At 72.1% G+C, this 56,382-nt stretch carries 52 protein-coding genes; 25 read left to right on the top strand and 27 right to left on the bottom strand.

Annotated features, from left to right (window positions below; genetic code table 11):
• Positions 1-22: 22 nt before the first annotated feature.
• The 3 genes from ACFZBU_RS26145 (at position 23) to ACFZBU_RS26135 (ending at position 3,273) form a co-directional block, all read left to right on the top strand.
• Positions 23-637: a DJ-1/PfpI family protein gene (locus tag ACFZBU_RS26145; RefSeq protein WP_391586085.1), complete on the top strand. Its 615-nt coding sequence runs from the start codon at positions 23-25 to the stop codon at positions 635-637.
• A 210-nt stretch (positions 638-847) separates the two neighbouring features.
• Positions 848-1,909, top strand: coding sequence for a biotin synthase BioB (bioB, locus tag ACFZBU_RS26140; RefSeq protein WP_391586084.1), 1,062 nt, complete (start codon positions 848-850; stop codon positions 1,907-1,909).
• A gap of 143 nt (positions 1,910-2,052) precedes the next feature.
• The gene (locus tag ACFZBU_RS26135; protein ID WP_391586244.1) at positions 2,053-3,273 is read left to right on the top strand and encodes an adenosylmethionine--8-amino-7-oxononanoate transaminase; all 1,221 of its coding nucleotides are present in this window, start codon (positions 2,053-2,055) and stop codon (positions 3,271-3,273) included.
• 243 nt (positions 3,274-3,516) lie between these two features.
• Here the strand turns inward: ACFZBU_RS26135 and ACFZBU_RS26130 are convergent, their stop codons facing one another.
• On the bottom strand, positions 3,517-4,752 hold the full coding sequence (locus ACFZBU_RS26130) for a pyridoxal-phosphate dependent enzyme (RefSeq protein WP_391586083.1): 1,236 nt from the start codon (positions 4,750-4,752) through the stop codon (positions 3,517-3,519).
• Between the two features lie 62 nt (positions 4,753-4,814).
• Complete coding sequence (locus ACFZBU_RS26125) at positions 4,815-5,510, bottom strand: FadR/GntR family transcriptional regulator (RefSeq protein ID WP_391586082.1); 696 nt, start codon at positions 5,508-5,510, stop codon at positions 4,815-4,817.
• A gap of 140 nt (positions 5,511-5,650) precedes the next feature.
• On the opposite strand from ACFZBU_RS26125, the gene ACFZBU_RS26120 reads away from it, so the two are divergent.
• The gene (locus ACFZBU_RS26120; RefSeq protein WP_391586081.1) at positions 5,651-6,913 is read left to right on the top strand and encodes an MFS transporter; all 1,263 of its coding nucleotides are present in this window, start codon (positions 5,651-5,653) and stop codon (positions 6,911-6,913) included.
• Between the two features lie 106 nt (positions 6,914-7,019).
• Here ACFZBU_RS26120 and ACFZBU_RS26115 read toward each other — a convergent pair whose 3' ends face one another.
• The 7 genes from ACFZBU_RS26115 to ACFZBU_RS26085 all read right to left on the bottom strand — a co-directional run bounded on the left by ACFZBU_RS26115 (position 7,020) and on the right by ACFZBU_RS26085 (position 15,970).
• Complete coding sequence (locus ACFZBU_RS26115; protein ID WP_391586080.1) at positions 7,020-8,918, bottom strand: ABC transporter ATP-binding protein; 1,899 nt, start codon at positions 8,916-8,918, stop codon at positions 7,020-7,022.
• Positions 8,915-10,648, bottom strand: a complete 1,734-nt coding sequence (locus ACFZBU_RS26110; RefSeq protein ID WP_391586079.1) for an ABC transporter ATP-binding protein — start codon at positions 10,646-10,648, stop codon at positions 8,915-8,917. Before ACFZBU_RS26110 ends, ACFZBU_RS26115 begins: the two co-directional genes overlap by 4 nt.
• Before the next feature lie 452 nt (positions 10,649-11,100).
• Positions 11,101-11,388, bottom strand: a complete 288-nt coding sequence (locus tag ACFZBU_RS26105) for a hypothetical protein (protein WP_391586078.1) — start codon at positions 11,386-11,388, stop codon at positions 11,101-11,103.
• 126 nt (positions 11,389-11,514) lie between these two features.
• Positions 11,515-12,435 carry a branched-chain amino acid transaminase gene (locus ACFZBU_RS26100; RefSeq protein WP_391586077.1) on the bottom strand — a complete coding sequence of 307 codons (921 nt, stop codon included), beginning with the start codon at positions 12,433-12,435 and terminating at the stop codon, positions 11,515-11,517.
• A gap of 289 nt (positions 12,436-12,724) precedes the next feature.
• Positions 12,725-14,098, bottom strand: coding sequence for a PLP-dependent aminotransferase family protein (locus tag ACFZBU_RS26095; protein WP_391586076.1), 1,374 nt, complete (start codon positions 14,096-14,098; stop codon positions 12,725-12,727).
• Positions 14,099-14,196: 98 nt separating this feature from the next.
• The gene (locus ACFZBU_RS26090; RefSeq protein ID WP_391586075.1) at positions 14,197-14,934 is read right to left on the bottom strand and encodes an SDR family NAD(P)-dependent oxidoreductase; all 738 of its coding nucleotides are present in this window, start codon (positions 14,932-14,934) and stop codon (positions 14,197-14,199) included.
• Between the two features lie 4 nt (positions 14,935-14,938).
• Entirely contained in the window at positions 14,939-15,970 is a 1,032-nt protein-coding gene (locus ACFZBU_RS26085) for an aldo/keto reductase (protein WP_391586074.1), read from the bottom strand.
• A gap of 91 nt (positions 15,971-16,061) precedes the next feature.
• Here ACFZBU_RS26085 and ACFZBU_RS26080 point away from each other — a divergent pair, with 91 nt between their 5' ends.
• The 3 genes from ACFZBU_RS26080 (at position 16,062) to ACFZBU_RS26070 (ending at position 18,566) form a co-directional block, all read left to right on the top strand.
• Positions 16,062-16,961 (top strand): LysR family transcriptional regulator, encoded by a 900-nt coding sequence (locus ACFZBU_RS26080; RefSeq protein WP_391586073.1) that lies wholly within the window; start codon positions 16,062-16,064, stop codon positions 16,959-16,961.
• Positions 16,962-17,550: 589 nt separating this feature from the next.
• The gene (locus ACFZBU_RS26075) at positions 17,551-18,372 is read left to right on the top strand and encodes a helix-turn-helix domain-containing protein (protein WP_391586072.1); all 822 of its coding nucleotides are present in this window, start codon (positions 17,551-17,553) and stop codon (positions 18,370-18,372) included.
• Positions 18,369-18,566 (top strand): DUF397 domain-containing protein, encoded by a 198-nt coding sequence (locus ACFZBU_RS26070; protein WP_391586071.1) that lies wholly within the window; start codon positions 18,369-18,371, stop codon positions 18,564-18,566. The genes ACFZBU_RS26075 and ACFZBU_RS26070 overlap by 4 nt, the downstream gene beginning before the upstream one ends.
• Positions 18,567-18,745: 179 nt before the next feature.
• On the opposite strand, the gene ACFZBU_RS26065 is transcribed toward ACFZBU_RS26070, so the two are convergent.
• A complete protein-coding gene (locus tag ACFZBU_RS26065) occupies positions 18,746-19,615 on the bottom strand; it encodes a PaaX family transcriptional regulator C-terminal domain-containing protein (protein ID WP_391586070.1) in 870 nt (289 codons plus the stop codon).
• Positions 19,616-19,653: 38 nt separating this feature from the next.
• Complete coding sequence (locus tag ACFZBU_RS26060) at positions 19,654-20,316, bottom strand: GNAT family N-acetyltransferase (protein WP_391586069.1); 663 nt, start codon at positions 20,314-20,316, stop codon at positions 19,654-19,656.
• 222 nt (positions 20,317-20,538) lie between these two features.
• Between ACFZBU_RS26060 and ACFZBU_RS26055 the strand changes: the two genes are divergently transcribed.
• Positions 20,539-21,579 (top strand): alpha/beta hydrolase family protein, encoded by a 1,041-nt coding sequence (locus ACFZBU_RS26055; protein ID WP_391586068.1) that lies wholly within the window; start codon positions 20,539-20,541, stop codon positions 21,577-21,579.
• A gap of 49 nt (positions 21,580-21,628) precedes the next feature.
• On the opposite strand, the gene ACFZBU_RS26050 is transcribed toward ACFZBU_RS26055, so the two are convergent.
• Positions 21,629-22,051 (bottom strand): MarR family winged helix-turn-helix transcriptional regulator, encoded by a 423-nt coding sequence (locus ACFZBU_RS26050; protein WP_391586067.1) that lies wholly within the window; start codon positions 22,049-22,051, stop codon positions 21,629-21,631.
• A 192-nt stretch (positions 22,052-22,243) separates the two neighbouring features.
• On the opposite strand from ACFZBU_RS26050, the gene ACFZBU_RS26045 reads away from it, so the two are divergent.
• Both ACFZBU_RS26045 and ACFZBU_RS26040 read left to right on the top strand, forming a co-directional pair.
• Entirely contained in the window at positions 22,244-22,705 is a 462-nt protein-coding gene (locus ACFZBU_RS26045; protein WP_391586066.1) for a RidA family protein, read from the top strand.
• A 61-nt stretch (positions 22,706-22,766) separates the two neighbouring features.
• Positions 22,767-23,858 (top strand): alkene reductase, encoded by a 1,092-nt coding sequence (locus ACFZBU_RS26040; RefSeq protein ID WP_391586065.1) that lies wholly within the window; start codon positions 22,767-22,769, stop codon positions 23,856-23,858.
• A gap of 34 nt (positions 23,859-23,892) precedes the next feature.
• On the opposite strand, the gene ACFZBU_RS26035 is transcribed toward ACFZBU_RS26040, so the two are convergent.
• The 5 genes from ACFZBU_RS26035 to ACFZBU_RS26015 form a co-directional block, all read right to left on the bottom strand.
• A complete protein-coding gene (locus ACFZBU_RS26035; protein WP_391586064.1) occupies positions 23,893-24,348 on the bottom strand; it encodes a CBS domain-containing protein in 456 nt (151 codons plus the stop codon).
• Between the two features lie 691 nt (positions 24,349-25,039).
• Positions 25,040-26,818, bottom strand: coding sequence for an LCP family protein (locus tag ACFZBU_RS26030; protein WP_391586063.1), 1,779 nt, complete (start codon positions 26,816-26,818; stop codon positions 25,040-25,042).
• A 620-nt stretch (positions 26,819-27,438) separates the two neighbouring features.
• The gene (locus ACFZBU_RS26025) at positions 27,439-28,416 is read right to left on the bottom strand and encodes a hypothetical protein (protein WP_391586062.1); all 978 of its coding nucleotides are present in this window, start codon (positions 28,414-28,416) and stop codon (positions 27,439-27,441) included.
• Positions 28,416-29,018 (bottom strand): RNA polymerase sigma factor, encoded by a 603-nt coding sequence (locus tag ACFZBU_RS26020; protein WP_391586061.1) that lies wholly within the window; start codon positions 29,016-29,018, stop codon positions 28,416-28,418. Before ACFZBU_RS26020 ends, ACFZBU_RS26025 begins: the two co-directional genes overlap by 1 nt.
• The gene (locus tag ACFZBU_RS26015; protein WP_391586060.1) at positions 29,015-29,704 is read right to left on the bottom strand and encodes a TetR/AcrR family transcriptional regulator; all 690 of its coding nucleotides are present in this window, start codon (positions 29,702-29,704) and stop codon (positions 29,015-29,017) included. The genes ACFZBU_RS26020 and ACFZBU_RS26015 overlap by 4 nt, the downstream gene beginning before the upstream one ends.
• Positions 29,705-29,850: 146 nt before the next feature.
• On the opposite strand from ACFZBU_RS26015, the gene ACFZBU_RS26010 reads away from it, so the two are divergent.
• The 5 genes from ACFZBU_RS26010 (at position 29,851) to ACFZBU_RS25990 (ending at position 34,208) form a co-directional block, all read left to right on the top strand.
• Entirely contained in the window at positions 29,851-30,249 is a 399-nt protein-coding gene (locus ACFZBU_RS26010; RefSeq protein ID WP_391586059.1) for a cupin, read from the top strand.
• Positions 30,246-31,718, top strand: coding sequence for an MFS transporter (locus ACFZBU_RS26005; protein WP_391586058.1), 1,473 nt, complete (start codon positions 30,246-30,248; stop codon positions 31,716-31,718). Before ACFZBU_RS26010 ends, ACFZBU_RS26005 begins: the two co-directional genes overlap by 4 nt.
• Before the next feature lie 55 nt (positions 31,719-31,773).
• Positions 31,774-32,061 (top strand): hypothetical protein, encoded by a 288-nt coding sequence (locus ACFZBU_RS26000; RefSeq protein ID WP_391586057.1) that lies wholly within the window; start codon positions 31,774-31,776, stop codon positions 32,059-32,061.
• A complete protein-coding gene (locus tag ACFZBU_RS25995) occupies positions 32,045-33,052 on the top strand; it encodes a RimK family alpha-L-glutamate ligase (RefSeq protein ID WP_391586056.1) in 1,008 nt (335 codons plus the stop codon). The genes ACFZBU_RS26000 and ACFZBU_RS25995 overlap by 17 nt, the downstream gene beginning before the upstream one ends.
• A gap of 478 nt (positions 33,053-33,530) precedes the next feature.
• Entirely contained in the window at positions 33,531-34,208 is a 678-nt protein-coding gene (locus ACFZBU_RS25990) for a L,D-transpeptidase family protein (RefSeq protein WP_391586055.1), read from the top strand.
• Positions 34,209-34,359: 151 nt separating this feature from the next.
• On the opposite strand, the gene ACFZBU_RS25985 is transcribed toward ACFZBU_RS25990, so the two are convergent.
• The 3 genes from ACFZBU_RS25985 to ACFZBU_RS25975 form a co-directional block, all read right to left on the bottom strand.
• Positions 34,360-35,208, bottom strand: a complete 849-nt coding sequence (locus ACFZBU_RS25985; protein ID WP_391586054.1) for a helix-turn-helix domain-containing protein — start codon at positions 35,206-35,208, stop codon at positions 34,360-34,362.
• Between the two features lie 242 nt (positions 35,209-35,450).
• Complete coding sequence (locus ACFZBU_RS25980; RefSeq protein ID WP_391586053.1) at positions 35,451-35,708, bottom strand: hypothetical protein; 258 nt, start codon at positions 35,706-35,708, stop codon at positions 35,451-35,453.
• A 143-nt stretch (positions 35,709-35,851) separates the two neighbouring features.
• Entirely contained in the window at positions 35,852-36,469 is a 618-nt protein-coding gene (locus ACFZBU_RS25975; RefSeq protein ID WP_391586052.1) for a TetR/AcrR family transcriptional regulator, read from the bottom strand.
• 135 nt (positions 36,470-36,604) lie between these two features.
• On the opposite strand from ACFZBU_RS25975, the gene murJ reads away from it, so the two are divergent.
• The 3 genes from murJ (at position 36,605) to ACFZBU_RS25960 (ending at position 41,277) form a co-directional block, all read left to right on the top strand.
• On the top strand, positions 36,605-38,416 hold the full coding sequence (gene murJ / locus ACFZBU_RS25970; RefSeq protein ID WP_391586051.1) for a murein biosynthesis integral membrane protein MurJ: 1,812 nt from the start codon (positions 36,605-36,607) through the stop codon (positions 38,414-38,416).
• Positions 38,417-38,510: 94 nt separating this feature from the next.
• On the top strand, positions 38,511-39,464 hold the full coding sequence (locus tag ACFZBU_RS25965) for a helix-turn-helix transcriptional regulator (protein ID WP_391586050.1): 954 nt from the start codon (positions 38,511-38,513) through the stop codon (positions 39,462-39,464).
• A 274-nt stretch (positions 39,465-39,738) separates the two neighbouring features.
• A complete protein-coding gene (locus tag ACFZBU_RS25960) occupies positions 39,739-41,277 on the top strand; it encodes a PucR family transcriptional regulator (RefSeq protein ID WP_391586049.1) in 1,539 nt (512 codons plus the stop codon).
• 154 nt (positions 41,278-41,431) lie between these two features.
• On the opposite strand, the gene ACFZBU_RS25955 is transcribed toward ACFZBU_RS25960, so the two are convergent.
• The 5 genes from ACFZBU_RS25955 to ACFZBU_RS25935 form a co-directional block, all read right to left on the bottom strand.
• On the bottom strand, positions 41,432-41,656 hold the full coding sequence (locus ACFZBU_RS25955; RefSeq protein WP_078974137.1) for a hypothetical protein: 225 nt from the start codon (positions 41,654-41,656) through the stop codon (positions 41,432-41,434).
• Positions 41,657-42,341: 685 nt separating this feature from the next.
• The gene (locus ACFZBU_RS25950; protein WP_391586048.1) at positions 42,342-43,784 is read right to left on the bottom strand and encodes an FAD-binding oxidoreductase; all 1,443 of its coding nucleotides are present in this window, start codon (positions 43,782-43,784) and stop codon (positions 42,342-42,344) included.
• A 175-nt stretch (positions 43,785-43,959) separates the two neighbouring features.
• A complete protein-coding gene (locus ACFZBU_RS25945; protein WP_391586047.1) occupies positions 43,960-45,240 on the bottom strand; it encodes an MFS transporter in 1,281 nt (426 codons plus the stop codon).
• Positions 45,237-45,809, bottom strand: coding sequence for an ArsR/SmtB family transcription factor (locus tag ACFZBU_RS25940; protein ID WP_391586046.1), 573 nt, complete (start codon positions 45,807-45,809; stop codon positions 45,237-45,239). Before ACFZBU_RS25940 ends, ACFZBU_RS25945 begins: the two co-directional genes overlap by 4 nt.
• A gap of 174 nt (positions 45,810-45,983) precedes the next feature.
• Positions 45,984-46,229 (bottom strand): hypothetical protein, encoded by a 246-nt coding sequence (locus ACFZBU_RS25935; protein WP_391586045.1) that lies wholly within the window; start codon positions 46,227-46,229, stop codon positions 45,984-45,986.
• A gap of 96 nt (positions 46,230-46,325) precedes the next feature.
• Between ACFZBU_RS25935 and ACFZBU_RS25930 the strand changes: the two genes are divergently transcribed.
• The 4 genes from ACFZBU_RS25930 to ACFZBU_RS25915 all read left to right on the top strand — a co-directional run bounded on the left by ACFZBU_RS25930 (position 46,326) and on the right by ACFZBU_RS25915 (position 51,975).
• Positions 46,326-47,858, top strand: a complete 1,533-nt coding sequence (locus tag ACFZBU_RS25930; RefSeq protein WP_391586044.1) for a sensor histidine kinase — start codon at positions 46,326-46,328, stop codon at positions 47,856-47,858.
• Positions 47,859-47,997: 139 nt separating this feature from the next.
• Positions 47,998-48,645, top strand: a complete 648-nt coding sequence (locus ACFZBU_RS25925; protein ID WP_391586243.1) for a response regulator — start codon at positions 47,998-48,000, stop codon at positions 48,643-48,645.
• 217 nt (positions 48,646-48,862) lie between these two features.
• Positions 48,863-50,554 (top strand): FAD-dependent oxidoreductase, encoded by a 1,692-nt coding sequence (locus tag ACFZBU_RS25920; protein ID WP_391586043.1) that lies wholly within the window; start codon positions 48,863-48,865, stop codon positions 50,552-50,554.
• The gene (locus tag ACFZBU_RS25915; protein WP_391586042.1) at positions 50,551-51,975 is read left to right on the top strand and encodes an ATP-binding protein; all 1,425 of its coding nucleotides are present in this window, start codon (positions 50,551-50,553) and stop codon (positions 51,973-51,975) included. Before ACFZBU_RS25920 ends, ACFZBU_RS25915 begins: the two co-directional genes overlap by 4 nt.
• Positions 51,976-52,113: 138 nt before the next feature.
• On the opposite strand, the gene ACFZBU_RS25910 is transcribed toward ACFZBU_RS25915, so the two are convergent.
• Entirely contained in the window at positions 52,114-52,431 is a 318-nt protein-coding gene (locus ACFZBU_RS25910; RefSeq protein ID WP_391586041.1) for a type II toxin-antitoxin system PemK/MazF family toxin, read from the bottom strand.
• A 357-nt stretch (positions 52,432-52,788) separates the two neighbouring features.
• Between ACFZBU_RS25910 and ACFZBU_RS25905 the strand changes: the two genes are divergently transcribed.
• From ACFZBU_RS25905 to ACFZBU_RS25895, 3 genes are all read left to right on the top strand, one after another.
• Complete coding sequence (locus tag ACFZBU_RS25905; RefSeq protein WP_391586040.1) at positions 52,789-54,012, top strand: sensor histidine kinase; 1,224 nt, start codon at positions 52,789-52,791, stop codon at positions 54,010-54,012.
• Positions 54,012-54,683: a response regulator gene (locus tag ACFZBU_RS25900; protein WP_391586242.1), complete on the top strand. Its 672-nt coding sequence runs from the start codon at positions 54,012-54,014 to the stop codon at positions 54,681-54,683. The genes ACFZBU_RS25905 and ACFZBU_RS25900 overlap by 1 nt, the downstream gene beginning before the upstream one ends.
• A gap of 195 nt (positions 54,684-54,878) precedes the next feature.
• Positions 54,879-55,301, top strand: coding sequence for a hypothetical protein (locus ACFZBU_RS25895; protein ID WP_391586039.1), 423 nt, complete (start codon positions 54,879-54,881; stop codon positions 55,299-55,301).
• Positions 55,302-55,547: 246 nt separating this feature from the next.
• Here ACFZBU_RS25895 and ACFZBU_RS25890 read toward each other — a convergent pair whose 3' ends face one another.
• Positions 55,548-56,204 (bottom strand): ester cyclase, encoded by a 657-nt coding sequence (locus ACFZBU_RS25890; RefSeq protein WP_391586038.1) that lies wholly within the window; start codon positions 56,202-56,204, stop codon positions 55,548-55,550.
• Positions 56,205-56,382 lie beyond the last annotated feature (178 nt).

Raw genomic sequence — 56,382 nt, 5'->3', positions numbered from 1 at the left:
CGATCCGAACGGGGACGAACCCATGACCCAGGTTGCCGTGGTCACCTTCGACGGTTTCAACGAGTTGGACAGCTTCGTGGCGGCGGCCATCGTCAACCGCTGCCGCGCGGACGGCCTCACGGCGTACATCACCACGCCCGCGCCGACCGTCACCTCGATGAACGGTGTCGAGATCACCGGCCAACGCGACTTCGACTTCATCCCCGAAGCCGACGTCGTGCTGATCGGCAGCGGCATCAGGACCCGCGACGTCGTCGCCGACGACGGCCTCCTGGCGGCCCTGCCGCTGGACCCCGCCCGCCAACTGATCGGCTCGCAGTGCTCGGGAGCGCTGGTCCTGGCCCGGCTCGGCCTTCTGACCGGCCTGCCCGCCTGCACCGACGCGACCTCCCGCCCCTGGGTCGAGGCGGCCGGAGTCGAGGTCCTGGACGCGCCGTTCCACGCCGCCGGCAACATCGCCACGGCCGGCGGCTGCCTGGCCTCCCAGTACCTGGCCGCCTGGACCATCACCCGCACCCTCGGCGAGGCCCGGGCCCGCACCGCGATCGACTACGTGGCTCCCGTCGGCGAGAAGGAGGCCACGGTCGACCACGTCTTCACCGTCCTCCGAGCCGCCGAGCACACCCTGACCCCCTGAAACCCCGCCACCTCCGCCCACGCCACGCGGACGCCGGGTCACTGGCAGCCATCCCCGCATCTTGGCCGCCGCGTCGGTTCGGGCGTGGTGTGCGTCCGTATAGCAGGAGTGGGGGCTTGGGGTTTGTGGGATTCGGAACAAAGAGGCGGGGGTGATCTTTGTGTGCCGAGTGGCTGTGGGCGGGGATCGGGTTCGGCGAGGCTGCCGGGTATGGACTTGGATCTGGAAGCTTTGGCAGCGAAGGCGATCCGACGGGAAGTGCCGTCCCGGGACGAGGCGATGGCGGTTCTCCGGGGCGCGGAGGAACTGCTCGACCTGGTGGCCGCCGCAGGCCGCGTGCGGCGGCACTTCTTCGGCCGACGGGTGAAGCTGAACACCATCATCAATATGAAGAGCGGGCTGTGCCCGGAGGATTGCTCGTACTGCTCGCAGCGACTCGGCTCGGCGGCGGACATCCTCAAGTACTCGTGGATCACCCCGGAGGAGGCCGCGAACACGGCCGATCAGGCGGTCCGGGCCGGGGCGAAGCGGGTGTGCCTGGTCGCGAGCGGGCGCGGGCCCGGCAATCGGGACATCACCCGGATCGAGGACACCATCGCCGCGGTGAAGGAGGGCAGCCCGGACGTGGAGATCTGCGTCTGCCTGGGCCTGCTCGCCGACGGCCAGGCCGAACGCCTCGCGGCGGCCGGTGCGCATGCGTACAGCCACAATCTCAATACCAGCGAGGCGCGTTACTCCGACATCTGCTCCACACACACCTTCACCGACCGCACGGACACCCTGCGTCGGGCCGGTGCCGCGGGACTGTCGCCGTGCTCGGGGGCCATCTTCGGGATGGGCGAGTCGGACTCGGACATCGTCGATCTGGCGTTCGCCCTGCGGGAGTTGGATCCGGATTCGGTACCGGTCAACTTCCTCATCCCGTTCGAGGGCACGCCGCTGGCGAAGAACTGGGAGTTGACCCCCGAGCGTTGCCTGCGGATCCTGGCGTTGTTCCGGTTCTTCTTCCCGGACGTCGAGGTTCGGCTCGCCGGTGGGCGCGAGATCCACCTGCGCAGCATGCAGCCACTGGCGTTGCACCTGGCCAACTCGATGTTCCTGGGCGACTACCTCACCAGCGAGGGCCAACCCGGCGCGGACGACCGGGAGATGATCGCCGACGCCGGCTTCGTGATCGAGGGGACCGACGAACAGACCCTGCCGGACGCCCGACACGACCTGGTGGCGATCCGCCGCCGGGGCGCGGGCAGCGACCTCCCGCCCAACGCATGAGGGCCGAAGACCGGGCCGGAGTCGGCCCGCCGCCGGGATACGGCGGCCACGAGGGAGCGTCGCCCCGGACCGGACGTGCGGAATCGTCCCCGAGCCGGCTGCTCGACCTGGACCGCGAACACGTGTGGCATCCGTACGCACCGATGCCCGGTACGACACGACCGCTGCTCGTCGAGTCGGCCGCGGGAGTACGCCTGCGGCTGGCCGAACCAGTCGGTGACGTGCGGGAGTTGGTGGACGGCATGTCGTCCTGGTGGGCGGCGGTGCACGGCTACGCCCATCCGGTGATCGACGCGGCGATCCGCGAACAGATGGGCCGGATGAGCCACGTCATGTTCGGCGGGCTCACGCACGAACCCGCGATCCGACTGGCCCGCACCCTGGTCGAGATCACACCGGAGCCGCTGCAACACGTCTTCCTGGCCGACTCCGGGTCGATCTCGGTCGAGGTCGCGATGAAGATGTGCCTCCAGTACTGGCGGGCTCGCGGACGCGGCGACAAGCGGCGGATGTTCACGTGGCGCGGCGGCTACCACGGCGATACGTGGCATCCGATGTCGGTGTGCGACCCGGAGGGCGGGATGCACCGGCTGTGGCAGGGGAGGCTGGCCGAGCAGGTGTTCGCCGACGCGCCGCCGCGCGAGTTCGACCCGGCGTATGTCGAGCACCTGGATGCGCTCCTCACCCGGCACCGGGACGAGACGGCCGCGGTGATCGTCGAGCCGATCGTGCAGAACGCGGGCGGCATGCGCTTCCACTCCCCGCGGTACCTGCGTGCGCTGCGCGACCTGTGCACCGCCCACGACGTGCTGCTGATCTTCGACGAGATCGCGACCGGCTTCGGTCGTACCGGCGAGTTGTTCGCCGCCGACCACGCCGGTGTGAGCCCCGACGTGATGTGCGTCGGCAAGGCGTTGACCGGTGGCTACCTGAGCATGGCCGCGACCCTGTGTACGGCGGAAGTGGCGGCCGGCATCGCCGCCGGCGAGTCGCCCGTACTGGCACACGGTCCGACCTTCATGGGCAACCCGCTGGCCGCTGCCGCCGCGAACGCCGCACTGGGCCTGCTCCTGGAACAGGACTGGCGGACGAACATCGCCCGGATCGAAACCGGCCTCGTCGAGGGACTGGCTTCGGCCCGCGCGCTCCCGGGTGTCGCGGACGTCCGGGTCCTGGGCGCCATCGGCGTCGTACAACTCGACCACGAGGTCGACATGGCGACGGCCACCCGGGTGGCGGTCGAACACGGCGTCTGGCTCCGCCCGTTCCGTGACCTCGTCTACACGATGCCGCCGTACGTCACCACGGACGACGACATCCGACGGATCACCGCCGCGGCGACCGCCGTCGCCGCGGCGGCCTGACCCGGATCCCCCGTGCGTGCGGGGCACCGTCACGTTGTTCCGGTCGCCCCGCACGCCCGAAACCCGCCCCTGCCCGCGCACCGGCACCGCCCCGCAGGGGGCGGCGGCGTGCGGCGGCGAAGCGGACCGGGCGGGTGGTGTTGTCGGCAGGGGTCGCCGGGAAACCGGACGGCATGGCCCGCCGGGAGGACCCGGGCCGGCGCCGCGCGGATGAGGGTCGGTGCGTCGGAGGCGACCCCGGCGCTACGCAACCATCCCCGCCGCCCGCAGGCGGTGTTCGATGGCCGGCCAGGTCGGGGCGACCGGGTCCGGAGGGCGGGTGCCGGTGTCCAGGTCCTTGAAGCCGCTGGAGGTGGCGATGCAGACCACCGGCCCGTCGTCGAGGGGGCCGTGGGCGCGCAGGCCCGCGAGGCCGGCCGCGGCGGACGTCTCCGCCCACAGGCCCTGCCCGGCCAACTCGGCCCGAGCCGCTGCCAGTTGGGCATCGGTCACGAGCAGCGCCCGGCCCTCGGAGGCGCGCAGCGCGTGCACGCCCCGGTAGCCGCTCACGGAGCAGTCGATCGCGTAGGCGGCGGTGGTGTCGACCCGGACGTGTGCGGCCGGCACGCCGTCGTGCATCGCCTTCGCCAGCGGTCCGCCCGCCGCCGGCTCGCAGGCGAACATCCGCGGAATGCGGTCGGTCAGGCCGAGCCGGCGCAGTTCGGCGAAGCCCTTCCAGACGCCGAACAACAGCTCGCCGTAGCCGGTCGGGACGAACACCGCCGCAGGCATGCCGAGTTCGACGTGGATCTCGTAGGCGATGGTCTTGTAGCCCTCGGGGCCGAAGGCATGGCCGGTGTGCGTGGTGGTGAGGTTGCTCAGCGGGTGGAAGCCCAGGCGGTCGACGATCTCGCGCATCAGGACCCAGCGCGTCTCGGCCGGTACCGAGAGCACCGTCGCGCCGTACGCGCGCAGGAACGACTCGACGGCCGGCGGCGCACCCGTCGAGGCCAACACCACGGCGGGCAGCCCGGCCCGCGCCGCGAAGGCCGCGGCCGACGCGCCGTGGTTGCCGGAGGAGGACACCACGACGCCCGGCGCGCCGACTCCGACGGCGGCGGAGACGGTGCAGCGGTTGATCCGGTCCTTGTGGCTCCAGGTCGGATTGCGCGACTCGTCCTTGACGTACACCCCGTCGCCGAGATCGATCAACGGTGTGTCGCCCTCGCCCAGTCCGGGCGCCGACAGCGGTGGCAACAGCGGGGCCCAGCGCTCCAGTCCGGCCCGCCGCCCGGTCGGCGCGAACAGCCCCGGGTCGATCCGGTCATACGCGTAGTCCACCTCGACCGGGTAGGCGATCTCGTCGGTGCCGGTGTGCGGGCAGCCGGACACCAGCGGTGGCCACAGCGGGTACGTGATCGCGGGATCGCCCATCGAGCGCTGCATCGTGGCCAGCGAGGCTGCCCGGTCGGGCGGGTTCGTGGTGTCATCCGAGATCATGTCCGCCGAGCCTATGCGTCCGGATCGTCGTGCGCACGCCCCCCGCTCCGGCTGCACCGCGGTCACCGCGGTGCGCGCGCCGCGTGCCAGTCGTGGGTGTCGGTCAGGTTGGCGTCCGCCTGGCGGGCGGCCTCGGCCGGGTCGCGCTCGCGCAGCGCGCGCAGCAGGTCTTCGTGGCCCGCCGGGTTGGCACCCTGATAGTCGGGATCGGTCCAGGAGCCCGCCACCGACTCGCGCACCGGTCCGGACAGGTTGCGGTACAGCTCGGCCAGCAACGGATTGTGCGCCGCGTCGGCGATGCCGAGGTGAAACTCCCAGTCGGCGGCGATCCACGCGTCGAAGTCCCGCTCGTCCCACGCGACCCGGCGTCGGCGCAGCGCGTCGTCGAGGCCGGCCAGGTCGGCCTCCTCGGCGCGCAGCGCGGCGAGCCGGGCGGCCTGGAGGTCGAGCGCTTGGCGGACCTCCAGGACCAGGCCGATGTCACTGCCGCCGTACAACCGTTCGACCGCGCCGGAGAGCTCGCTGACCGCGCGGACGTAGGTGCCGTCGCCCTGTCGTACGTCCAGGAGACCCGCGTGGGCGAGCGCGCGGACCGCCTCGCGGACGGTGCCGCGGGCCACCCGGAGCTGCGCCATCAGCTCCGGCTCGGGCGGGATGCGGCTGCCCACCGGCCAGTCGCCGGAGGTGATCCGCTCGCGCAGCCGGGCGATCACCTCGGCGGACAGCGCCGGCCGGCGCACCGATTCCAGGCTGCTCATGCGCGCGGGCTCCTGACCTGGGACATCGAACGAGAGATGGGGATTGAAGAGGATCCCAGGATACATCTGATGATTCGACGTCACTCGGAGTGACAGGCCGCCGCCTGGACAGAATTCATCAGACGTCTTACCTTTGGGCCATGACTTCCGCAGCCCCCGTCACCGGCACGCTCCCGGCGTCGGTCGGTGATCCGGCCGGTCGCACCCGGGCCGCATGGCTGGCCGGCGTGGGCATCGTGCTGATCGCCTTCAACCTGCGCCTGGGCATCAGCAGCGCCGCCGCGCTCCTGGAGGCGCTGCGCGACACGCTCGGCTTCGGCCCGGTGACCGCGTCGCTGCTGCCGACCCTGCCGACGTTGTGCTTTGCCGCCGCCGGCTTGACCGCCGCGCCCCTGGCCCGCCGATTCGGCACCGAACGGGCCGTCCTGGTGGCGCTGTTCGCGCTCGCCGCGGGTCTGGGCCTGCGGGTCGTGCCGGCCACGTGGGCGCTGCTGACCGGCACCGTCCTGGGCATGTCCGGCCTGGCCGTGGGCAACGTGCTGTTGCCCGCGCTGCTGCGCGCGCACTTCCCGCATCGTGTGTCGGTGCTCACCGGTGTCTACACCACGGTGATGGCGCTGGGCGCGACGCTGGCCGCCGCGGTGGCCGTGCCGGTGGCGAACGGGCTCGACTCGCCGTCGCTGGGGCTGGCCGTGTGGGCGCTGCCGGCCGTGGCCGCGCTGTTGGTGTGGTCCCTGGTCCGGGCGCCGCACGCGCTCACCACCGGCGGCGGCCCGACCGCGTACGTATCGCCGTGGACGATGGCGCGCACCCGGCTGGGCAGGCTGGTCACGGCCTACTTCGCCCTCCAGGCGCTGAACTGCTACGCACTGGTGGGCTGGCTGCCGACGCTGCTCTCCGACCAGGGGATGAGCCGCGGCGGGGCGGGCGCGATGCTGGCCGTCACCCAGGGAGCGGGCATTCCGGCCACGTTCGCGCTGCTCGCCTTCGTGCGCGCCACCGGGCGGCTGCGGCCCGCGTTCGTGGTGGTCTCGGTGAGCATGCTGGTCGGCTTCACCGGCCTGTTGTTCGCGCCGGTCGCGCTGCCGGTGCTGTGGGCCGCAGCGGTGGGCCTGGGTTTCTGCTCGTTCCCGCTGGTGTTGTCCGTGATCGGGAGCGGCGGCACCGGCGCCGCCGAGACGACCGCGCTGTCCACCCTGGCCCAGTCGCTGGGCTACGCGGTCGCCGCGACCGGCCCGTTCGCGCTCGGCCTGATGCACGGCGCCACCGGCGGCTGGACGCTGCCGATGGTCGCGCTCGTGGTCACCGCCGTCGGCCAACTCCTGGTCGGCCTGGTCCTGTCCGGCAACCGAGGCGCGGGCGGCACGCCCGAGCCGAAGCGGGCGCCCGCCGCGCGCGCGTGACCGCACGCGACTTCGGGCCGAGGTGCGCGCGGCCGGCGTGCTCCCGCCGCGCGTGACCGCACGCGGGTGTGCCCCGAGGGGGCGGCCCGGGGCACACCCGGTCGCACTACTCGATCTCCGCCGCGGGCTGGGCGAACTGCGAGGCGTACAACCGCGCATAGGCGCCCTCGGCCGCCAACAGCGCGTCGTGCGTGCCCTGTTCGACGATCGAGCCGGACTCCATCACCAGGATCACGTCCGCGTCCCGGATCGTGGACAACCGGTGGGCGATCACGAAGCTGGTCCGGCCCCGGCGCAGCGAGTTCATCGCCTTTTGGATCAGCACCTCGGTGCGGGTGTCCACCGAACTGGTCGCCTCGTCCAGCACCAGGATCTGTGGCTCGGTCAGGAACGCCCGGGCGATGGTCAGCAGTTGCTTCTCGCCCGCGCTGAGGTTGCCCGCCTCGTCGTCGAGCACGGTGTCGTACCCGTCCGGCAGCGTGCGGACGAAGCGGTCCGCGTGGGTGGCCCTGGCCGCGGCGACCACCCGCTCGCGGGAGACCTCGCCGACGCCGTACGCGATGTTCTCCGCGATCGTGCCGCCGATCAACCACGTGTCCTGGAGCACCATGCCGATCGGTGCGCGCAGGTCCTCGCGGGCCATCCCGGCGATGTCCACGCCGTCCACGGTGATCCGGCCGCCGGTCACCTCGTAGAACCGCATCAGCAGGTTGACCAGGGTGGTCTTGCCCGCGCCGGTGGGTCCGACGATGGCGACCGTCTGGCCCGGGTGCACCTCCAGGTCCAGGTCCTCGATCAGCGGCTTGGCCGGGTCGTACCGGAAGGAGACCTTCTCGAAGGCGACATGCCCGGTCACCTTCTCGATCCGGGCGGGCGGGTCCGGGTCGGGGGACTGCTCCTTGGCGTCGAGCAGGGCGAACACCCGCTCGGCCGAGGCGACACCGGACTGGAGCAGGTTGGACATCGCGGCGACCTGGGTGACGGGTCCGTTGAACTCGTACGAGTACTGGACGAACGCCTGGATGTCGCCCAGTGTCATCGCGCCCGAGGACACCCGCAGTCCGCCGATCACCGCGACGAGTACGTAGTTGAGGTTGCCGACGAAGGCCATCGCGGGCTGGATCAGGCCGGAGATGAACTGGGCCTTGAAGCCGGCCGCGTACAGCGCCTCGTTGTGCTGGTCGAAGACCTCGGCGGATTCCTTCTGCCGACCGAACACCTTGACCAGCGCGTGTCCGGTGTACATCTCCTCGATGTGCGCGTTGAGTTTGCCGGTGCTCGACCACTGCTTGATGAACTGCGGCTGGGCACGCTTGCCGATCGCCATGGTGACCAGGATCGAGGTCGGCACGCTGACCAGGGCGACGAGCGCGAGCAGCGGCGAGATCCAGAACATCATCACCAGCACGCCGACGATGGTCAGCACCGAGCGCACGATCTGGCCCATCGCCTGCTGGAGCGTCTGCGCGATGTTGTCGATGTCGTTCGTGGTGCGCGAGAGCACCTCGCCGCGCGGCTGCTTGTCGAAGTAGTTCAGCGGCAGCCGGGACAACTTGGTCTCGGCGTCCTCGCGCAGCCGGTAGGTGGTGCGCTGGACGATGGTCGCGGTCAGCCGGCCCTGGGCGAAGGAGAACAGCACCGAGCCGACGACCACGGCGAACGTGGTCAGCAGGATGGTCCGGACGTGGTCGAAGTCGATGCCCTTGCCGCCGGCGACACCGGTGAAGATCGCGTCGGTGGCCTTGCCGAGCAACCGGGGGGTGAGCACCGCGAGGCCGACCCCCGCTATCCCGCATGCGAGCAGCGCGTACAGGCGGGCCCGTTCGGGGGCCATCATGCCCAGCAGGCGGCGTCCGGAGGCCTTGAAGTGCATCGACTTCTCGGTCGGCGCGCCGCCCATCATGCGTGCCGCGGGTCCGCCGCCGACCTGCGGGCCGGGACGGCGTTCGGGGACGGCGGCCTCGACCCGGTCGCCGGACTCGGTGGTCTCGTCGGTGGTGGTCACGCCGCCTCCTCCTCGGTGAGCTGGGACAGCACGATCTCGCGGTAGGTGTCGTTGTCGGCCATCAACTCGCGGTGCGTGCCGGTGCCGACCACACGGCCCTCGTCCAGCACCACGATGCGATCCGCATGGCGGATGGTGGCCACGCGCTGCGCGACGATCACCACGGTGGCCTCCGCGGTCTCGGCGAGCAGGGCCGCGCGCAGGGCCGCGTCGGTGGAGTAGTCGAGCGCGGAGAACGAGTCGTCGAACAGGTAGATCTCCGGTCTGACCACCAACAGCCGGGCGATCGCCAGGCGTTGCCGCTGGCCGCCGGAGACGTTGCCGCCGCCCTGGGCGATCGGCGCGTCCAGCCGTTCCGGCAGCGCCTCGACGAACGAGCGGGCCTGGGCGATCTCCAGGGCCCGCCACAGGTCCTCGTCGGTGGCGTCCGGATTGCCGTAGCGCAGGTTGGAGGCGATGGTGCCGGAGAACAGGTACGGCTTCTGCGGGACCAGGCCCACCGTGCGCGACAACAGCGCGGGGTCGAGTTCGCGGGTGTCCACGCCGCCGACCAGGACCGCGCCGGCGGTCACGTCCAGCAGCCGCGGGATCAGACTCAGCAACGTGGTCTTGCCCGCCCCGGTGCTGCCGATCACCGCGGTGGTCTCGCCGGGTCGGGCGATCAGGTCGATGCCGCGCAGCACCGGCTCCTCGGCGCCGGGATAGCAAAAGCTCACGTCGCGCAGTTCGAGCCGGCCGTGCGCGTGCAGCGCGGTGACCGGTGCCTTGGACACGGTCAGGCTGGTCTCGGTGTCCAGCACCTCGGTGATCCGGTCGGCGCAGACCGCCGCGCGCGGGATCATCATGGTCATGAAGGTGGCCATCATCACCGACGCCAGGATCTGCATCAGGTAGCTGAGGAAGGCGACCAGCGCGCCGATGTCCATCGCGTCGGAGCCGATCCGGTGGCCGCCGATCCACACGATCACGATCGCCGAGGTCTCCCACACGAGCAGGACCGAGGGATACATGTAGGCCAGCAGGCGGCCGAGCGAGAGCGACACGTCGCGGATCTCCGCGTTGGCGTCCGCGTACCGGTCCTGTTCGTGGGTGTCCCGGCCGAACGCGCGGATCACCCGGATGCCGGTGATCTGTTCGCGCATGATCCGGTTCACGTTGTCGATCCGGCCCTGGAGCACGCGGAACAGCGGCGGCATCGCGCGCACGATCCAGCCGACGGCCAGGACCAACACGGGCACGATGATCAGGAACAACAGGGACATCGGGACGTCCTGGTTGACCGCCATCAGGATGCCGCCGAAGCACATGATCGGCGCGGACACCATCAGCGTGAGCGCGAGCAGGGCCAGCATCTGGATCTGCTGCACGTCGTTGGTGGTGCGGGTGATCAACGACGGGGCGCCGAACTCGCCGACCTCGCGCGCGGAGAAGGTCTGCACCCGGTCGAACACGGCGGCACGGATGTCGCGGCCCACGCCCATCGCGATCCGGGCGCCGAAGTACACCGCGATCGCGGCGCACACGATCTGGACCAGGGTGACCCCGATCATCGCGGCGCCGACCCGCAGGATGTAGCCGGTGTCACCCTTGACCACACCGTTGTTGATCAGGTCGGCGTTCAGGGTCGGCAGGTACAGGGTGGCCAGGGTCTGCACCAGTTGCAGCAGCACCACCAAGCCGATCGGTTTGGCGTAGGGGCGCAGATGTGCGCGGAGCAGTCGGATCAGCACGAGGTCCTCTTCGGGTCGGGGGAGTACAGCCGACCTGGGGCGCAAGCCGTACACGGACGCGGGAGCGGCCTCGTGCGGGGCGCCGGCTCGGGGTGCGGGCCGAGGGCGCGGCGCAAAGGCGGGTCCTGCCCTCGACGGTAGTGCCCCGCGATGGGGCGGTCGATCGGATTGTGCCCACTGCCCCACCGGTGCCGGGCCGGCCCGGCGGTGGTCGAAGAAATGTGCATGACGGTTCTCCCCGAGTGCGGTCCAAGGTTGCCGAACGCGGCCCGTCGACGTTCTTTCGGGCGGCACGTCGAAACCGTAGAACTTCAAGTCGACTTGAGGTCAAGGTCGACGTCGGGACATGCCGATGCCCTCGGGCCGTCGGCGGCCCGTTCGGAACCGTACACAGCGCGACGGCCCGCCCACCCCGAGGGGTGGGCGGGCCGCCGTGGTGCGGATCGCGAACGTCAGTGGATCACGACGATCGACTCGCTGACGTGCCACACCGCGAAGTTGTCGCCGTGGCGGCCCTTGTCGCCGTGGTGACGCTTGTTGCCGTGGTGGCTCTTGTCGCCGTGGTGGCCCTTGTCATCGTCGTCGTCGTCGCAGTCCGAGAAGTTGACGCCGGCGCCGGTGCGGTGAGCGACCAGCAGACCGTCGTCGTGACCGTGACCACCGGCGCTGGCGGTACCGGCACCGGCGATGGCGAAGAGGGCAGCGCCGGCAACGGCGATCAGCGAGGTGCGGATGCGCATATTCGTCTCCCATGAAGTGGGGTTGTGCAGGACGTCGATACAGATATCCGGAAAACCACATCAATATGGGTAAGTTCGCCCATTAGGGGCATATTGCGTACCTGTTACGACCCGTTCGGCCCGTTGTCACCCGTGCACGTGGGTGAGCCAGTGCGCGTACCGCTCGTCCGTACCGGTGACCGCCGCGGTGTAGGCGGCCTGGAGCTTGCGGGTGACCGGACCGGTGCCCACCTTGCGGTCGTCCAGCGACGCCACCGGCACCACGCCCGCGGCGGTGCCGCTGACCAGGACCTCGTCCGCGGTGTACAGGTCCGAGCGGAGCAGGTTCTCGACGCGCACCGGCAGACCGAGATCGGCGGCCAGCGTGAGCACGGTGTCCTGGGTGATCCCGCGCAGTGCGCCGGCGCTCGCGGGCGGGGTGTACAGGATGCCGTCGCGCACCGCGAAGACGTTGGCCGCACTGCACTCGCTGACGTAGCCGTCCGCGTTGAGCAGCAGCGCCTCGTCGTAACCGGCCTGCAGTGCCGCGGTCTTGGCCAGCGCCGAGTTGAGGTAGCCGGCGGTGGCCTTGGCCGCGGGCGGCAGCGCGTTCGGGTCGTTGCGCCGCCACGAACTGGTCGCCAGGCGGATGCCGCGCTCGGCCGACTCGTCGCCGAGGTAGGCGTTCCACTCCCAGCCCGCGATGCTCACCTCGACGGCCATCTCGGGCCGGAAGGCCGGGCCCATCTCGCCGTAGCCGATGTGTGCGAGGTGGCGCAGGTAGCACTCGGAGTGCCCGTTGGCGGCGACCAGTTCCACCGTCGCGGCGCGCAGCGCGGGCAACTCGTAGGGCACCTCGAAGCCCACGATACGTGCGCTGTCGCGGAACCGGCGCAGGTGTTCGTCGAGCCGGAACACCGCGGGGCCGCGCGGGGTGAGGTGCACCCGGGTGCCCTCCAGGACGCCGGTGCCGTAGTGCAGCCCGTGGGTGAGGACGTGCACCTTCGCGTCCGCCCACGGCACGAGCGTGCCGCCCATCCAGATCCAGTCCGCTTCGGTCAGTGCCATCGCTGCTCCCGCCCTCGTGTGCTCGCGTGCGTGGTCGCGTCCGGCGCTCGCGCCCTGCGGCGGCGCCGGTCGGGTCTGCCGGGCAAGTGGATCACTGATGAACAACTCGATGAGCCACTTGGTGAGTGGCACATTAGCCCTATCGGTATTGGGCCACTAGTGCCGATCCGGCATGCGGACATGGCGGTGTGCCGCTTGGCGCGGGGGTGACGTGGGGGGCGCGAGCGGGGCCGGGGCGGCTTGCCGGGCCGGGGAGTTGGGGTGGGGGTGGGTCGCGGTCGGCGGGTGTCTAGCGGGATTCGTGCCACGCCTTGACGAGGAGTTCGATTGCCTGGGACAGGACCGGTTCGCGCCAGGCGTAGCTGAGGCGGATGCGGTCGGCGGCGGTGTCGGGGAGTGGGGCGAAGACCGCACCGGGGGAGACCGCGACGCCGTGACGCAGGGCGGTTGCGACGAACTCCTCGCCGTCGACACCGGGCAGGCGGGCCCACAGGGACAGGCCGCCGCGCGGCAGGGTCCATTCCCACTCGGGCAGGTGCTCGGTGAGCTCGGCGGCGAAGTGGTCGCGCCGGCAGGCCAGCGTGGCGGACCACTCGCGCACCCGCTTCGCGCGGCCCGGGTCGCGCAGCAGGTGGATGGCGAACTGCTGGTCCAGGGTGGAGGAGGCCAGGTCGGTGCGCTGTTTGGCCTCGATCAGCAGGGTCCGCACGGCGGTCGGCGCGGCGACCCAGCCCAATCGCAGGCCGCCCCACGTGGTCTTGGACAACGTGCCCAGGCAGACCGTGCCCTCGGGCAGGTGCTCGGCTGCCGAGGCCACCGGGCCGTCGGCGAGATCGGCGAGGCTGCGGTCCTCCACGAGCAGCGCGCCTTCCTCGGCGGCGACCTCGGCGATCGCCTTCGCGCGCCGGGCCGACACGACCGCGCCGGTGGGGTTGTGCACCGGCAGCGAGAACACGTACGCGGGGCGATGTCGACGGATCGCCGCGCGCAGTGCATCCGGGTCGAAGCCGTGGCGATCGGCCGGTACCGGGATCGCCTCGGCGCCGAAGCGGTATCCGGCCGCGAGCATCCCGGGATAGGTGGTCGGCTCGACCAGGATCCGGTCGCCGGGGCCGAGCAACGCGTCGGCGACCAGGTGGATCGCCTGCTGCGCACCGGACGTCACCACGATGTCGTCGGCGGCGAACCCGGCGGGCAGTTCGTGTGCGGCGATCAGGGCGCGCAGACGCGGGTCGCCGGCCGGCGCGTACCCGTCCTGCGGACGCGCGTCGAGCAGATCCTCCACGCGCAGCGCGGTGTTCGGCAGCAGCGACGCGTCGGGGACGGCCGCCTTGGCCAGGTCGACCACGATGGCGCCCTCGCGCAACCAGCGGGCGAAGGTCGGCCGCCCGCCGGGGCGCACGTAGGAGCCGCTGCCGTGGCGGCGTTCGATCAGGCCGACGCGGTTCAGCGAGAGGTAGGCCGACGCGACCGTGCCACGGCTGAACCCGAGCGCCTCGGCGAGCGCGCGCTCGGAGGGCAGCCTGGTCTCGGCGAGCAGGTCCCCGCCCTCGACCAGTTCGCGCAGTGCGTCGAACAGGCGCTCGCCGCGGGATCGACGCTCGTTGCGGCGGGGGCGCCCCATGCGCTCCCCGACCACCACGGCGAACTGCTCGACCTCCACGATCACTCCCTCGACGCACACGTGTGGGACGACGATGGTTTCACGGTCTCGGGTGGGCTCGGGGCCGGGTGGGATGAGTGGGTTGGGCCGGGCGGGGGTTACCAGGGGAGGGGGTGGGTGTCTCGGAAGAAGCCGCCGGTGGGGCCGGTGTCGGGGAGGGTGGCTGCCCAGACGATGCCGGCGGCGCCGGCTTCCACCGGGCGACCCCCGGGGCCGCCCATGTCGGTGGCCACCCAGCCGGGGCAGACGGCGTTGACCAGGATTCGGTCGGGGCGCAGTTCGGCCGCGAGCATGCGGGTGAGTGCGTTGAGACCGACCTTGGAGATCGTGTACGCGGGTGTGCCGCCTCCCATGTTGGTCAGCGACGCGGCCTCGCTGCTCACGTTGACGATGCGCGGATGCGCCGAGCGGCGCAGCAGCGGCAGGAACGCCTGCACGGTGCGCCACGGCCCGTACAGGTTGGTCTCGCCCGCCTCGACCACGACCGCCAGGTCGGCGTCGGTCGCGCGCTGCCACGTGTCGTAGCTGATCGCGGCGTTGTTGACCAGCGTGTCCAGGCCGCCGAAGCGTTGCTCGACCTCGGTGGCGGCGCGCCGGACGCCGGCCGGGTCGGTCACGTCCAGGTGCACCGGATGGGCGTCCAGCCCCGCCGCGCACAGCTCGCGTGCGGCGGACTCGGCGGCCGCGGCCGCGCGGGCGCCGAGCAGCACCGTGTGCCCGAGCAGGCCCAACCGGCGGGCCACCTCGTGCCCGATGCCGCGGTTGGCGCCGGTGACCAGCGAGATCGGGGCGGCTGGGCGGCCCCGGTCGGTCGTGGACTCGGTGGCGTGGGCCATCGGGTCAGCGCCGCCCGTCGAGACGCCCGTCGAGGCGGTCGAACGTGTCGCCGAACACCCACGGGCTGGTCGCGGCGATGAAGTCGGTCGGGAATCCGGCCGTGTGGTCGGTCGCAGCCGCGAGTCGGCGCAGTGCGTCCTCGGGCAACACGACGTCCACCGCGCCGAGGTTGTCGCGCAGTTGCCCGGCCGAGCGCGCCCCGATGATCGGATGCACGGCCCGCGAGTGCGCCCGGGTCCAGGCGATCGCCACCTGCGACGGGGTCGCGCCGAGTTCGTCGGCCACGTCCTGGACCGCGCGGGCGGCGGTGTGGTCGCGCTCGCCGAGCGAGTCGGGCGCGACCCGGGTGCCGGCCTCGGCGCCGCCGGGACGGGTGAACTTGCCGGACAACACACCGCTCGCCAGTGGCCCCCACGCGGCCACCGAGAGGCCGAAGTCCTCGGCCATCGGCAGCAGTTCGCGCTCGATGTCGCGGTTGAGCAGGTTGTACGGGACCTGGAGCCCGGCGAACGGCGTCCAACCGCGCCACTCGGCGAGGGTGTTGGCTCGGCTGACCACCCACGCAGGGGTGTCCGAGATGCCGATGTAGAGGATCTTCCCGGCGCGGACCGCGTCGTCGAGGGCGCGCATGGTCTCCTCGATCGGTGTGTGCCGGTCCCACAGGTGCACCCAGTAGACGTCGATGTAGTCGGTGCGCAGTCGGCGCAGGCTGGTCTCCAGCGACAGGGTCAGGTTCTTGCGGTGGTTGCCGGCGGCGTTCGGGTCGGCGGGGTCGCGGGTGACGGTGTACTTGGTGGCGAGCACGAACCGGTCGCGGCGGCCGTCGAGTACTTCGCCGACGATCCGCTCGCTCTCGCCGTCGCGGTAGTTGATCGCGGTGTCCACGACGTTGCCGCCGGCGTCCGCGTACACGTCGACCATCCGGCGGCACTCGTCGAGCCCCGCGCCGACGGTGCCCTCGCCGCCGAAGGTCATCGCGCCCAGGAACAGCTCGGAGACGCGCAGACCGGTGTTGCCGAACAAGCGATATCGCATGGGGACTTCCTCTTCTTCTCCGTCGGGAATGCGGCCATCGTCGGGTGAGCGGCCAGGCCGGGTCCAAGACCGGTTGTGATAACCAATGGCTATGGACACGCACCTGCGAGATCTCAGGTACTTCGTGGCGATCGCCGAAGAGCTCAACTTCACCCGGGCCGCGGAGCGATTGTTCGTGTCGCAACCGGCGCTGAGCAAACAGATACGCCAGTTGGAGGAGGGGCTTCGGGCCCGCCTGTTCGACCGGGATCGCCGAGCCGTCACGCTCACCACCGCCGGCGCCGCGCTGTTGCCGGCGGCGCGCGAGGTGATCCGCTGCTGGGACGAGGCCCAGCGGGTGGTGGGCGACGCGGTCGCGGCCGAGGCCGCGTCGTTGCGGGTGGGACTGTCCACGAGCGTGGGTCGCGGGTTGTTGCAGCGGGCGCGGGAGGGGTACGCGGTGCGGCGGCCCAACGGGCGCCTGCAGATTCGGCAGATCGACTGGGACGACGCGACGGCCGGACTGGCCGACGGGCGGGTGGACGTCGCGCTGGTGTGGTTGCCGCTGCCGAACCAGGAGGCGTTCGCGACGCGGGTGGTGGCGACCGAGCCGAGGTGCGTGGTGGTGCGCGAGGATCATCCGCTCGCGGGGCGCTCGGAGGTCGCCTTCGCGGAACTCCTGGACGAGCCGTTCCTGGCCCTGCCTCCTGCCGCGGGGCCGCTGCGCGACTACTGGTTGGCGATCGACCATCGGGAGGGGCGGCCGGTGCGGGTGGGGGCGACGGTGTCGAACGCCGACGAGACCTTCGCGGCCGTGGAGGAGGGCAGCGGAATCGTCCTGATCGCGGCCGGAAACGCGGCGATCTACCAGCGGCCCGGGACGGTGGCGATCCCGGTGAGCGGGCTGAGCCCGAGCGAACTGGCACTCGCCTGGCGGGCGGACGACCATCGCGGGACGGTCCGCGACTTCGTCGAGACACTCCGGGACGCTTCTTCCGGATCACCCCGCTGACCGGATGTGGATGGCGGCGAGGTGTTGGGTGACGCCTTGTCGTGGGTTAGGGCTATTCGCCCGCGAGGTTGGTGACGCGGCAGGCGGGTGGATCGCCCTTGAGCGCCGGGCCGGTGCTGTCGTCAACCCGCCATACGGCCGTCGGACCGGTATACGGGCACGCCGGCGCGGTCGGACATGGCGTCGAAGGTGCGCTGCTCGGCGGCGCGTTGCCACCAGAGCAGTTACGGGAGTGCTCGCGGCGGCTTGCAGGGGTCCGGGAATCGGCATTCCGGCGAGCACTTGCACGGCGGGTCCGGGAACATGTGTCCGTCGCCAAACGGCCAGGACGCGGAGCCGGCCGTGAACAGTTCGGGTGGCTTGACCATGCGGGTTCCGGTCTGGTCGACGTGGTAGACCGCAAGCCACATCCGGCCACTGGCGGCGGGACGTTTCGGGCTTCGGCTGTCCGGTGTCGAGTCTCGCATTTCGGCTGCGCTCCTCACGCTTCGCGCGCTTGACTGCTGTGTGTACACCGATCGTGACGCGGCGTCGTACCACTCGGGAGTGAGCGCCCGTCCCGGATTTCGATGGGAAAGAGAGGCACCCCGTGCGATTCGAAGCCGCCCCCGATGGCGCGAAACGGCTGCATCGGTTCGGACTCGCGATCCGAGCGCAGCGCGAGCGGAAAGGCTTGACGCTTGCCGACATGGCAGCCGCGCACGGGTACTCGACGTCGGCATGGTCGCGGTACGAGAACGGCAGCCCCATCCCGCCCGAGTTGCCTGCGAAGCTCGACGAACTGATGGAGACGCAGGGGATGTTCGCCGTGCTCTGGGACGTGGTCAAAGACGAGATGTGGCCGGACAGGTATCGCGACTACATGCGGCTTGAAGGTGCGGCACAGGAGATTGCCGAGTACGCGCCGTACGTAGTGCCGGGCTTGCTTCAGACTCCGGCTTATGCCCGCGCCCTGTTCGTCGCGGGACATCCCGAGTGGTCCGAGGACAGGATCGAGCGCGAAGTCGAAGCGCGAATGGGTCGTCAAGCCCGGTTCGGTGGCGACGATCGGCCCTACCTCTCAGGCGTGCTCGACGAAGCGGTCATCCGGCGAATCGTTGGCGGTCCAGCCGTGATGCGGGAGCAACTCGAACGACTGCTACCGCTCTTGGACACGAAGGACTCGGTGCTCTCGGTCGCGCCCTTCACACGCGGAACCAGGTGCGGGCTTGATGGTCCGTTGATCCTGCTCACGCTGCCTGACGACGGCCAAGCGGCGTACTTCGAAGGGCTGGTCAACGGGCAGCTACTCGAAGACCCGAACGGGGTAAGGATCCACCGCCGGGCATACGATCGGCTACGCGTCGAATCCGCCTCGCTTGAGGAGTCGACGGCCCTAATTACGGCGGCAATCAAGGAGCTTCGACCATGACCACTACCCTCGACCTGAGCGCCGCGACATGGCTCAAGGCGTCCTACAGCAACTCGGATGGTGGCGCATGCGTGGAAGTCGCCCCCGGCTTCGCGGTCGTCCCGGTCCGTGACTCGAAAGACCCGAGTGCCGGCCACCTGATCGCAACCCCCGCGTCCTGGATGGTGCTGTTGGACGCGCTGCGCGCGGTCTGACGTAACTGCCGACGACCCTGACCAAGTCCCCCTCCCTGCTGCCGAATCAGGCCGGGAGGGGGTCCCGCCTGGGGATCGCGTTCAGCTCGGCCCGGACGCACGTTCGGCCGCTCATCCAGCTGACTGGCGGGCTGCGGTCTCGTTTGTCGTGCCTTCAACGGCGCCAGAGTGCACGTGGATCAGCGGAAGTCCACGTCCTCGTACATGCGATACAGCCGCCGGGTTGCGCCGGTGTGGTCCCGGTCGGCTACCGCCGCCCACGCTCGGGACACCAGTTCGCGAGCCTGGCGGCCGGGCCACGGGTTCGGGAGCAACTCCGGGGGCAGCAGCGGGTCGGGCTCCATCGCGCGACCGAACTCGACGGTCAACTCCACGCCGATGGTGAGCAGTTCGATGCCGTCGACGGCATCCGCCGATTCCAGTCGGGCCAGTCGGGGTCGGGCGACTTCGATCAGCCGGTGGTAGCGCTCGGCCGACTCGGTCAGGGGCCACAGATGTGCGGCCAGCTCCGCCGGCCGGTCCAGCGAGCCGATCCGCAGGTCCCGGCTGGTGAGCAGGGTGATCGCGTCGGCCACGCCCAGGCGGTGCGCCTCGGCCGAGATCAACTCGGTCCATTCGTTCGCGGACACGTACAGCCCACCCTGCAACGGTGCGCCGCCCAGGCGCAGGATCGCGTCGCGCAGCGCGTCGCGCGCGGAGCGTGCGGACTCCGGGATCGCGAATGCGACCAACCGCCAAACGCCGTCCCACGGTTCCAGGCCGCGATCCTGGCGGAACGCGTAGCGGACGAACTCGACGCCGGGCTCGAGGGTGCGCAACGTGTCCTCGGATGCGCTCAGCACCGCCTTGCGGCCACGCCCCCGGTGGGTGAACCGGCCCTCGGCGACCAGGCGCTTGATGCACAGCCGCACCTGCTGGTCGGTCATCCCGAGCACGTTCGCGACGGTGTACAGCTCACCGGTGTCGACGCTGCCGTCCGGCCGCACCATGGCGTGGACGAGGGTGCGGGTCGGGATCTCGACCGGGCCCGATCCGGGTGTTCCTGGCATGCCCCGAGCATACGAGCGGGGCGATGCGCCCTCGGTGCTCACCCGCGCGTGCCGGTCGGGCCGGATCCGACCGGGCGGATCATCGTGGTCACGGCCGCGAAGCCCATCAGTCCGCGCAGATAGGGCGTGTGCTCGGTTCTGGTCGCCACGAAGCCGTGTCGTTCGTAGAGCGCGCGGGCGCGCGGGTTGACGTCGATCACGTCGAGTCGGATGTGTCGGCAACCGAGTTCGGGGGCCAGCGCGGCGACCTCGTCGAGCAGCCGGCTGCCGATGCCCAGGCCGCGTCGGTCCGGGTCGACGGCGATCCCGTCCATCACCAACTCGGTCGGCTTCGGCCGGCGTTCGAGCAGGGCCAGGATGGCGACCCGGTGCAGGCCGCCGAGGCGACCGTACGTGCGCAGCACATCGCGCGCGGAGCCGCCGGTGAAGCCGCGTCCGGCGTGGGTGTAGCCGGCCACGCCCACCAGTACGCCGCCCTGTGTCGCGGCGATCGCGCGGTCCGCGTTCAGGTGCTCGGCGATGAAGGCGATGCCGGTCTCGGGCGGACCCAGCGCGGCGCCCAGCTTGCGGCCGAACGCCTCCCAGTACAACTCGGCCGCCCGGCGGCGCGCGTCGGGCGGCAGGCCGCGTCGGATGTGCGGGGCGCCGGGGGCCGGGCGATCCGAACCTGTTCCCGCGTTGGGCTCGTCTGCCTGGTCCATCGCTGTCTCCGGGGGTGTGAGGGGTCGGGCCGGGTCGGTCTCGGCGCTCCGGCTCGGACGCGCCGACGCTTTGCTCGGCTCCGAAGCGATCATGCCGGGCTCGCCGGAAGCAAGCATACGCGAAACGTTCGTTTGACACACGGGCGTTCTGGTCGCGATAGTTTTTGCCAAGTGGAGCGATGCGGCACGAGCCGCGTGATGCCGTGCGAAGGAGACGAAGGCATGAAGCTCGGATCCACCATGCGACGCCATCGCGGGCTCACCATCGGTGCCGCGATCGTCGCCCTGCTGCTCCTGGTCGGCGTGGGCGCGGCGGTGTACGCGGACTACGCGAACACATACGACCTCGATGAGGAACGGATCGCCTTTCAGGACGGGGCGCAGCGGCTGGACGGCGTGCTGGCCAAGCCCACTCGGGGGCACGGCCCGTACGGGCTGGTGGTCCTGGTGCACGGCGACGGCGCGATGAACGCCACCAACGACGGCTTCTATCGGCCGCAGATGGAGGCCTACGCCCGGGCCGGCTATGCGACGCTCTCCTGGAACAAGCCGGGAGTGGACGGCACGCCCGGGAACTGGCTCGACCAGAGCATGGACGACCGGGTCCGGGAGGCCGAGGCGGCGATCGCGTGGAGCCGCTCCCGGCCGGACGTGGACCACGCGCGGGTGGGGCTGTGGGGGGCCAGTCAGGCGGGCTGGGTCGTGCCGAAGGTGGCCGCGCGCACCCCGGACGTGCGGTTCGTGATCGCCGTCTCGCCCGCGATCAACTGGCTGCGCCAGGGCCGCTACAACCTGCTGGCCGAGCTGCGGGCGGACCACGCGTCGCAGGCCCGGATCGACGACGAGGTGCGGCGCAGCGACCGGACCCGGCAGCTGATCCAGGAGGGCGCGACGCACGAGCAGTACCGTGCGGCGCTGGGCGACGCGGCGGACATGCCGGCGGACCGGTGGGCGTTCGTGCGCAAGAACTTCGCCGTGGACGCGAGCGCGGACCTGGCTCGGGTGCGGGTGCCGGTGCTGTTGATGCTGGCCGGGCACGACGTGAACGTGGACGTCGCGGAGACCGAGACGGAGTATCGCCGACTGCTCGGCGGACGGGCCGAGTTGACGGTGCGTCACTACCCGGGTGCGGCGCACTCCATGGTGCGGAAGGACATCGAGGACTCACGGCTCGACACGTACTTCACGGCGATCTTCGCGCCGCGCGACCTGTTCGCCCCCGGCTACCTCGGCGACCAGCGCCGCTTCCTGGCCGGTCGCTGAGCGAGCGGGCCCGGCCCGGCGGATCCTGCCGGGACCGGCCCGATCGCTGTCACACCGCGACCGGGATCGCGCCCAGGGCCGCCGCCACGTCCGCCAGCTGCGGATCGGCGGCGGCCCTGGCGAGTGCGGCGGTCAGTGCTTCCGCGTAGGTGGCGCCGGCCTCGGTCAGCCGGGTGCGCCCCTCGTCGGTGATCACGCTGTACACCCCTCGGCGGTCCTTCGGACACAGGTCGCGTCGGGTGAGGCCGTCGGTTTCCAGGCGGACCGCGAGTCGGCTGACCGAACTCTGGTTGAGGCCGATCGAGTCGGCGAGCTCCTGCATGCGCAGCTCACCGTCGGGGGCGACCGCGAGCCGGGAGAGCGCGCGGTACTCGGACAGCCCTATCCCGTGCCGCCGTTGCAGGGCCCTGCCGAGGTCGTGCTCGACGCGCGCATGCAGCACGACGACCTGCTCCCAGAGCTTGGCGTCCATGGCACCGTCCCCTTTCGCGGTTCGGTCGAGTGAACCAGTGCGGTTCGGTCGAGTTGAACCAGTGCGGTTCGGTCGAGTGACCGGCCCGGTCGAGCTCCCGTCGGCCGCAGAGCGACATGGCGGGAGACCGCTGTTGACAGCAGATTACATGTAGTGCCAGATTATGCATGCGCAAGCAAACAATGTATGTGCATGCACCTTCTTGAGGGTGTGCACCTCTTGAATCCGGGAGCCACCGTGACCATCTCCACCGCACGCGACGCCGCCGCCCCGATCCGCCGGGTCGCCACCACGCCGGACTGGTACGAGCCGTACAAGATTTCGCAGGCCATCCGGGCCGGCGGCCTGATCTTCGTGTCCGGGCAGGCGGGCTTCGACGAGAACGGGCGCACCGTCGAGGGCGGCTTCCTGGAACAGGGCCGGCAGGCCTTCCGCAACGTGGAACGGGTGCTCGCAGAGGCGGGAGCGACCCTCGCCGACGTGGTCAAGGTCGGCATCTTCGTCCGGAACATGGCCGAGAACCTGGACGACGTGATCGTGCTGCGCGAGGAGTTCCTGTCCCTGCCGTATCCGGCGGACACCCTCCTGGAGGTCTCCTCGCTCGCCCGGCCGGACTGGCTGATCGAGGTCGAGGTCACCGCACTCGACCGCTGACCGCGCGATCCGCGCCCCGCGCGACCGACCACACCGACCACACCGACGAACGGAAGCCGCGTTGACCACCACCACGAACCCGCTGCTGACCCCGTACCGGCACGGCGTACTGGACCTGCCCAACCGGATCGCGATGGCCCCGATGACCCGGGGCCGCGCGGACGACACCACCGGCGTACCGAGCGAACACGCCGCCGCCTACTACGCCCAGCGGGCCGGCGCCGGTCTGCTGATCACCGAGGGGATCTCGATCCACCCCCTGGGCAAGTCCGGCCCGGGCATCCCGGGCCTGCGGACCGACGAACAGGTCGCGCGCTGGCGCGAGATCACCGCCGCGGTGCACGACGCGGGCGGCCGGATCTTCGCCCAGCTGTGGCACGTCGGCCGGATGACGCACCCGGTGACCCTGGACGGCGCGACGCCGACCGCCCCCTCGGCGGTGCCGATCACCGACGCGCCGATCTTCACCCGCGAGGGCCTGCTGCCGCACGTCACGCCGCGTGCGCTGACCATCGCCGAGATCCGGGACGTGGTCGCCGCGTTCGCGCGCGCCGCGGGCCGGGCGATCGAGGCCGGGTTCGACGGGGTCGAGATCCACGGCGCCAACGGATACCTGTTCCAGCAGTTCCTGGCCGAGAACACCAATCTGCGTACCGACCGCTATGGCGGCTCACCGGAGAACCGACTGCGTTTGGTGCTGGAGGTGGTGACCGCGGTCGCCACCGAGATCGGCGCGGACCGGGTGGGCCTGCGGATCTCGCCGGACAACCCGGAGAACCAGATTCGCGAGTCGCACCCGCGCGAGACCTACCGGGCGCTGGTCGACGCGCTGGACCCGCTCGGCCTGGCCTACCTGCACGTGTTGGAGCGCGGCGACTACGACGCGCTCGCCGACCTGCGCCCGCGCTGGTCCGGCACGTTGATCGCGAACCACAACGGCCCGACGCCGGTCGACCCGGGGACGGCCGAGCGACTGCTCGCCGCCGAACTCGCCGACGTGGTGGCCTTCGGCCGGCTGTTCATCACCAACCCGGACCTGCCCGCGCGGATCGCCGAGGCACTGCCGCTCGCCGCGCCGCCGGTGGCACACGTGTACGGCGGCGGCGCGCGTGGCTACGTGGACTATCCGGCGGCCTCGGCGAAGGTCGGCTAGCGCCGGACAGGGACCAGGATCAGGGCTCGGGGGTTCAGGCCGCCGCGTCGAGCGGGTCGGCGGTGCCGGTGAGCGCGGAGCGCAGCGTTTCCGGGGTCAGCAGGCCCACGGCTCGGCCGGCCTCGTCGGTCACGGCCCATACCCGCATACCCCGGGCGCGCATGGTGGCCATCGCCTCGGCGGCGGACATCTCCGGGCGGGCGAACGGGCCTTGGTCGTGCCTGATGTTCCCGATCGGCGTGCGCGCGGTGTACCAGGAGCGGTTCCGGTACGGCGCGAGCTGCGCGCGGCGCACGATGCCGAGGCAGCGGCCGTCCTCGGCGTGCAGGATCACGTGGTCGGCGTCGGCCGCGTGGATGATGTCGACGGCCTTGTCGACCATGGTGTTCGTGTCGATCCGCAGCTCGGCCGGTTGCATGGCCTGGGCGACGGTGAGCGGGCCGGTCGGGGTTGCCGGGCCGGCGGTGCGATGGTGGGGGATGGCGGTCATCGAGGGCACCTGGTTTCCAGTCGTCCGGATCCGGGGTTGGGCCCGGTCGCCGGTGGTTCGGGTCTTGGGGGCCGCGGCCGGGGAACCGGCTGCGGGTCGGACCGTGCGCGCACCGACTTGGGACGACACGCCCCGGCGGGGCGGCGGGAGTTCGGCGCCCGAGCCGCTCGGCCGGCGGGTGCCGGTGAGCGGACCGGCGGATGCCGGTGGGCCGAGGGTTCGACGTGGGCGTGGCGGCCCACGACGGGCGGTGGCGCAAGTGGCGCTGTGCGCTCGGTCGGTGGGTGAACGGTGGCCCCGGGCAGCCCGGCGACGCATCCTGGGGACCCGGCCGACGCGGCCGATCGTCCTCGCCCACCGAGGACGGCGTCGGCGCGGAAGCCGACGTGCGAAATGTCTTCGGTAGGGCCACCTTACCGTCTTTCCGACGCACCGCCGACCCGGCGTCGGGACGATTGGGTCGGAAACGGCCTTATTCGCCGCCGAGTTGAGCCCTCGGGCACCCCGGCGGGCGGTTGGCCCGGCCGGTCCGTCCCCAGGCGCCGCACGGCGGTTGGCCGTCGCGGGCCGCCGGATGTGGAGCAGCGAACTTTTGTTGAAGAGCCGCGGATTTCCCGGAGAGTCGCGGACTCCCCATGACGAGTCGCGGACATTCCATGAGGGGTCGCGGGCAGCCGTGCGGAGTCGCGGACTACCAGGTGTAGACCGGCTTGCCGTTGCGGTCCTTGGCCTCGGTGTAGACCTTCATGCAGGCACCCTCCTCCGACGCGTTCAAGGCGGAGGAGCCGCTGGGGAGTTGGCCGGCCGGCGGAGCCTGCGGCGTGGTCGGGGGAGCCGTCGTGGCGCCGCTCTTGCCGGCGCCCTTGAAGGTCGGGCCGGAACCCCAGTCGGTGCCGATCTGCACCGTCACATGGGTTGCGTTCGCCTGCGGGGACAGGGCGGTGGCGGGCAGCCCCAGGGCATCGGCGACCGCCTGGGCCTGGTCCTTGTCCTTGGCCGGGAAGATCACCGCGCTGGTCTGTCGCTTGGCCGCGGCCGGGCCCTTGGCGGCCTTGGTGAAGCCCTGCGCCACCAGGCCCTCGGCGACCGCACCCGACTGGGTGCTCCCGGTCGCGCCGACCACGGTGATCCGGATCGCGGCCTTGTCCACGTTCGACGCGGGTGGCGGCGGCGGTTGCGTCGTGTCGGGGGTGGTGGTCTCGGTACCCGGCGGTGGCCCGTTCTTGTCGAAGGCGACATCCGAGCGGACCATCTTGAACAGCGTCTCGGCGGACGCGGCCGGGACCAGGTGCTGTTCGGGCGCCTGCGGATCCGCGTCGTGCGGCATCGTGGTCATGGTGATCCGGTTGGTGTTCACCTTGTTCAGCGTGGTCGCCAGCGAGGTCAGCTTCTGCAGACCGTTGAGGTCGTCGTCGACGGTCAGCGACCTGGTTGCCGCGTCGGCGACCTTGAACAGCTTGACCGGGTTGGTGATGGTGCTGTTCGACTTGAGCGTGCGCACCATCGAGTTGAGGTACATGTGCTGCGCGTGGGTGCGCCCGACGTCGCTGCCGTCCTCGAAGGCATGCCGTGTGCGCAGCCACTTGAGCGCGTCCTCGCCCTGGATGGTGTGCTTGCCGGCGGTCAGCTTGAGGTGCGAACCCACCAGGTGCCGCTCGCCGTTGACGTACTCGACCTGCTCGTCCTGGATGTTCGACTGCACGCACACCTCGACGCCGCCGACCGCGTCGGCCATCGACACCACGCCGGAGAAGGTCACCATCATGAAGTGATCGATGTGGATCTTGGTGAGCAACTGCCAGGTGCCGACCACACATCCGGGACCGCCGCGGCCGAGGCTCTCGTTGATGGTGGTGTTGATCGGCGCGAACTTCTGCTTCGTCTTCGGGTCGGTGCAGGTCGGGATCTGCACGCGCGTGTCGCGCGGAATGCTGATCACCGACGCGTTGCTGCGGTCCGCGGACACATGCAGCAACATCTGTACGTCCGCCCGCGGCGCGCCGCCGTCGCAGGCTCCGCCGAGCTTGCAGTCGATCGGGTCGTTCCGCCCGTCCGAGCCGATCATCAGGATGTTCAGCGGAGTGCGGCCGAACGCGTCGGGCCCCTCCTTGGGCACGTCGACGTCGCTGGTGTTGAGCTTGCTGTGCTTGATGTTCGCGTTGAGCTTCTCCCAGATCACATAGCCGGTGATGCCGAGCGCGACGAACACGACCGCCATCACCAGCGCCGTGATCTTGAGCTTGCGGAACCGACGCGGCTTGCCGCGTCCGGTGCGCTTGGCCCGGCGCGCGGCCCGGCCGCCCGATGCGCCGTCGCCCCGACGGGCGCGCGGCACCACGGGAGTGTCGGGGCCGGTGGATTCGGGTTCGGTGTCGGTCGCGGCGGTGGTCGGAGTCGCGTCGGAGGCGGGCGATTGCGGCGCCGCGCCGGTGCGGCGGCGGCGACGACCGGACTCCGGTGCGGAACTCAAAACGACTCCCCGAGTGCTGTCGTCGGACCGATGCCGCGTCGCCGCGGATCGACTCGACACCGTACCGGGCGGCCGGAACGGACCGTACATGTACCGGCTGCGGACCATTCGGAACGGCAGCCTCAGGGGGAACGGACGGCATACCGCACACGATGGTTGCAGCGCGGGGGATTGCTCCGGGTATGGCCTTCGTCACGAGGCACGCCGCACCGTGGCGGCGCGGACGAAGCGGTCGGAGCACGACGAAGACGGCGCCGCCCTCGGGGGGAGGGGGCGGCGCCGTCGCTTTGGCGTCGGTGAGCGGGATCACCTCTCGGCGGGGGGCACGCCGCGACTCCAGCCGAACGGTAATTCGCGGCGGCAAAGGTTGGGCCCGGGGACACCCGTTCACCGACTGTCCGGTACAACGAGCGAACCCGGGCAAGCATTCCCGGCATAGCGCTCGAATCGATCGACCGCTCGAATCGATCGACCGAAGCCCCCGGCCGACGGATCTGGCCCGACCGGTCACCGGCCCGCCCGACCGATCTGCCCCGACCGGTCACCGGCCCGGCCCGACCGGTCGGGCAGCCCCGGCCTGGGGGATCAGGCCGGCGGGGATCAGGTCGGCCGACGGATGCTCACCGGGCGCCGGCGGTCCACGGGAGGGCCGGGCGGCATGTGGCGGGATCGGGTTCGGTACGACCCGGGTAGTCGAGCACCCGACCGTCGGGGGTGCGGACACATTCGGTCGACCCCGGCTTCGGCGCGTCTCGGGCGGAGTCCCATACCAGCTTGCCCGCGGCGTCGTAGCCGCGGATCCGGGGGCCCTGGCCGAACTGGAACGCGTCGGCCGCCTCGCTGGTGTACCCGACGCTCTCCGCCGCGTACCAGACGCCGCCCGCCATGATCGCCGGGCGCTCGCCGGTGCCCCGATCCATGGTGATCCGCGCCACGGGGGCGTTGTAGCGGCCCGCGGAGTAATCGGTCCAGCTCGTACCGGACTTGGTGCCGCCGTCGTGGTCCACCTGGACGACCCCGGTGAGCAGATCGAAGTCCTCCCGGACCCGGTGCGGCGAGGGCAGGTCCGAGCCCGAACACTCCAACGCGTTGCGTCCGGCCACGTCCACCGCGACGGCGAAGATGTTCCCGGGTTCGGCGGGCCGCGGGCTGCGCACCGCGAAATACGGGCGGTATCCGCTCGCGGTGGCCGGGTCGAACCTGCCGGCGGCGCATGCGGCGACGAATCGGGCGGCGTCCGCGTCGGACACCGCGACCTCGGCCGGGACCGGCACCTGCGTCAGCGGCAGCGGGCGATCCGTCGGGGAGGGCGTGAGGGTGGGTGTCGACCCCGAGTTCGCCGGCCCCGGGACCCGGGCGGCCCCGTCGTCACCGGAGACCCCGAGCAGGACCCCGGTGACCAGGCCGGCGACCGCCGCCGCGGCAGCCAGCGGGAGCAGTACCCGGCGCGGTGGTGTCAGCCGGCCCAGGGTTCGCCGGCGGGTCGTGGGGAGCGCCGGCGCCGGGGAGTCGGCGTGCGGGAGGAGGGCGAGCAACTCGGCGCGGCGAGCGGCGCCGTGCGGCAGATCGCGCTCGGCCGGGATCGGGTTGGAGGGCATCACGAGGTCTCCTCGGCGATGACGCGGCGGTCGGGGCAGGACGGTGCGTATTCGCGCAGGTCGTGGCCGAGTCGGCGGCGTGCGCGGTGCAGGCGCGATTTGACGGTGCCCACGGCCACGCCCAGCGCGGTGGCGGCGGCCTGTTGGTCCAGGCCGCTCCATACGCACAGCTCGATCACCTCGCGTTCGTGCGCGGGCAGTCGGCCGACGGACGCGCGCAGCGCGACCAGGGCGCGCTCCTCGTCGAGGCGATCGGCGACGTCCTGGGCGTGGTCGGGCACCGGCGACGGGCTGGGCAGGCGTTCCTTGAGCGCCTGATAGCGCCGCCGGGCCCGCCCACCGTTGGCGGCGGTGTTGCGAGCGATGCCCAGCAGCCAGGGCAGCGCGCTGTCCCGGTCCAGGGTGACGGCGCTTCGATGCCGCCAGGCCTCCAGGAAGACCGCCGAGGTCAGGTCCTCGGCCTCGGCCCAGGAAGCGGTGCGGCGGGAGAGGAAGTTGTAGACCGCGCGGGAGTGCCGATCGAAGATGGCCCCGAACGACTCGGGATCACCTGCGCACGCCCTCTCCCACAACTCGCGATCGCATATCGGGGTGATGGTCACACCCTGTCTTGTCCGGCGGGTGGTTGCGGGTTCCCGGTCGCGGCACGGCTCTCCAGGCCGGCGATCAGCACGTCCAGACCGGCGTGGAACTCGATCTCGGGTGTGCTCGCGGCGGCGGCGCCGGCGATCTCGATCAGGTACGGGAAACGCTCGGCGGGCAGCGCCCGGGCCCGGTCGGTGATCGCCCGGACGTCCTCGTCCGGGGCGATCGACAGCGGGCCGGCCAGTTCGGCCTGGGCGAAGCCGGTGACGAAGCCGGTCACGGTGCGGAACGCGTACAGCAGGTCGGCCCCGCGTCGGCCGCTGCGGGCGAGCGCACGCAGCAGTGCCTCGCCGTGCGCCAGGGTCGCCGGGTCGGTGATCCGGCGGGTGAGGATCAGCGGGATGACGTCCGGATGGGCGCGCACGGCACGCCAGTTCGCCTCGGCGAGCCGGCGGGTCTCGACCCGCCAGTCGGCGTCCTCGGGGTGGTCGGTGACCGCCGGCAGCGCATCCGCCAGCACGGCCTCGACGAGCAGCCCCTCCAGGCCCTCGCGCCCGTCCACGTAGTTGTAGATCGTCATTGCCCCGGTGCCCAGCGCCGCCGCGAGGCTGCGCATGGTCAGCGCGGCCAGGCCGTGGGCGTCGACCAGGGTCAGGGCCGCCGTGCGCAGTTGCTCGCGGCTGAACTTCCGGGGTGCGGGCACGATGCTCCTCCTTGACGTACGTACAGCGTACGTGTTCGACTGATGCTGTTCACGTACAGAGTACGTCAACGCGGTCCCGGCGGCCCTCGCCGGACTGCCGGGCGCGCCCGAACACGCCCGACTTCCCCATGCGACAAGGAGTTTCGATGACGCACGTCGACCTGTTCGAATTCGCCCTCCGATTGGCCGACGGCGGCCGGATCAGTGCCGGCGAGCGCCGGATGGACGGTGCCTCGGCCGACTGGCAGGTGGCCGCCTTCCGGGTCGGGACGGATGCCGACCTGCACGCCGACCAATGGGAGAGGCACCCGGAGTCGGACGAGGTGGTGTGCGTGTGGACGGGCGCGGTACGGATGATCCTGCGCGCCGCGGACGGGGTCGGCGAGGAGCCGCCGGTCACGTTGCGGTCGGGGGCCGCGTTCGTGGTGCCGCGAGGGCGGTGGCACCGACTCGAACTCGCCGAGCCCGCCGACCTGATGTCGATCGCCCAACGCCGCGGGACCCGCCTGGAAGGGCGCACGGAGACCGCGCGGGGGCGGGCATGACCGCCACGATCGAAGCGGCGGCCGACCGGGTCCCGATGCCGCGCGCCACCCGGATGTTGCTCGTCGTGGTGCTGACCGTGCAGTTCACCGTCGCGCTCGACATGTCGGTGGTCAACGTGGCGCTGCCGGACATCCGGGACGACCTCGGCTTCGGCGCCGACGGGCTGCCGTGGGTGGTGAACGCGTACGCGCTGAGCTTCGGCGGACTGCTGATGCTCGGCGGCCGGGTCGGTGACCTGATCGGGCGCCGCCGTACGCTCGTCGCGGGTCTGACCGTGTTCGGCCTGGCCGGTCTCGCAGGCGGCCTGGCGACCTCGCCCGGTGCGCTGATTGCCGCGCGTGCGGTGCAGGGGATCGGCGCCGCCGCGCTCGCGCCGGTGGCGTTCGCGCTGATCACGGTGACGTTCCCGGCCGGGCCCGCCCGATCCAGGGCGCTCGGGTGGTGGGGGGCGACGGCCGCGGCCGGCGGCGCGTTCGGGGTGCTGATCGGTGGGCTGCTCACCGAGTCGGTGGGTTGGCAGGCGGTGATGCTGATCAACGTCCCGATCGTGGCCTTCGCGCTGCTCGCCGCGCTGCGGCTGCCGGCCGATCGACCCGAACCCGGCCGCGCGCCCGGCCTCGATCCGGCCGGTGCGCTGCTGGTGACCGTAGGGGCGACCACGCTGGTCCTGGGCGTGGTGCGGGCCGAGCGGCAGGGCTGGGGGTCGTTCGCGACGATCGGTACGCTCGCGGCGGCGGCGGTCCTGCTCGCGGCCTTCGTGCTGGTCGAACTGCGCTCCGCAGAACCGCTGTTGCGGATGGGTCTGCTGACCCATCGGCCCGTGCTCGGCGCGAATCTGTTCATGATGCTGTTGTTCTCCGGCCAGTTCGCCGCGTTCTACTTCACCTCGCTCTACCTCCAGCAGGTGCTCGACTACGGACCGGCCGCCGCCGGTGCGGCCTTCGTGCCGTTCTCGGGCGGGGTCGTGATCGGTTCGGTGCTGGCCACCAGGACGGTGGCCCGGCTCGGCCTCGGTCGGCTGCTGGGGTTGGGCGCGGCGCTCGCGGCGGTCGGCTTCGCCTGGTTCGGGCTCGCGTTCGACGTCGACGGCACGTTCGCGCGCTCGATCCTGGGCCCGTCGCTGGTCGCGAGCATCGGCGCCGGCCTGTGCTTCGTGCCGCTGGGCACCGCCGCGACCGCCGGGGTGCCCGGGCACGAGGCGGGGATGGCGGGCGGGTTGATCAACAGCTCGCGGCAGATCGGCGGTTCGATCGGCCTGGCCGCGCTGGTCACCCTGGCCGCATCGGTCACCGGCCCGAACGGCGACGCCTCGAAGCGGGAACTCGCGCACGGGTACGCGGTCGCCCTGGGCGCGGCGGGCGGCCTGCTCGTGCTGGCGGCGGTGGTCGCGCTGGTGCTGGTCCCGGCGAGGGTCGCCAGCGTGCGGACCGAAGACGGGTCCCCCGCGGCAACCGATCATTCACGTTGAGCGACGCGTCGACTACGGATCTGCTACAACCGAAAGGAGGAAGGGAGACGAACCCATGGCATCCACAGAGTTGTTCATCACCGATCTGCCCGACGGGCTCACCCTCGTACCGCTCCCGACCCGAGGCATCGCGACGCCGACGCCCGGCCACGCCTCCGACGATCCGACCACGCTCGCCGTGGGCGAGGAGGGTGAGGACGACGACGGGCCGACCACGCTCGCCGTCGGCGAGGAGGGTGAGGACGACGATTCCGGGCCGACCACGCTCGCGGTGGGCGAGGAGGGCGGGGAGGACGACCCGACCACGCTCGCGGTGGGCGAAGAGGGTGAGGACGACGACTGACGTCGAGTTCCGCTGCGGGATCGTCGGCCGGCCCGGCGACGAGCAGGTCGCGAGCGTGCGGCGGTGCCTGCGCGAACGCGGGGTCGATCCGGTCCACCTGGATCTGTCGAAGTTCCCTGCCCGCACGGCACTGTCGCTGCGGGACGGTGTGCCGTGGTCGCCGAAACCGGCCGGTTTCGCTCGGGTGCGGACCTGGTACGTGCGCTCGATGCCGTTGCCGCTGCCGTTCTTTCCCGGCGGCGGTGGGCGCGGCGCCGACGCCGGCGAGAGCGGACCACAGGCGGCGGTAGAGCGGGACCGCGAGTTGCGGGTGGCCTATGCCGCCGGTCGGGAACGCCGTTCGTTCGGCTTCAGCTTCCTGGCGGCGCTGGACCGGGACGGTGCGCGGCTGGTCAACTCGCCCGGCACGTTCGCCCAGCACTTCCTGAAACTGGAGCAACTCCGGGCGCTGCGCGACGCCGGCGTACCGGTGCCGAGCACCTTGGCCTCCAACGACCCCGATGCGGTCCTGGAGTTCGCCCGGGAACTGGACGGCCCGATCGTCTACAAGCCGCTCGCGGGCGGCGCCTTGTGCCGCCGGATCACCGCCGAGGATCTGCGGCCCGAACGGTTGCGATTGCTCGCCTCGGCGCCGGTGCTCTTCCAGGAGGAGATCCCCGGGACCGACATTCGGGTCTACGTCGTGGCGGACGAGGTGGCCGCGAGCTACCGGATCGTCTCGGACCGCATCGACTATCGGGGCGCGGAGACCGCCGTGTTGCCGACCGTACTCACCCCGGCCGAACACGACGCGTGCCGCGCCGCCGCCCGGGCGTGCACGATGACGTTCACCGGCATCGACATCCGGCGTCGGTCGGATGGCGGCTTTGCGCTCCTGGAGTGCAATCCGTCGCCGATGTTCGCCGCGATCGAGCGACGCACCGGGGCGGACCCGGTCAGCCGCGCACTGGCCGACCTGCTCACCCACCGCCGGCAGCCGGACACGGCCTGAGGTCTGTCGGCAATCCCGCATCGTGGTGCTCGGTGGGGGACCGAAGACGGCCCTGGGTACGGCGAGCCGCCGGGTGCGTGGTTCGCCGTCCGGTGCTCGCCCGGGGATTCGTGAAGTGCCCTCGGCGGCGCGGATTTCGGGTTTGCCTCGGGTGGGCGGGGAAGCCAAGTGGGTGGGTGAGCAGGGGCTTTCCGGTCGCGAGGTGGTCGCAGCAGAGCGCGCTTCGGACCGGGAAGGGTGTGCCGTCGGTCGCTGTCGGCGCCGGTCGGGTCGGCGAACTCGGCTGCCGCGTCGCACATATCGGCCTCTATCGACCCGTCGCGTCGGTTTGTGACCAACCGGTGCGCCGGACCGGGGTGCGGCCTTGTTGACTCTGCGTCAGACTGACGGAGCGTAGAAGCCTGCGCACCCGCCGGTGACCGACGTACGGGCGTACCGCACGAGCGTGCGGGCGAGCGTACGACCAGAGGGGAGACCGATGAGTGTATTCACGCGTGTGTGTCGTCGAGCGGGTGCGGCGGTGGCCGCGGCCGCCGTGGTGGTTCCGCTGAGCGTCGTCCTGGCCGAGCCCGCGAGCGCGGCGCCCGCCGCGTGTACCGCGCGGACCGGGCCGTATCAGCGCCAGGTCGAGAAGGCGCTGGGGCTCGCGGCGGACGGTCGGCAGTCCACCGCCGACTGCCGTGCCATCCGGACCTACCAACAGCAGCACGGCATTCGCCCGGCGGCCGGCTACGCGGGCCCCGTCACCTACGGCGCGCTTCGGCGCAAGGGCGGCGAGGGTGGTTGCCCGACCGACGTCGGTCGGATCGCGTGTGTGGACCTGGGCCGGCAGGTCAGTTGGATCCAGGACGGCGCGGAGCGGATCCACGGACCGGTCGCCATCCGCTCCGGACGGGACGGCTTCGAGACCCGCACCGGCCTGCACAAGGTCTACTACCGCGCGAAGAACCACTGGTCCACGCTCTACGACGTGGCGATGCCGTACAGCCAATTCTTCGACGGCGGCATCGCGTTCCACGCGATCGACGGTTCGATCGGCTCGCCACCCGGGTCGCACGGCTGCGTCAACATGCGGCCGGCGGACGCCCAGGCGTATTGGGATCTGCTGCGCACGGGCGACGAGGTGTACGTGTACGGGAGCAAGCCCGGTACCTGACGGGTGCGTTCGGGTCGCCGGCCTCGACCGGTCCGGTCGCCGACCGCGACCGAGCCGGTCGGCGGCCCGTGGTCGCCGGGCCGGGTCGAGGTCGGCGACCCGGGTCGCGACCGGCCGGCGGAGCGAGCCTGCCGGGTCCGTCCAGCGCTGGTCAGACCGCGCGCAGCGCGCCCGGGTGCCGGCCGGTGAGGTGGTCCAGCGCGGCCGAGGTGGGCTCGTCGACGGGGAGGTAGACGAGCAGCGTCTGGTCGACGTCGGCCAGGTCGAGGATCTCGCGCTCCAGGCGTAGTTCGCCCGCCTCCGGGTGGGCCAGGCGCTCGACACCGACCCGGCGCGGTGGTGTGGCGGGCGCGGCCAGCCGGGCGGTGAACGCGGTGCCGGCGGCGACGGCCAGCCCGTCCAGGAAGTCCTGCACGTACGGATCGTCGAAGACGGCCGCCAACCGCAGGATCGCGGCGTGTTCGTCGGCTATCCGCTCCCAGTCGGGATAGGCCGCGCGGGCCCGGGGGTCGGTGAACACGTAGCGTGCGAGGTTGGGTTGCTCCTCGTCCAGGATGCCCAGCGGGCGGGCGAGGCGCTCGTAGCCGTTGGTGAAGGCGAGCACGTCGCCGAGCCGGTCGACCAGCAGCGCCGGGGCCGGCTCCAGGCGGTCCAGGAGCGCGCGCACGGTGGGTCGCACGGCCCGGGCCGGCGGCTGCCCGCCCGGGCCCGGGAACGTCTCCCCCGAGGCGGCCTCGGCCAGCCGGCGCACGTGCATGCGCTCGTCCGCGGTCAGCCGGAGCGCGTCAGCCAGCGCGGCCAGGACCCGGCCGGACGGGCGGCGGTCGCGGCCCTGCTCCAGCCGTGCGAGGTACTCGACGCCGACCCCCGCCAGGGTCGCCAACTCCGACCGGCGCAGGCCCGGGGTGCGCCGCCGGGCGCCGTCGGGAAGCCCGACGTCGGCGGGCCGGACCGCCGCGCGGCGGTCGCGGAGGTACGTACCAAGTTCGTTCTCGCTCACGGCCCGCAGTCTATGGCGAGTGGGCGCTGCGATCGTGGCCCCGGCGCTGCCCGTCTCGGCGCGGCCCTCCTCGGCACCGGCCGACCGAGCACGGCGGGCAGCGCGCCGGCCGGATCCCGGCCGGACGCTTGCGCACCTTCATCGCATCGAGGAAACCCATGTGCATCGGCTGCATCGTGCGCTCCGGCGGCGGTGTTCACTCTCGTCGTGGTCGCCGTCCTCCTGCTTCGGGTGGCGTCGGCTCAGTGGTCGCTGCGGTGTGCGGCGATCGTGCTCAGGCGCTGGATGTCGGTGACCGTCTCGGCCAGAACGGCGAGTTGGCGGCGGAAGGCGACGAAGTCGCGGGTCTGCCAGGCGAGTGCGGCCTGCTCCAGCGCGTGCTCCACCGCCTGCTCGTAGTGCGCGCGGGTGGCGTCGTCCACCCGTGCCAGCACCGCTGCGTCGATGTGCGGGCGCAGCGGACTGTCGTCGATGACGATGCGCACGTTCGGGCGTTCCATGACGTCAACGGTCGCATCGGTGACCGGGATCGGGCAGCCGGCGCACGGGGCGCGCATCGATGCGGACGGTGAGCGGTCGGGGGCGGAACGCCCGGTCGCGGTCCGGCGGGTGCGCCCGGGCGGGCGGACGGCGTGGGGGTCGGTCAGGAGGCCGAGCCGATCAGGGCCGCGGTGGTGGCCGAGGCGAGTCGGTCCAGGTGGTCGTCGGTGAGCGGGGTGCGGGTGATCGCCAGGCGCCAGTAGAGCGGGCCGACGATGAGGTCGAGGGCCAGGTCGATGTCGATGCCGGGCGGGAGTTCGCCGCGGACCTCCGCGGCCCGCAGCACGGCGGTGCCGATCCGGCGCTGGGTGCCGTGCAGCACGGTGTCCAATTTGCCGGCGATCTCCGGATTGCGGGCCGCCTCGGCGAGCAGGTCGGGGATGATCTGCGAGGCGAGCGGATGGCGCAGCGCGCGGGCGGCCTCGGCGAGCAGGACTCGCAGGTCGCCGCGCAGCGACCCGGTGTCCGGCGCGGGCAGGTCCTGTACGGCGATGGCCAGGACCAGGTCGACGACCATGTCCAGCTTGGCCGGCCAGCGCCGGTAGACGGCGGTCTTGCCGACGCCGGCCCGGCGGGCGACCGCTTCGATGGACATGCGGCCGTAGCCGACCGAGGCGAGTTCCTCGAAGACCGCGCCGCGGATCGCCGCGGTGACGTCCTCGCGCAGGACGGCGGCCCCGGCGGGGGGACGACGGGACGAGGGTTTCGGGTCGGCGGGCATGCGCCGATCGTACTGCGATACGACGATACGGTTGCGTTCTATTGTGGACCCGACTACCGTCCCGGTACGGGACCAACGATGTCGTCGGCGCGGCCACGCTCCGGGCGTATTCGGGACATGGGCGGGTGGGGCGGGATGGCCGAGTGGCAGCGAGGCGGCGGCGATCCGAGCGCTCAGACTCTGCCGCTCCACACGATCGCCGACGGACCGGCGAGCCGCCCGCCCACGATCGGCGGCCCCGCCGACCCGCCCGCCCGGCCCAGCGGTCGGCACCGCAGACCACCCTCCGCCGACGCGAATACGGCGAGCACGGGCCCGGACACCGCCGGCGGCGTGGCCCGGGCCGGGCTGGTGATGGCCGCGGGCACCGTCCTGTCCCGCGCGACCGGCATGCTGCGCACCATCCTGATCGTCGCCGCGCTGGGGACCGCGGGTGCCGCCGATGCCTACAACGTGGCCAACACGATCCCGAACATGTTGTTCACGCTGCTCGCCGGCGGCGCGCTGAACGCGGTGTTCGTGCCGCGGATGATCCGGGCGATGCGCGACGAGCGCGAGGGCGAGGCGTACGCGAATCGGCTGCTCACGCTGACCGTGCTCGTGCTGGGCGTGCTCACCGTCCTGGCGTGGCTCTCCGCGCCGCAGCTGATCCGGCTGACCGGCGGACAACCGGGCGCCGGCGACGCCGGGGGCGGCCATGCGTCGGCGGTGACCTTCGCGCGCTACTGCCTGCCGCAGATCTTCTTCTACGGCGTGTTCACCGTCGTCGGCCAGATCCTGAACGCGCGGGGCCGGTTCGGCTCGATGATGTGGACGCCGGTCCTGAACAACGTGGTGGTGATCGCCACGTTCGCGCTGTTCATCGCGTTCACCCACGACGCCGGCCCGCAGGGGTTGTCCGCGGCGCAGACCCGGCTGCTGGGGCTCGGCACCACGCTGGGCATCGTGGTCCAGGCCGCCTGCCTGTTCCCGTACCTGCGGGCCAGTGGCCTGCGGATCCGGCCCAGGTTCGACTGGCGCGGCAGCGGACTGCGCCAGGACGCCCGACTGGCCCGCTGGACGCTGCTGTTCGCGCTGGTCAACCAGATCGGCTACACGGTCGTGGTCAACCTGACCGTGGCCGCCGGTGCCGCCGCCGAGCGGGCCGGGGCGGCGGGCGGCGCCGGGTACACGCCGTACGGCAATGCGCAGACGTTGTGGATCCTTCCGCAATCGGTGGTCACCGTGTCGCTGACCACCGCGCTGTTCCCCCGGATGTGCCGGGCCGTGGCCGAGCACCGCTCGCAGGAGTTGCGCGAGCACCTCTCGCGCAGCCTGCGCCTGTCCGGCGTGGCGATCGTGCCGGCCGCGTTCGCGCTGCTGTGCTTCGGCCCGCAGCTGACCGAACTGATGTTCCGGCACGGCGAGACCGGTAGCGCCGACGTGACCGTGATGGCGCGGGTGCTGGCCGGCTTCTCGCTCGGCCTGATCCCGTTCTCCGCGCAATACGTGCTGCTGCGCGGCTTCTACGCGATGGAGGACACCCGTACGCCGTTCCTGGCCGCGGTGTGGATCGCCGTGGTCAACGCGGGCCTGTCCGGTGCGGCGTATCTGCTGCTGCCGGCCCGGTGGGCGGTGGTGGGCATGGCGCTCGCCTACACCCTGGCCTACACCGTCGGCCTGGCGGTGACCGCGCTTCGGCTGCGCCGCCGACTGAGCGGGGCCACCGGCCGGATCACGGCGGGTACGTACGGCCGGCTGATCGCGGCCGGCGCGGCGGCCGGCGGCGCGGGACTCGCGGCGACCCGGCCGCTCACCGGGCTGGGCGAGGGCGCGGGACTCGCCGCCCTCCAACTCGGCCTGGGCGGCGTGGTGATGGTCGTCGCGTTCGTGGTGCTGGGCCGGCTGCTGCGGATCCACGAGGTGACGGCGGCGATGGGCACGCTGCGCACCCGGTTCGCGGGATGAGCCGCGGTGCACGGGCGGGCCGGACGTCGGGGTCGCCCGCGGCGGGGGCGGGTGCGATCCGTGCGCGCTGCGATGAGGGCGCATCCTTGAGGGTGTGAAATCCGATCGGCTGCTCTCCATCCTGTTGCTCCTGCAGACTCGCGGCCGGGTGCCGGCGGCCGAGTTGGCCGAGCGCCTGGAGGTGTCCACGCGGACCGTCTACCGCGACGTCGAGGCGCTGTCGACGGCCGGTGTGCCGGTGTACGCCGAGCGCGGTCGGCACGGCGGGATCTCGCTGCTGCCCGGGTTCCGGACCGACGTCACCGGGCTCACCTCGGACGAGGCGCGCGCCCTGTTCGTACTCGCCGAGCAGGGCGCGCACGCGGCGCTCGGCCTGGACGGCGCACTCGGCTCGGCGCTGCGCAAGGTGATGGTCGCGCTGCCCGCGCCGCATCGGCCCGCCGCCGAGGAGATGACCCGCCGAGTGCTGATCGACCCGCAGCGCTGGATGGTCGGACCGCGAACGGCGGTGGACGTGGCGGCGTTGCAGGAAGCGGTGTTCGCGGACCGACGACTGCGGATCCGCTATCGGCGCAGCGGGTCGACGGCGCCGCGCACGTACACGGTCGACCCGTACGGGCTGGTGGCCAAGGCGGGCACGTGGTACCTGGTCGCGGATCGCAACGGCACGCCGCGGTTGTTCCATACCGACCGGCTCACCGGGCTCACCGTGACCGAGGAGCCGGTGCGGCGCCGGGCCGGGGTCGAACTGGCCGAGGTGTGGCATGTGTTGCGCCGGGGCATCGAGGAGCAGCCGGTGGTGGTGCGGATCCGGGCCCGGGTGCGGCGGACCCGGCTGGACATGTTCGTGCGGATCATCGGGTCCTGGCTGACCGGGCCGCCGCAGGAGCAGGATGCCGAGTGGGTGACGGTCGAGCTGGGCTATCCGGCACTCGGCGCGGTCCGCCAACTGCTCCAGTTCGGCACGGACGTCGAGGTGCTGGATCCGCCGGAGGCACGCCGGGCGGCGGCCGACACGGCGGCGGCCATCGCCCGGGCGTACGGCTGAGCCGGCCCGGCGGCTGCCGCGGCCCTCGGCCGGCCGGGGTCGGTCGCGGACGCCGCGAGCGGGGCGGAATCCGTCGCCGTCCGGGTGGTGCCCGCCGGGCCCGGGGGAGCGTTCGTGGCCGTGGGACCACCCGGTTCGGTGCTTTTCGGGCGGCGGCGGTGCGGGGGAACCGGCGGAAGCACCGTGTCCGCATCGCTCCGTGTTCATACGATCATCGGAACATGATGAGCGAGGGCTTGGGGGCACGGCGGTGCGGGTCGAGGATCTGTTGGGCATGCCCGAGCTGCGACTGGCCCTGTTGGCGGGCACGGAGGGGCTCGCGCGCGAGGTGCTTCGGGTGTGCGCCGCCGATCCGGTCGACCCCGGCGGGGGCCTGAGCGGCGGCGAACTCGTGGTGCTGCCCGCGGGCGGGTACGGCGCCGACCACGGGGATCTCGCACGAGCACTCACCGCGGCCGGCGCCGCGGCGGTCGCGGTCGTGCCCGAGGCCCGCGACGCGGTCGACGGCCTCGAACCGGCTCTCGACGAGGTGCCCTACCCGCTGGTCGGGGCCTGCGCGCACGCCGGCCTCCCGCTGCTCCTGGCGCCGCCCGCGACCTCGGCGGTGCGGATCGCCGAGGTGGTCGCACACCGGGTCGCGATCGAACACGGGCCGGCCGCGGGGCGGTTGCCCGGTCGGCAGCGGCGGCTGATCACGGCGCTGGCCGAGGGCGCGGACACACACGACCTGCTCGATCTGCTCGCCCGCGAACTCGGCGCGGCGTGCCGGGTGCTAACGCCTGCGGGGCGGGTGCTCGCCGGTGCGCCCGCGGGTGGGCCGGAGCCGACGCGGGTCGCGGCCGATCCGATCGCGATCGCCCGCGGTGCGCTCGCGGCGGAGCGGCTGCCCGCGGTGATCGACGGCGAGACGGTGTTCGCGCTCGGCCGGGGGCCGGCGTTCGCGGGGTACCTCGTGTGTGCCGGTGACCGCACCGACGACGACGCGCTCGCGCAGGCCGCCGACCTGCTGTTGCTCGGGGGCGCACGGCGGGCGGAGCGGCTCGCCGTGGAGCGCGCGCATGCCTGGGAACTCGTCGACCTGGTCGAGTCGGATGCGGCCCCGGACGCGGTCCGGGCCCGGTTGGGCGCGGCCGGCATCGGGCCGGACGCGGCGCCGATCGTGTGCTGTGCGGCGGGCGACGGCGCGGACCCGGCGACCGGGCGGCTCGTGGTGGACCTGATCGAACGGGTGCTCGCGGCGGATCCCGCGGCACGCTGGGTGGTGGCCTGCGGCAAGGCCGAGTCGGTGGTGTTCTGCTCGGCCGGGACGGGGGCCGGCGCGGCGGCCCGGATCGCCGCGGCGATCGAGCACGCGGCGCACTGGTGGGAGCCGCTGCTGGGAGCCGAGCGGGTGGCGATCGGGATCGCCGGGATGTCACCCACGTGGGCGACGGCCCTGGCCGAGGCCAGGGGTGCGCGGGACCTCGCGTGGGCGCGCCCCGGCCGGCTCACGGTGGCCGCGGGGCCGGAGATCGACGCCTATCCGGCGCTGCTGGCGGCCGTACCCGCACCGGTCCGCAGTGCGTTCGCCGATCGGGTCCTGGGCGGCCTGCGCGCGTACGACGCCGAACACGGCACCGACCTGATCGGCACCCTCGCCGCCTTCCTGGCCGCGAACGGGGCCTGGCAGCGCTGCGCCGCGATGCTGGGCGTACACGTGAGCGCATTGCATCAACGGATGGGCCGGGTCCGCGATCTGACCGGCCGGGACCTGTTCTCCGCCCGGGATCGGGTGGATCTGCTGTTGGCGCTGGAGACCGACCACGCCGGTTGAGAGCCGGGCGGGTCGGGAAGGGCCGGGCGGGGACCCGCGTGGCGGTGGCCGGGCCGGGTGAGCACCGGGGCGGCGGTGCGGCGGAGAGCGCCGAACGGGCCCGCGCCGCGGCCCCGTTCGGCCGGGTGCGGGCCCGCGCGGGGCACCGTGGGGGCTACTTGGCGCCGCTGTCCTGGAGGTCGGCGAGCGACGCGGCCCAGCGGAAGTACTTGTTGCGGCCCAGGTCGCCGATCGTGGTGATCTTCAGCGACGCGAGGTGCTCGGCATGCGCGTCGGTGATCCCGGCCAGCCCGGCGACGGGCGCGGCGAGGACTTCGCTCAAGGTCTTGTTCTCGTAGGCCTTGTCGAGCAGCTTGTCGAGGTCGGCGGTCACGGGCATGGGTGCTCCCTGTGGGATCGAGGCGGCTGGTGTCCGCGTTCGGCTCCCATGTTCCGCCGGAATTGTCATCGATTCCGACATTTGTCGCGTTGCGCGTGTCGTTCGGGTTGCGGCGCGTCGGTGGGCGACCGCGCGATGCCGGCACCGTCGCTCCAGTGGCGCGAGCACGGCCAGGATCAGGACCGCGCACAACAGCGGCACCGGTACCGGATGCGGCAACGGCCAGATACCGCCGGACATTTCGCGTGCGGCCCACATGGCTGCTCCTCTCCGGTGCGCGGGGTGCGGGCTCGGCCGACGGTGGACCGGAGCGACGACCCGAGTCGAGCCCACATCCGCTTTCGGCCGCAACCTCGAACGCCGGCGCCGGCCTGACAGCCAAGCCCGGTTCGAGCCCGCACGGCCGCACGTCCCCCGAGCCCGGCGCGAGTTCGAGGCCGGGCGCGGTGGATGTGCGACGCAAGGTCCACGGCACCATCATGGCGCCCAAATGACGTCATGGCAAGGCTCCACGGTGGCGTTGCATGACATCAAATGGCGCCATCGAGTGGCGATACGCGACATCCGGTCAGCCGACCGGTCTCGCCCCCGCCGTGTAGGCAACCAGCGTGGGGGCGATTGCGGGATCCAGGGCCGGTCCCGTCGACCATGGCTTGCTCCGTGATCGCGGGACCGGGGCCGGAGTTCAGCGGGGGGCCGACGTGCCGTTCGCGGTCGGGGCGGTCACGTTGTGATTGCCGCGGAACAGGTTGGTCGGGTCGTGGGTCGCCTTGAGCTCGGCCAGGCGTGCCCGGGTGTCGGGGTCGTACATCGCGGCGACCTGATCCGGGGTGGGTGCGACGCCGTCGCCGTAGACGAAGTTGAGGTTGCGGCCGAGGGACAGCGGCTTCAACACGGCCTGTACCTCGGCCTGGAGGGCACGGGCGACATCGAGATCCGCGCCGTCGATCATCGCCACGACCCGGACGATGTAGCGCGCGTCGCGATGGCCGATCGCGTTGGGCACCGCCGGCTGCCGGGACAGCGCGCCGCCGAGGTGGCGCACCTCGTGCACGACCATCATCGGCGCATCGGGACCGGCGATGCGGTACACCGCGCGCAGTGCCTCCGGATCCAGGTCGCGGACCAGGACGTTGTCGCCGAGGTAGGCATGCGGATGGGCCGGGTCGTTGTGGATGGTGTGCGAGTCGGCGTAGGCGAGGTCGGTCAGGTCGTCGACCAGGCGCGGTCCGACCGCGCGCAGCGGCGCCACCAGGCGTTCCCCGTCGGCGACTTCGCCGGTGTAGACGATCTTGACGGTCGCGGTGTGCCGGCCGCGCAGCGGCGGCGGGACCTGCTCGATGTCGGGCAGGCCGATGAACGAGATCGACGAGGTGACCTGCTCCGGCACCGTCTCGGTCCAGGCGAGCCAGGCCGCGGTGGCCGCCTCGACGTGGTCGGTGTCGAAGATCAGCGAACCGCCGTACACCCGGGCCACCGGGAACAGGTCGAACTCGATCGAGGTGACGATGCCGAAGTTGTCCCGGCCGCCGCGCAGCGCCCAGAACAGGTCGGCGTCGCTCTCGGCGGTGACGTGCCGACGGGTCGCGTCGGCGGTGACCACCTCGATCGCCCGGACGTGGTCGGCGGCATAGCCGAACTCGCGGGCCATCAGGCCGAGCCCGCCGCCCAGGGTGTACGCGACGACACCGACGTGCGGGGCCGAGCCGTTCAGCGGGGCCAAGCCGTGCGGGGCACTCTCGGCCACCACCCGCTCCCAACGGGCACCCGCCTCGGCCCATGCGGTCCCGGCCCCGGGGTCGACCCGGACCCCGGCCATCCGGCGGGTGGAGATCAGTACGCCGCCCGGGGCCGCGCTCGCCGGCGCGTGCCCGGTGGCCTGGACCGCCACCGGCAGCCCCTGGGCGCGGGCGAACTCGACCGCGAGCCGCACGTCCTCGGCGTCGGCCGCACCCACGATCACGTCCGGCCGCTGTCGGAACGCGGTCTGGAATCCGGACCGCTCCTCGTCGTACCCGGCGTCCCCCGGCACGAGCACGACACCCCGTACCCGCGCGGTCAGCGCAACGATCGCGGCGGACGATCCCGGGTCGCCGTCCTCGTGCCCGGCAGCGGTGTTCGCGGTCATCGGTGACTCCCTTCCTCGGCGGGCGCCATGTGCGCGCCCGGTGTTCCGTGGGACCCACTCTCGCGCGATAACTTGACAACCACCGTCAAGTTTTCCGAGGCGAGGCGATGTGTGCTTCGGCCGACGCCCGGAACCCGATCCGCATCCCTCGCGCGGCCGCCCGCCGGAGATGCCCTCAGGTGACTTGCCGCACCACGTGCGCGTCGACGCGGTCCGGCCCGGTCGTCGGCAGGTCGCGGTGGCGGGCCACCGGCGAGAAGAGCAGGATCAGGGCGGCCGAGGGGATGGCCGCCGCCATCACCCAGATCGTGGGGCGCACGCCGATCGTGGAGCCCAGGCTGCCGGCCAGCACCGCGCCCAGCGGGATGGTGCCGTAGTTGACGAACTGCATGCTCGCGGTCATCCGGCCCAGCAACCACGGCGGGCAGTAGCGCTGTTGGAAGCTCGCCTTGATCACATTGCCCGCCACGACCCCGGCCGCCATGGCGAAGTTGCCCACCACGAACAGCACGAGTCGGATGCCCCCGCCGGTCAGCGGCACGAGCAGGACGAGTATCGGCAGACCCAGCTCGAACACGATCGTGGCCCGGGCGGTGCCGATCCGCGCCGCGACCCGGCGCCCGACGAACGCCCCCGCGACACCCCCGAGCGAACCGATCGCGATCAGGCCGCCGACCGCGCCCGGACCGACCCCCACCGTCCGGACCAGGAACACCACCTGGATCGATTGCAGCCCGATCAGGCCGAGGTTGGACGCGCCACCGAACAGCGCGAACGTACGCAGCCAACGGTCGTGGGCGACCAGCCGCAACCCCTCGCCGATCTCGCGGACCAGCGAGCGCTCCGCTCCCGCGTCGCCCGCCACCGCGGGCGGCGCTTCACGGTGTCGGATGCCCAGCAGACACGTGAACGAGGTCAGGAACGTGCCCGCGTTGACGAACATCCCGTTGACCGCGCCCGCGAGCTGCGCGATCAGGCCGCCCGCGCCGACCCCCGCGATCTGCGCGGCGGACGCGCTGCCGTGCAACTTGCTGTTGCCCTCGGCCTGGTCGGCGGGCTCGACCAGGCTCGGCAGGTAGGCCGTGTAGGCGGTCTGGAAGAACACCGCGGACACCCCGGTCGCGAGCGTGACCGCCAACAGCAGGCCGACGGTGAGGAAGCCCGCGAAGTGCGCGAGCGGTACCGACAGGAAGAGCGCGCAGGACGTCGCGGCGGCGCCGAGCATGATCGGGCGGCGTGCTATTCGGTCCACCCACACGCCCACCGGCAGCCCGATCAGCAGCCACGGCAGCCAGGCCGCGGCGCCGAGCAGGCCGACCTGGAAGGTGTTCGCGTCCAGTGTGGAGACCGCGATCAGCGGCATCGAGACGCTGGTGACCGAGGCGCCGAACCTGCCCGTGGTCTCGCCGAACCACAGCAGGCGGAAGTCCCGGTGGCGGCGCAGCAGTCCGCTCATGTCGGCTCCTGGGATCGACGCGGGAGGGCCTGGTACTGGAGCACCACGGTGATCGCGCCGGGCTGCTCGGGTGCTTGCGTGTACTCGCTCACGAGCGCGATCACCCGCTCGTTGAGCTCGGCCATCTGATCGGCCGTCAGCCGCGCGCCGCTCCAGTCCGAGACGGCCCGGGCCCGCACCCATTCCGGGCCCATTTCCTGGGCGTCGGCGTAGGTGGCCACCATGCGCTCGGCCTGCTGCCGCAGGGCCTCGTCCTCGTACACCGCCAGCGCGCCGCTCGTGGTCGGGTCGTCGCGAAAGTCGCTGGTGTTCAGTTGGCGCGGGTTGTAGACGGCCCGCCACCAGCGCTCGCGCTTGGTTCCGCGGTCCGGGTCGTCCTCGATGAAGCCGTGTTCGGCCAGGGTGCGCAGGTGCCAACTGACCGTGCCGGTGCTCTCGCCGAGTCGCGCGGCGAGCCGGGTGGCGGTCGCCGGCCCGTCCAGCTTGAGGAGTTCGACGATGCGCATGCGCAGCGGGTGGGCCAGGCCGCGCAGGCTGCGCGCGTCCATCCGCGGAAGTGGATTGGGCATGCCTCGACTCTAGTATGCAGAGACTTCTCTGCAAAGGACTCTCGGCAGAGAAGTCTCTGCAAAGAGTCCTCGGCAGAGATATCTCTGCATGTGGTGTTCGCAGGGTCGGCGGAGGGTCGAAGCAGGGTCTCCGCCTGGAGGTCGCCGCACGATCCCGGGGCGGGCCACGCGATCTCAGCGCGGGTGGTCCAGGGCCATCGGCGCGGGCGAGGTGCAGCACGATTCCCCGGCTGCCGCGCTCGTGCCCGGCACGGCGGGTGCGCTGGGACTGATCGGCACCGGAACCGGGGTCGGGCGCGGCCCGTCCGAGTCGTGGGTGAGGTGCAGGACCAGGGTGGTCAGGAGACCGATCACGATCACGGACACTCCGACGAGCGCCTGGATGGTCTCGCGGTGCGGGAAGCGTCGTTTCTCGGACATAGCGCCACGTTAGGCATGTTCGGGGTGGGCCGGCAGTCAAAGTGCACGACTTTCGACGGAGGTGTCGGCGCGCGGCGGGTCGATAGCGTCGAAATCATGCGCACCACCCCCTCCGGCTGGGCCGCCGACCTGGCCCTGTGGACCCTGCTCGGCATCGGCATGCTGACCGTCAACCCGCCTCGGTCGATGTCCTTCGTGCACGGCGCGACACTTGCGACCTGCCTGGTCGGGGCGGCCGTGCTGGGTCGGGTGTACCCGCTCGCGGCGCTCGCGCCGACCGTGTTCATCGCGCAGACCGACGCGCGCTGCTACGCCGCCGTCGCGTTGGCGGCCTTCCTGAGCGGGCGGCGCTCGGCGGACGGGCCGGGGCTGCCGGTGCGCGTGGCCGCGGTGCTCGGGCCGGCCGTGCTCGGGGCCTGGTCCGCGCATTCGACCGTGGCCGAACTCGCGGTACTGCCCGCCGAGTTGCTGGGCCTTGCGGCGATCCCCTGGCTGATCGGGCGATACCGCCACCAATGGGTCGCGCTGCATCGTCGTGGCTGGGAGCAGGCCGCCCGGCTGCAGCGCGAGCGGGATCTGGTCGAGGAGCGGACCCGGCTGCGCGAACGGGCCCGGATCGCCCAGGACATGCACGACTCGCTCGGCCACGACCTGAGCCTGATCGCGCTGCGGGCCGCCGCGTTCGAGCTCGACGCGACGCTCACCGATGCGCAGCGCGACCGGGCCGGCGAACTGCGGATGGGCGCGGGCGCGGCCACCGAGCGGTTGCACGAGATCATCGGCGTGCTGCGCGAGAGCGACGAACCGGCTCCCGTGGAGCCGGTCCACGAGGACCTCGACACGCTGGTGGCGCGCTGCCGCGCCTCCGGGATGGTGATCCGCCACACGGTCGAATCGACGGTCGGGACGAAGACCGATCCGAAGGCCGAGCCGGTCGCGCTGCCGCCGATGGTCGACCTCGCGCTGCACCGGATCGTGCGCGAGTCGCTGACCAACGCGGCCAAGCACGCTCCGGGGGCGGTGGTGCGGATCACGGTCGCCCACACCGCGCACCGGACCACCGTCGAGATCGCCAACGGCCCCGCCCCGCGCCCCGCCGACGCCGCGCCGGCCGGAAGCGGTCACGGCCTGGTCGGGATGCGCGAGCGGGCCCGACTCCTGGGCGGCACGCTCACCGCGGCCCCGGAGGCGGACGGCTTCCGGGTGCTGGCGCACCTCCCGCACCACTCCACACCCGCCCGCCCGGACACCGACGTCAACCACCTGGAACAGGGCCGCCGGATCCGCCGCCGGTTCGTGCGGACGCTGCTCTGGACCGGAGCCGGAGTACTGCTCGCCGGCTCCGCGTACGCGCTGACCACCCAGGGCGAGGCGGTGGCCCCCGACGACTTCCACCGCATGCGGATCGGCCAGACCCGTGCCGAACTGGCCGCCGTGTTGCCGGACGACCAGGCCGAGCGCCGCCCCGAGCACGAACCGCCGATCCCCGCGGGCGCCGCATGCGAGTACTACACGAACGGCGACATCCTGCCCGACCGCCTGTTCCGACTGTGCTTCGCCGGCGGCGTGCTGGTGGCCAAGGACGACATACCCATGGAAAGCCGACCCGAGCGGGACGCCGGCCGCTGAGCGACCCGGTCCGGCTTCACCCGTCGAACCCGTACACATCACCACCCGAGGAGCCACGGCCGTGAACACCGCCGACACCCCTGCACACACTCACCTCGTTGCCCGCACCGACCCCGCCCGCGGCGCCGGCACCGCCGCCATTCGTGTCCTGATCGCCGAGGACGAGCAACTGATCCGCACCGGCGTGCGGCTCGTGCTGACCACCGACCCCGGGATCGAAGTGGTGGCCGAGGCCGCCGACGGACGTGAGGCGGTCGAGCAGGCCCGGCGATTCCGTCCGGACGTGGTGCTGATGGACATCCGGATGCCCAACCTGGACGGCCTGGCCGCGACCGCGGAACTGCGCCGGGCGGTACCCGACTCGGCCGTGGTGATCCTGACCACGTTCGGTGAGGACGAGTACATCGCGACGGCGTTGGACAGCGGCGCCACCGGCTTCCTGCTCAAGTCCGGCGACCCGCGCGAGTTGATCGCCGGCGTCCGGGCGGCGGCCGAGGGCGGCGCGTACCTGTCCCCGAAGGTGGCCAAGCGGGTGATCAGCGGGATCGCTCCGGGCCGGCCCGCGCGCGAAGCGGACGCCGGTGCGCGGGTGGCGGTGCTGACCGCGCGTGAGCGGGACGTGCTGGCCCTGGTCGGCGCCGGCCTCGCCAATGCGGAGATCGCCCGCCGGCTGCACCTGGTCGAGGGCACGGTCAAGACGCACGTGAGCGCGATCCTGGCCCGGCTGGGCGTCCGCAACCGGGTCCAGGCCGCCATCGTGGCCTACGAGGCGGGCATGGTCGAGTGAGCCGCGATCGCCGATCGGCGCCGCAGCCGCGCCACCGGGCCCGGATGCGCCGGCCGACCCGGCCCCGGCTCCGCCTCGGTTCCGGGTAACGCCACCGGCCCCACCTGCGGGTTTCGGCGAGAGGATAACGTGGCGGACGCGCTGTCCGGCGCATGGCCGAGGCCGGTTCCGGGCAGTGGTCCCCTTTTGTGCTCCGCCCCTGCCCGTGAGGAAATTCGTGGACAAGCCCGTACTACTCACCGTCGACGACGATCCGGCCGTGTCCCGTGCGGTGGCCCGCGACCTGCGGCGACAGTACGGCGACCGGCACCGCATCGTGCGCGCCGAATCCGGCGCACAGGCCCTGGAGGCGCTGGGCGAATTGCACGAGCGGGGCGAACAGGTCGCGGTGCTGATCGCCGACCAGCGCATGCCGCAGATGGACGGGGTCGCCTTCCTGGAACAGGCCGCGCACCTGTACCCGCGCGCGAAACGGGTGCTGCTGACCGCCTACGCGGACACCGGCGCGGCGATCCGGGCGATCAACGACGTGGACATCGACCACTACCTGCTCAAGCCGTGGGACCCACCGGAGGAACGGCTGTACCCGGTTCTGGACTCGCTGATCACCGCGTGGGAGACCGCGCCGGTGCCGGACGAGAGCTGGGCCACGGTGATCGGCGCGCGGTTCTCCGCGCCGTCCTTCGAGTTGCGCGACTTCCTCGCCAACAACGGTGTGCCGTATCGCTGGTACGACGTCACCCAGGCCGAGGCCCGCCGGCTGATGCGCGAGAGCGGCACCACCGAGGCCGACGTGCCGGTGGTGATCGCACCGGACTCGACCGTGCTGCGGGCCCCGACCAAGGGCGAACTGGCCGAGTACGTCGGCCTGTCCGTGACCGCCTCCGGCGACCTGTACGACGTGGTGATCGTCGGCGGCGGCCCGGCCGGTCTGGGCGCCGCGGTGTACGCGGCCAGCGAGGGACTGCGCACGCTGCTGGTGGAGCGCCAGGCCACCGGCGGCCAGGCCGGGCAGAGTTCGCGGATCGAGAACTACCTCGGCTTCCCGGACGGCATCTCCGGCTCGCAGTTCATCGGTCGGGCCCGTCGCCAGGCGCTCAAATTCGGGGCCGAGATAGTCAGTACGCGCGATGTGACCGGACTGCACGTGGACGGCGAGGTGCGCACCATCTCCTGCGACGGCGACATCGTCGCCCGGGGCCACGCGGTCGTGCTGGCCACCGGCGTCTCCTACCGCACCCTGGAGGCCCCGGGCCTGGCCGAGCTCACCGACCGCGGCGTGTACTACGGCGCGGCGCTGACCACCGGCCCGGACACCCGCGACCAGGACGTCTACATCGTCGGCGCGGCCAACTCGGCCGGTCAGGCCGCGGTGTTCTTCGCCCGCTACGCCCGTCGGGTGATCATCCTGGTGCGCGGCACGGGCCTGGAGGCATCCATGTCGCACTATCTGATCGAGCAGTTGGCCCAGATTCCCAACGTCGAGGTGCGCGTGCGCACCGAGATCACGCACGCCCACGGCACCGGCCGGCTGCGCGAACTCACCCTGCGCGACCGCGACTCCGGCAAGGAGGAGACGGTCCCCGCGTCCTGGCTGTTCGTCTTCATCGGCGCCAGCCCGCGCACCGCGTGGCTGGACGGCAGCGGCGTGCGCCGCGACCGGGACGGCTACATTCTCACCGGCAGCGAACTCCTCGACGAGTGCGACGGCGAACTCGACGGCTGGAGCAGGCCGCCGTTCGTCCAGGAGACCGCCGTGCCGGGCGTGTTCGCCGCCGGCGACTCGCGCGCGGCCTCGGTCAAGCGGGTCGCCTCGGCGGTCGGTGAAGGCGCGATGACGGTGATGCTGGTGCACCGTTACCTGGACACCCTGGACACCCGGATCCCGGCGACGGAGGGCTCGCGATGAGTGTGTGCGACGTGTTGCCGCCCGAGGAACTGCGCACGCTCTTCCTGTTCGAGAAACTCGCCGACGAACACCTGAACTGGCTGTGCGCACACGGCAAGGTCAAGGCGTTCCCGGCGAACACCACGCTCTACCACGAGGGCGACCCCGGCGAGTGCTTCTTCGTGCTGCTCTCCGGCGAGGTCACGATGAACCGCATGGTGCGCGGCGGCGAGTTGGAGGTGCACCGCTCGTCGATGCGCGGTGCCTACGTCGGTGCCGCGCTCGCCCTGGACGGCAACGGCGAAGACGCGACACCGGCCGTGCACGCGTACGGCAACACCGCCCGCACGCACGTCGATTCGACCTTCTTCGTGCTGCCCGCGGCCGAGTTGGCACAGGCCTTCACCGAGTGGTTCCCGATGGCCGCGCACCTGGTCGCGGGCATGTTCCTGGGCGCGCGCCGCAACGGCTCTGCGGTCGGCCAACGGGAGCGCATGGTGGCCCTGGGCACCCTCACCGCCGGGCTCACCCACGAACTGGGCAACCCCGCGGCGGCAGCCGAGCGGGCCGCCGCGAACCTGCGCACCCGACTGGGCGAACTGCGCTCGGCCCGTGCCGAGTTGGCCCGTGCCGGGGCGACCGCCGAGGCGCTGGCGGCGCTGGACCGGCTCCAGGCCGAGGTACTGGCCCACCGCGGCGCCGAGGCCCCCCGGCTGCGGCCGTTGGAGTTCGCCGACCGCACCGACGAAGTCGCCGAGATCTTCGAGGACTTGGGCGTCGCGGATGCGTACGAGACGGCTCCGTCGTTCGTGAACGTGGGTCTGTACGAGGACTGGGCCCGGGACGCGGGCGCCGCGCTCGGCTCGGCCGCGCGCCCCGGGCTGACCTGGCTCGCCGCCAACCTGGAGGGCGAGGCGCTGCTCGACGAGGTCGCCGACGCGCTCGGCCGGATCACCGAACTGCTCTCCGCCGCCGGGCAGTACACCCAGATGGATCGGGCGCCCTACCAGGAGACCGACCTGCGCAAGGGCTTGGACAGCACGGTGGCCATGCTGGCCGGCCCGCTGCGCGACATCCGGATCGAGCGCGAGTACGCCGAGGACCTGCCGAAGATCCAGGCCTATCCGGCCGAGCTCAACCAGGTGTGGACCAACCTGATCGACAACGCCGCCGACGCGATGGGCGGCAAGGGCACGTTGACCCTGCGGGCGCGCGCGGACGCTGCGTCGGTGGTGATCGAGGTCGAGGACGACGGCCCCGGCATCCCGCGCGACATCCAGGACCGGATCTTCGAGCCGTTCTTCACCACGAAGGCGCTCGGCGAGGGCACCGGACTGGGTCTGGACATCTCGTACCGGATCATCGTCGAACGGCACGACGGCACGGTCACCGTCGACTCCGAACCCGGCCGCACCACGTTTCGGATCACTCTGCCGAGATAGCGCGGGCCGCGCGTTCGCGGCGCGCCGTCCCGGGTCGGACCGCCGCCGCCGGCCGCGCGACGGTCCGACCGGCCCGGGACGGCGTGCGGCCGCTTCTCGACCCGCCGGTACGTGCTCGGCCGAGCCCTCGCGGAGGGGTCACAGACCCAGGACGGCGCGCAGCGCGACGTCGACGCGTTCCATCTCCTCGGGGGCGACGTCGCCCAGGTAGGTGCCCTGTTCGAAGCGGCGATGGCGGGACGTGTACAGGTCGGGGGCCAGCACGACGCCGGTGACCGGCGTGGTGATCCGGACCGTGACCAGCGACTCCTGCCGGTCGCCGACGGTGTCCACCAGCGCGCACAGTGCCGCGCCCGGATGCAGCGCGGCGACGTGGTCGTTCTGGACGATCATGAAGGTGCGTTCGCGGCCGACGGTGGGGATCGTCCACACCTGGCCCCGCCTCAGTGGCCGCACGGCTCCGCCCCTGTCCGGCCCGAGACGGCGATGGCCGGCCGACCACGACGCGCTGTCCGTGTCGAACGGTCGGGGTCGGAGACGAAGCGGTTGCCGGTAGCCATGGGATCAGTCGTACCAGACGCGAAGGCACCCGAAATGCCATCGGGGGGTGCGTTCGCCGGCGGCGGACCGATTCGCCCGATTCATCGGCTCCGCCGCGCACTTGCCTCAGGGCCGGCCGGCCCGGGCTCGGTCCGGGTCGGGTTCCGGTTCGTGTTCCCGTTTTGAGGCCCCGCGCAGATCCCTCGCACGAGCGAGGCGGCGGTGCGGATCAGCCGCGACACTGTCGGTACACACCACCCGGGAGCAAGCCGCATGTCCGACCACCTCGCCGAGCGCGGCGCCGACCGGCACGTCCGTGACCGGGCCAAACACACGCTGGGCATCCTGCGCCGGACCGACCCGCAGCTTCTGGACCTCCTGATCGCGCTGATGGTGCAGTTCATGGTCTCGCTGCCGTTTCTGATCTACTGGCGTTCGCCCTATCGGCTCGGCTTCCTGCTGCTGAGCGGCACCGCGATCCCGTTGATCTGGCGGCGTCGGCAGCCGTTCCTGGTCGCCTGTGCGGTGGCCGCGTTCACGGTGCCGGTGTCGCTGCACCATCGCCCCGGGCAACCGTTCCAATTCGGCATGACGATCGCGATCTACACGGTCTTCGCGCTCGGTCGGCGCTGGGAGCGGATCACCGTCGCGGTATTGGCCTTGCCGATCACGCTGTTCGTGGAGAACTTCAAGAATCAGCCGGTGCAGCAGGCCACCTTCGACGTCCTGGCGCTGACCGCGGCCGCCGCCTTCGGACTGGCCACCCGGCACCGCGTTGCCTACATCGCCGGCATCGAGGAGCGCACCCGGCGCCTGGAACACGAACGCGACCTGGAGATCCGCCGCGCGGATGCCGAGGTGGCCCGGGCCGCCGCACGCGAACGGGCCAGGATCGCCCGGGACATGCACGACATCCTGGCGCACGCGGTGAGCCTGATGACCGTGCAGGCCGAGGCCGGACCGGTGGTGGTGCGCAGCGATCCGGCCCGCGCGGAGGCCGCGTTCGACGCGATCGCGGACGCCGGCCGCGATGCGATGGTGCAACTCCGGCGGATCCTGGGCACGCTCAAGGAGGACGACGAGGCCGGCGCCCGAGCGCCGCAGCCCACCGTCGCCAACATCGCGGACCTGGTCGCCGAGGTGGGCCGGACCGACCTGCGGGTGATCTACGAGAGCGTCGGCGAGCGCCGACCGCTGCGCTCGGACGCGGAGATCGCCGCGTACCGTGTCGTCCAGGAGGCGCTGACCAACACGGTCAGGCACGCGCACGCCACCACGGTGGCGGTGCGGCTCGAATGGGGCGACGACACGATGAGGATCACCATCACCGACGACGGCCGGGGCGGAAGACCGCGTCCGGGCGGCGGACACGGGCTGATCGGCATCCGCGAGCGGGCGACCGCGTGCGGCGGCAGCGTGACGGCCGGGCCGCGGGTGGCCGGGCCGGGCTTCGAGGTCGCGCTGCGGATCCCGCTCGACCCGACGCGGGCCTCGTGATGCCGATCAGCGTGGTGGTGGCCGACGATCAGGGGCTGGTGCGCAGCGGGTTCGCGATGATTCTGGACGCACAGCCGGACATCTGTGTGGTGGCCGAGGCGGGCGACGGCCTGGAGGCGGTCGAGGCGGTCCGGGCGCACCGGCCCGACGTGCTGCTCCTGGACATCCGGATGCCTCGGATGGACGGCATCGAGGCGGCCCGCCTGGTGTCGGCCGAGGCGCCGGGTTGTCGGATCGTCATGCTGACCACGTTCGACGTGGACGAGTACGTCTACGACGCGCTGTACGCGGGTGCGGCCGGGTTCCTGCTCAAGGACGTGCGCCGGGACGACCTGGTGCACGCGGTGCGGATGGTGGCGAGCGGCGAGGCACTGCTCGCACCGTCGGTGACCCGACGGCTGATCGCCGACTACACGCGACGACTCCCTCGTACGGAGGCCCCGACCGGACCGTCCGAGCGGCTGGCCGTGTTGACCACGCGCGAGCGGGAGACGATGCGCTGCCTGGCCCTGGGCATGTCCAACGCGGAGATCGCCGAGGCGTTGGTCGTCAGCGAACACACGGTGAAGACGCACGTCAGCAGCATCCTGGGCAAGCTCGGGCTGCGCGATCGGGTGCATGCGGTGATCTGTGCGTACGAAACGGGCCTGGCCGTCCCGGGCATGGGCTGACCCCCACGCGAGCGGTGCGCGGCGCGTCGACTCGCTCGCTCGGGTGAGGTACGGGAGATTTCTCCGTCCTACAGGGGGAGTACGCGGCTCGGCGGAAACGGTTCGTACAGCCGATGCGGCGAATGGCCCCGACAGCGAATCCTGGTGGGGCCCGAGGGACTGTCCCGCCGGGAGCTTCGAACGGGGGAGCGCGCCATGGGCGATGTCCTGCAGCAGACGACCACCGAGCTCTACCTGCGGCTGAGCGACTGCACGATGCGCGTGGGCAAGGGTTCGCGTGGGCGGCCGGCGCTCGAGGTGTACACGGGCTACCGGCTGATCGACGTGGCCGTGGCCGGCGCCGCGCTCGGTCCGACGCTGCTGCGCGGTGCGCTGCGCTCCGGCCGCGGCGAGCCGCCGTGGGCGCTCGCCTGGGGCGTGTTGCCGGACGACGGCGTGCCGCCGCGGGTGGAGTTCCGGCGCGGCCGGTTCGCGCTACAGGCGCCGGCGACGATCTTCGCCGAGCGCTTCTGGGTGGCCACGGTCCCCGGCACGTACCGCTCCGTGACGGTAGGCACTGAAGACGACGCGATCGGCGAGGGCCGCCGACTGACCCGGATGCGTACGCCGCGGTTGTGAGCGGGCCGCGAGGTCGAGGCCGGCCGGAGGGCAGGGGCGGGCTTGGGGTGGTGCCGGAGACCGGGTGTCGGGCGGGCTCGGGGGAGGCCGCCCGGCACCCGAGGGCCGGTGGGTCGGAGTGCGCGGACCGGTGATGTCGGGCCGGTTCGTGTCGGCTCGGCAGTCCGGGCTCGGCTCGGTCCGGGCTCGACTCGGCCTCAGGCTCGGCTCGGCCTCAGGCTCGGCTCGGGTTCGGGTTCGGCTGGGTCAGTTGCCGTGGGCGACCGGGCAACCGCCGGTGAGTCGGGACAGGAAGGCGTTCGGGTCGTAGTAGTGCTCGACCTCGACGAGCTTGAGGTCCTCGCTCACCTTGGCCACGCTCATGCCGAACATCTCGATGGTCTTGCCGTCCGGCCGGAAGCCCTTGTACTCGCCCGTGTAGCTGCCCCAGTGTCGCCACTTGAAGGCGATCACGGGCGGCGGGGAGAGGACTTCGAGGACCTCCCAGTAGAAGCCCTCGGGGAACGCGGTGTGGAAGATCCGGTGCGAGGACTCGAAGCTCTCCCGACCCGGCGAGTAGAAGATGCTGTCGCCGATCAGGATGTTGTAGCTGCCCTGGTCGACGATGTCCTGCGCGCTCGCCCACGGGCCGCCGTTGACGTTCGTGCGGAATCGCTCGGTGACCATCGAGACCCAGGTCTTCGGGTCCTTCTTGTGCGAGACCTCCATCTCGAAGACCTGCACGAGGCTCTCGACGATCGCTTCCAGCGAGTCGGGTGCGTGCTGCGTGCTGCGCTGACCCGGCATCACCGTGTGCGAGAGGTGGTAGTCGGGGGTCTCTTCGCGCCAGTCGTCGGGGGCCGCCGCGGCGACGACGGCGTCCCGTCCCTGAAGCCAGAGCGGAGTCGCGGGGGAAGTCGACACGTGTATTTCCATCCTTCGTTGCCGGCGGCAGCGCTCGGTGGCGCGCGCCGTCCGGAGGGGAACGGGGGCGATCCTGACTGACTGTCAGACCAGGCGCAACCCTCCGTCGCCACGGGCGGCGCGGCACCGTTGGCCGGATTCGATCGGTACTGCCGTACGTATTCCGGCCAATCGGAGG

Origin of the sequence: Embleya sp. NPDC008237 (assembly GCF_042956465.1) — a bacterium.
In the GTDB taxonomy this organism is placed as follows: Bacteria; Actinomycetota; Actinomycetes; order Streptomycetales; family Streptomycetaceae; genus Embleya.
This window is presented reverse-complemented; position numbering and strand designations above follow the sequence as displayed.

Coding starts and splice junctions, on each gene's coding strand:
- ACFZBU_RS26105 (WP_391586078.1), bottom strand. CDS start 11,388: ATGCGCATCCGCACCTCGCTGATCGCCGTTGCCGGCGCTGCCCTCTTC.
- ACFZBU_RS26060 (WP_391586069.1), bottom strand. CDS start 20,316: ATGGACCAGGCAGACGAGCCCAACGCGGGAACAGGTTCGGATCGCCCG.
- ACFZBU_RS25930 (WP_391586044.1), top strand. CDS start 46,326: ATGCGCACCACCCCCTCCGGCTGGGCCGCCGACCTGGCCCTGTGGACC.
- ACFZBU_RS26010 (WP_391586059.1), top strand. CDS start 29,851: ATGACGCACGTCGACCTGTTCGAATTCGCCCTCCGATTGGCCGACGGC.
- ACFZBU_RS26085 (WP_391586074.1), bottom strand. CDS start 15,970: ATGCGATATCGCTTGTTCGGCAACACCGGTCTGCGCGTCTCCGAGCTG.
- ACFZBU_RS26035 (WP_391586064.1), bottom strand. CDS start 24,348: ATGACCGCCATCCCCCACCATCGCACCGCCGGCCCGGCAACCCCGACC.
- murJ (WP_391586051.1), top strand. CDS start 36,605: ATGGCCGAGTGGCAGCGAGGCGGCGGCGATCCGAGCGCTCAGACTCTG.
- ACFZBU_RS25975 (WP_391586052.1), bottom strand. CDS start 36,469: ATGCCCGCCGACCCGAAACCCTCGTCCCGTCGTCCCCCCGCCGGGGCC.
- ACFZBU_RS26080 (WP_391586073.1), top strand. CDS start 16,062: ATGGACACGCACCTGCGAGATCTCAGGTACTTCGTGGCGATCGCCGAA.
- ACFZBU_RS25990 (WP_391586055.1), top strand. CDS start 33,531: ATGAGTGTATTCACGCGTGTGTGTCGTCGAGCGGGTGCGGCGGTGGCC.
- ACFZBU_RS25940 (WP_391586046.1), bottom strand. CDS start 45,809: ATGCCCAATCCACTTCCGCGGATGGACGCGCGCAGCCTGCGCGGCCTG.
- ACFZBU_RS26065 (WP_391586070.1), bottom strand. CDS start 19,615: ATGCCAGGAACACCCGGATCGGGCCCGGTCGAGATCCCGACCCGCACC.
- ACFZBU_RS26120 (WP_391586081.1), top strand. CDS start 5,651: ATGACTTCCGCAGCCCCCGTCACCGGCACGCTCCCGGCGTCGGTCGGT.
- ACFZBU_RS25905 (WP_391586040.1), top strand. CDS start 52,789: ATGTCCGACCACCTCGCCGAGCGCGGCGCCGACCGGCACGTCCGTGAC.
- ACFZBU_RS26130 (WP_391586083.1), bottom strand. CDS start 4,752: ATGATCTCGGATGACACCACGAACCCGCCCGACCGGGCAGCCTCGCTG.
- ACFZBU_RS26025 (WP_391586062.1), bottom strand. CDS start 28,416: ATGCCCTCCAACCCGATCCCGGCCGAGCGCGATCTGCCGCACGGCGCC.
- ACFZBU_RS25955 (WP_078974137.1), bottom strand. CDS start 41,656: ATGCCCGTGACCGCCGACCTCGACAAGCTGCTCGACAAGGCCTACGAG.
- ACFZBU_RS25950 (WP_391586048.1), bottom strand. CDS start 43,784: ATGACCGCGAACACCGCTGCCGGGCACGAGGACGGCGACCCGGGATCG.
- ACFZBU_RS25960 (WP_391586049.1), top strand. CDS start 39,739: ATGCCCGAGCTGCGACTGGCCCTGTTGGCGGGCACGGAGGGGCTCGCG.
- bioB (WP_391586084.1), top strand. CDS start 848: ATGGACTTGGATCTGGAAGCTTTGGCAGCGAAGGCGATCCGACGGGAA.
- ACFZBU_RS25980 (WP_391586053.1), bottom strand. CDS start 35,708: ATGGAACGCCCGAACGTGCGCATCGTCATCGACGACAGTCCGCTGCGC.
- ACFZBU_RS25900 (WP_391586242.1), top strand. CDS start 54,012: ATGCCGATCAGCGTGGTGGTGGCCGACGATCAGGGGCTGGTGCGCAGC.
- ACFZBU_RS25945 (WP_391586047.1), bottom strand. CDS start 45,240: ATGAGCGGACTGCTGCGCCGCCACCGGGACTTCCGCCTGCTGTGGTTC.
- ACFZBU_RS26045 (WP_391586066.1), top strand. CDS start 22,244: ATGCACCTTCTTGAGGGTGTGCACCTCTTGAATCCGGGAGCCACCGTG.
- ACFZBU_RS25915 (WP_391586042.1), top strand. CDS start 50,551: ATGAGTGTGTGCGACGTGTTGCCGCCCGAGGAACTGCGCACGCTCTTC.
- ACFZBU_RS26090 (WP_391586075.1), bottom strand. CDS start 14,934: ATGGCCCACGCCACCGAGTCCACGACCGACCGGGGCCGCCCAGCCGCC.
- ACFZBU_RS26000 (WP_391586057.1), top strand. CDS start 31,774: ATGGCATCCACAGAGTTGTTCATCACCGATCTGCCCGACGGGCTCACC.
- ACFZBU_RS26005 (WP_391586058.1), top strand. CDS start 30,246: ATGACCGCCACGATCGAAGCGGCGGCCGACCGGGTCCCGATGCCGCGC.
- ACFZBU_RS26100 (WP_391586077.1), bottom strand. CDS start 12,435: ATGGCACTGACCGAAGCGGACTGGATCTGGATGGGCGGCACGCTCGTG.
- ACFZBU_RS26125 (WP_391586082.1), bottom strand. CDS start 5,510: ATGAGCAGCCTGGAATCGGTGCGCCGGCCGGCGCTGTCCGCCGAGGTG.
- ACFZBU_RS26050 (WP_391586067.1), bottom strand. CDS start 22,051: ATGGACGCCAAGCTCTGGGAGCAGGTCGTCGTGCTGCATGCGCGCGTC.
- ACFZBU_RS26055 (WP_391586068.1), top strand. CDS start 20,539: ATGAAGCTCGGATCCACCATGCGACGCCATCGCGGGCTCACCATCGGT.
- ACFZBU_RS25895 (WP_391586039.1), top strand. CDS start 54,879: ATGGGCGATGTCCTGCAGCAGACGACCACCGAGCTCTACCTGCGGCTG.
- ACFZBU_RS26145 (WP_391586085.1), top strand. CDS start 23: ATGACCCAGGTTGCCGTGGTCACCTTCGACGGTTTCAACGAGTTGGAC.
- ACFZBU_RS26135 (WP_391586244.1), top strand. CDS start 2,053: ATGCCCGGTACGACACGACCGCTGCTCGTCGAGTCGGCCGCGGGAGTA.
- ACFZBU_RS26070 (WP_391586071.1), top strand. CDS start 18,369: ATGACCACTACCCTCGACCTGAGCGCCGCGACATGGCTCAAGGCGTCC.
- ACFZBU_RS25935 (WP_391586045.1), bottom strand. CDS start 46,229: ATGTCCGAGAAACGACGCTTCCCGCACCGCGAGACCATCCAGGCGCTC.